Here is a 57,129-nt window from a genome sequence, read left to right as displayed (position 1 = left end):
TTCGGAATCACCGAAATACGCAAACAAACCAAGGTGCTAACACTGAAGCTGATCTTGCACAGTTATGGCGGCGAATTATTTTCAATATTGCGGTGTCGAATACCGACGATCATTTGCGTAACCATGGGTTCTTATTGACCTCAAAAGGTTGGCGGCTGTCGCCCGCTTATGATTTAAACCCGATTCTTGGTAAGAGGGGATTACACCTCAATATTACCGATACTGCCAATGCTTTAGATTATAATTTAGCTTTTGAAGTTATTGATTTTTTTCGCCTGTCTAAGGACGAAGCGACACAAATTTATGATGACGTGCTTAGCGCTGTAAGAAGTTGGGAGGCTGTAGCTAAACGTTTGGGAATAAGCCGCGCAGAGCAGCTGCTGATGCAAAGTGCATTTAATGTATAGAACGCAGTCTGACGCGGGGGCTTTTACTTATAGCCTATTTGGCTCAGGCGAGATTTTTCAGGAAAAAGTAACCTTCAAATAGTCCCTCCCTCCCAATAGAAACTGCTAATAATGTTCTCTATATAAACCATAAAAAACCTTTATGATTTATATATAAAACGATCCTTGATGATCTTCCAATTTGTGCTATATATAAGCCACTTTTGTGATTCATATATGGAGCATTATGCCAAAGTCTGTTGTGAGAACTTATTCTAAATACACTCAAGAAGCTTTATCGTTACTTGCAGGGTTAATACGTGCTGCAAGGCTTGAGAATAAGATGAGTGCTCAAGAAGTGGCCGACCGAGCGGGCATTTCCCGGAGCATGCTGGTTCGCATAGAAAAAGCTGACCCTAAGTGTGAAATTGGTGCAACGTTTGAGGTGGCCAAAATTGTTGGTGTGAGCTTATTCGAGACAGAACCAAGTCGATTGGCGATGCAGCTTGAGCAGGTTAATGAAAAACTGTCTCTGCTGCCTAAAAGCGCCAGAAAAACAAAAAAGGTAGTCAAGGATGATTTCTAAGCACGAATACCAGGAAGCGTATGTTTGGATTTGGCTGCCTGATGAAACCAAGCCGACTGTTGCTGGGCGTTTGGAGCCCGACGGCGAGAAGTTATATTTCAACTATGGTAAGAGTTACCTTGAGCGCGTAAAAGATGCCATTCCAATTTACGAACCAGAATTACCGCTAGAACCTGGTGTTTTACCGTTGATGGAAGGCCTTAGTGTTCCAGGGTGTATAAGAGATAGTGCGCCGGATGCGTGGGGTCGTCGGGTTATTATAAACCGTCGGTTAGGCCATAAAGGGAACGATATCGACACGGGGCAGCTTGATGAACTCACCTATTTGTTAGAGTCGGGCTCTGACCGTATAGGCGCTTTAGACTTTCAATTGTCAGCGACTGACTATGCACCGCGAGTTTCTACGAATGTCACTATGGAAGAATTGGTTGAATCTGCTGAACGGGTTGAAAAAGGCATTCTGCTGACGCCTGAGTTAGACCAGGCATTATTTCACGGTAGCTCGATAGGTGGTGCTCGCCCCAAAGCCTTGATTGAAGAGCGGGGGAAGAAGTATATAGCGAAGTTTTCAGCGAGCAATGACATTTATAGTGTTGTAAAAGCTGAGTACGTTGCCATGCGACTAGCAAGCCTTGTGGGGCTCGATGTTGCTTCCGTTAAGATAGCTCGAGCTGCACATAAGGACGTATTGTTAGTTGAGCGCTTTGACCGGGTTGCTAAAGGGAGCGGATGGGCGCGTAAGTCGATTGTATCGGCTCTGACTTTATTTGAACTTGATGACATGATGGCGCGCTATGCAAGTTATGAGACTTTGGCGGAAATTATTCGGGCGCGCTTTACTGAACCCCAAAAGACTCTGCGCGAGCTGTTTTGTCGATTAACGTTTAATATTTTGTCCGGTAATACAGATGATCATGCCAGAAACCATGCAGCCTTTTGGGATGGCAAAACACTATCTTTAACTCCTGCTTACGATATTTGTCCTCAGGGGCGCACAGGGAACGAGGCTTCTCAGGCAATGATGATTTCCGGCAATAATAAACTGAGTCAACTAAAAACCTGTTTAGAAGCGGCTCATAATTTCCTCTTGTCACAGGATGAAGCGAAAGAGATATTCGATCATCAAATTCAGACGATTAACGATAACTGGGAAGCAGTGTGTGATGAAGCGACGCTGAACGAGGTGGATAGACGTTTATTATGGAACCGCCAATTTCTTAACCCATACTCAATGATACAGAAATAGGGATTCGAGTTGGGCTTGAGGTCTGGGCGTAACTTGGTACGGTGACGTATTAGCCACCGTACCAAGCTAGGTTTAAGGACGGTTACTCTTCGCCATCGTCGTCTTCGTTTTCAACTTCGGCTTCTTTGACGAGAATGTAGCTTTCTTCAACCCAGACACCTTCTATTTCAATGACAGTGCCCACGTCGAGGGCTTCGATAAATGTCACAACATCGACTTCTTCGTCATTTAATTCAAGTTCGGCGTCTTCAGCAAAACGAAGCTCTTTTCCGTTGACAAAAACCGCATCACCTTCTATTGACTCTACTGCGCCTTTAAATTCGGCTTTGCTTGTGTTGTCAGGGCGGCCATTGTCATCGTCATCGCCTTCACCACTCACATTCTCTACCTCAACCTCAGTGGCCAGTAGCGAACCGTCAACGTAGTTACCTTCCACCTCAACGATAACGGCATTCAGGCTTTCAACGAGGGCGATGAAGTCTTCAAGTGAAATAGTGCCGTCGTCGTCTTCGAACTCGGTGTTTTCGTCAAAGGTTACGTTTGCGTTTGCGACTGTCATGCCTTCAGTACTGACAGCAGAGACTCGTCCTTTCACTTCGCCGTCGCGCTCATCTTCCTCAATACGTTTCACTTTAAGCGCAATAGCATTACCTTCGTCGTCCTGACGTGAAACTACTTTCAGCCAATCATTGACTTCAATGTTGTCAAAGGTGAAGCGGCGTTCATCCAGATCTGACTCATCTTCATATTGAGTTTCTGATGTAACGGTGAAAGTCGTGTCGTTGAGCACAAAAGTCATAGCTTCTGCGTCAATGTCGGTCACTTGCCCTTCGACTTTGCTGCGCGCATCACGAGCTTTGAACTCGACTTCTTCCGCAACCAGTTGCTCTCCGTCTAATACGGCTTCCACTTTAACAATAATACCGTTAGCTAGCGTGTCGGCGGTGCCGTCTTCAAATTCTGTGCTGTCGCTGACTACAAAGTCATATTGGTTCACGGAGAAAGTGCCGGCTTCTTCGTCATAGTTTTTAACGATACCGGCAATAGTGACTTCGTCAGTGTCTTCGTCAATGTCACTTTGCTCTTTGTTTTCGATTTCGTCCGCAGTAAGGGTCATGGTTTCGCTATCAAAAGTCTCGCCTTCGACTTTCACAAACAGCCCATCTGCGAGATCTTCAACACTCATATCCTCAAACTGTGCGGTCGAGTAGTTAATGGTTAGATCGCCCAGAGTAAACGTTGTAGCGTCCGTATCTAAATTAGCAACATTACCTTTGAGCTTAATGTCTGTTTCTTCGTCTTCAAGCTCTACTAAGGTTGCGTAGAAGTCGCTGTTTTCATTGACGTAACCGCTAATTTCGACAAAGTCGCCAACGGTTAACGTGTCGAGGTCAGTTTCTTCAAACTCTGTTAAGTCATCATAAATAACGGTTTGACCCAGCACTTCAATTTGTTCAGCTTCTCGGTCAATAAACGCAACAGGCCCCTGCAAACTCTCTTCATAGGTAATTTGTTCTGCTTCCGGGTCTTCGCCATTGTTGGAGGCAGAAGCAGCAACGGTTACCACCATACCTACTCTCAGTTGCGCTTCGTCTGCAGCTGGTGAGTTACCAACGGCAATAGCTGCATTGTCAGAGCCATAACGCTGGCCGTTTACGTACACACTACCAAACCCCGTAATGACCCCTTCAGTGACAACGGTGGTCGTGCTGCCTGTGTTGTCACCGCCGGTATTATCGCCGCCAGTGTTGTTGTCTGGTGTGGATGAGTCGCTTGATCCACCACAAGCCGACAAAGCACCGGCAATGGCTAATACTAAAAGAGAGTGCTTAAAACGCATGCGTGTTACCTCAGTTTTACTTTTGGTTAGGTTTTACCCAATGTAGCGGACTTGTGCTAGGGGTGTCATTGATAAATTTGAGTAACTGCTACGTTATGTAAATGTTACAAAGTGTTTCAAGGAATTGTTTGATGCTATAATCTATAGCTAACAGAACGAAATTATAGGTGAACTTATGAAACGACTTTTGGTTGTATTGACAGCATTAGTTTTGACAGGTTGCAATAGCGCACAGTCAGCAAACGGCACTGAGGTTGATGAGCCGGTCACTATGACGGACATAAAAGCGCTTATTGGTACGCCGAAAGCTCAAACGGTAGAAAGCTGCAAAGTATTGCCCGTTGGTAAGAAAGCCTGCGGTGGCCCTGAGGGTTATGTGGTATACAGCAGCGAAACCATTACTAATGAACAAGCCCTGCTAGACGCTATTTATAAGTACAATGAAAAGGCTAAAGAGGACGCTAAGACCGGCTATTCAACTTGTGAACATATACCTGAGCCGATGCCTCAACTAAAAGGCGGCGTTTGTTGGATACCGTAACGCAGGAAAATTAATGAATGCGATAAAGATGTATATTATGGAGTAGACCGGTATGTAACGCCATGGATGGCGTTACATAAGCCCCCAGGGAGGGTTTACGGCGTCCGGGCAGCTCCATAATATACATCCCAGCATTCATTATTTCCGCTTGCGTCAGCCGGGCAAAACGGGTAAAATCCACCCGCAACATGAATCCAGTCACGGAGTGTTGCACATGCTGCGAATTGCCCAAGAAGCCTTGACCTTTGACGACGTTCTGCTCGTTCCTGGTCATTCCGAAGTTCTCCCCCATACCGCTGATTTACGCACGCAATTAACGCGTGGAATTTCAATGAATATTCCGATGGTTTCGGCCGCCATGGATACGGTTACCGAATCAGCATTGGCAATTGCGCTGGCGCAAGAAGGTGGTATTGGTTTTATCCACAAAAACATGACGCCAGAGCAGCAGGCTGCACACGTCCGTAAAGTCAAAAAATACGAAAGTGGCATGGTTACAGACCCTGTTACTGTCCAACCCACAACAACCATTGGTGAAATTAAACAACTGACTGCCGAGCACGGCTTTCAGGGCTTTCCTGTGGTTGAAAAAAATGGTGACTTAGTCGGCATTGTGACCGGCCGTGATACCCGTTTTGAAGACGATGATGCGAAAGAGATTCGCCATGTCATGACCGGCAAAGATCGCCTGGTGAGTGTGCATGAAACAGCACAAAGCGATGAAATCTTGCAGCTTATGCACAAACACCGTATTGAAAAGATTTTAGTTGTGGATGACGCTTTCAAACTGAAGGGCATGATAACCCTGAAAGACTTTGAAAAAGCGGAAAACAAACCGAACGCCTGTAAAGATGAAAAAGGTTCTTTGCGTGTTGGTGCTGCGGTTGGCGTGGGTGCTGGTACGGAAGAGCGCATTAAACTGCTGGTTGAAGCGGGCGTTGATGTACTGCTTATTGATACTTCGCACGGTCATTCACAAGGTGTGTTAGACCGCGTTAAACAAACGCGTAAAGACTACCCCGATTTACAAATTATTGCCGGCAACGTTGCTACTGCGGCGGGCGCTAAGGCGTTAGTTGAAGCCGGCGTCGATGCCGTGAAAGTAGGTATTGGTCCAGGCTCTATTTGTACAACGCGTATTGTTACCGGTTGTGGTGTGCCGCAAATCAGTGCCATTAGCGATGCCGTCGATGCGCTTAAAGGTTCAGGCGTTCCTATTATTGCCGATGGTGGCATTCGTTTCTCAGGTGACATTGCTAAAGCTCTGGCAGCCGGTGCGCACTGCGTTATGGTTGGCAGCATGCTAGCCGGTACTGAAGAGTCACCCGGTGAAGTCGAGCTTTACCAGGGACGCTACTATAAATCGTACCGTGGCATGGGCAGCTTAGGCGCCATGAACCAAAGCAACGGCTCGTCTGACCGCTACTTCCAGAAAAGTAATGAAGCCGACAAGTTGGTACCGGAAGGTATTGAAGGGCGCATTGCTTACAAAGGCCCAATTTCAGCCATTATCCATCAGCAAATGGGCGGTCTGCGCTCGGCAATGGGCTTAACTGGTTGCCCGACTATTGAAGACATGCGCACCAAGCCGCAGTTTGTAAAAGTGACGGCTGCCGGCATGGGCGAATCACACGTACACGATGTGCATATTACGAAAGAAGCACCGAACTACCGCAGCTCTTAACAGGATGACGAATGACTAGAGATATCCATGATCACCGAATATTGATTTTAGACTTTGGCTCGCAGTACACACAGCTGATAGCCCGCCGTATTCGTGAAATAGGCGTTTACTGTGAGCTGTGGGCGTGGGACGTTGACGAAGCCGATATTCGGGATTTTAATCCGAAGGGCATTATTCTTTCTGGTGGTCCGGAAAGCGTCGCGGAAGAAGGCTCGCCGCGTGCGCCAGACTATGTATTCGAAGCCGGCGTGCCTGTGTTTGGTATTTGCTACGGCATGCAAACCATGGCGCATCAATTGGGCGGCTCAGTTCAATGCTCGTTAGAGCGTGAGTTTGGTTACGCGCAAATTGAGTTGGTGGATAAGAGTCCGTTGTTCGAAGCCATTGAAGATGCCGTGTCTGAGTCGGGCGCGCCTTTACTGGACGTTTGGATGAGTCATGGTGACAAGGTTGAAGCTATTCCTGAAGGCTTCCATACCGTAGCGAAAACGTCTTACTGCCCTTATGCAGCAATGGCGGACGAAGAGCGTCAATTTTACGGGGTTCAGTTTCACCCGGAAGTAACACATACCCGCCAGGGCGAGCGTATGTTGGAGCACTTTGTCAGCGGTATTTGCGGTTGTGAAAAGCAATGGACACCGGCGAAGATTATTGATGACGCGGTAGAGCGTATTCGTGAACAAGTCGGTACTGATAAAGTCATTCTTGGCTTGTCCGGCGGTGTTGATTCGTCGGTTACGGCAATGCTTCTGCACCGTGCCATTGGCGACCAACTGACTTGTATTTTCGTAGACAACGGCCTGCTGCGCTTAAATGAAGCAGAGCAAGTGATGGAGATGTTTGGTGACCATTACGGCCTAAACATTATGCCTATTGCCGCTGAAGATCGCTTTTTGGATGCGTTGGCGGGTGAAAACGATCCGGAGAAGAAGCGTAAAATTATCGGTAATACCTTCATTGAAATTTTTGATGAAGAAGCCGGTAAGCTGACTGAAGTGGATTGGTTAGCACAGGGAACTATTTACCCTGATGTCATTGAGTCTGCGGGCTCGAAAACCGGTAAGGCGCACGTGATTAAGTCACACCATAATGTGGGCGGCCTGCCTGACGACATGCGCTTGAAGCTGGTTGAGCCATTGCGTGAATTGTTTAAAGACGAGGTGCGCAAAATAGGTCTGGAACTTGGCCTGCCATACAACATGCTGTATCGCCATCCGTTCCCTGGACCAGGCTTAGGCGTTCGTGTATTGGGCGAAATTAAGAAAGAGTACTGTGACCTGCTGCGTCGTGCTGACGCTATCTTCATTGAAGAGCTGCACAACGCAGACTGGTATCACAAAGTCAGCCAGGCATTTGCGGTATTCCTGCCGGTGCGTTCAGTTGGCGTCATGGGCGACCAGCGTAAGTACGACTGGGTTATTGCCATTCGTGCCGTTGAGACCATCGACTTCATGACGGCACGTTGGGCACACCTGCCTTACGAGTTATTGGAGAAAGTCTCTAACCGCATTATTAATGAAGTTAACGGCATCTCCCGTGTGACTTACGACATCTCTGGTAAGCCTCCTGCAACGATAGAGTGGGAATAGCTATTGACTGGCTGTCGCAGGGAACCTTCCGAAAGACGCCCGCAAGTACATCCCTGTAGGGCTTGAGCAGCGCCATCCATGGCGCTGCACACTTTCTCCAGATTTTCCTGCGACAGCGTTACGTCAATAGCTGATACCTTCGACACTCTGGCATAACGTGCCTTAAGACTCGTAACGCTTGCTAGCGCCTCAACTGCCTTTTGAGCTCCCCCGACAGTTCTTCATTACTAGCGAATAAGTTATTTTGACAGTTATTCTTGTCATTTCTGTGTTTTTTACTATTATGACAAATATATTTGTCAAAAACTATTTGTTATGACTCCACGAAAAGAAATTGGTAAGCAGCTTCAGCAAGAGCGTAAGGCTCAAAAAATGTCACAAACGGAAGCTGCGGAGAAGATTAAAAGTAATCGTCAAACTATTTCAGCAATTGAGAGAGGTGTTTACCTGGGCTCGATTGCGACGTTTGAAAGGTACCTAATGCTCTTTGGCTATTCGCTGGCCATTACGAAAACAAAAATGCCGACGTTTGAAGAGCTTGATGACTTATTCCCGATGGAGGACTGAATAAAATGGCTGATGAATTAGCTCAGTATCCATCGCGTATAAGAGAACTCGAGATATACCTGAACGACCAACTGGCGGGGCGGCTGGTTCATGGTGCTCAGTATAGCTTTAGCTACGAAAAAAACGCCTGTCCGGTGTCTCTTTCTATGCCCAACCGGCTGGATCCGTATTCGTCAGGAAAGTTACCACCAATTTTTACGATGAACTTGCCGGAAGGTTTTGTGCGTCGATATATTGAGGAGCGATTAAGGCGCTATGCGATTGTAAACGACATGTATCTGTTAGCGCTGCAGGGGGATAACGGAATTGGCGCTATTAATTATCGGAATAATGAGTTGCCGCAAAGACCTCTGGAGAAAACGTCTCTGCAAGATATTTTGTCTTGGGATAATTCAAAAGAGTTGTTATTTCCGCAGCTTCTTGAGCGTTACTATTTGCAAACAGCGATATCTGGAGTTCAACCAAAAGTTGTTGTTCCCTCAGAAAAAGCGACGTTAGTTTATCCGGATTTGATCATTAAAACCTCCGATGAAGAATTTCCTAAACTCACCGCCAATGAGTTTATCTGTATGTCTGCGGCTAAGTTTTGTGACTTAGAGACACCTGACTTTTGGTTGTCTGATGATAGGCAGAACTTTGTCATGAGACGCTTCGATATTAATGGTGATAAAAAATACGCAGTTGAGGATTTTTGTGTACTCACCAAAAGAGACTCGACTGACAAATATCGCTCAAGTTATGAGCAAGTTATGAAAGTGGTTAAATTATTTACGCAGAGCACAAAGCAGCTTAATAAGTTGTATCAGTACATTGTTTTTAATGTTCTGATTGGTAATGGGGATGCTCACCTTAAAAACTTTTCCATTTTTTACGATGTTGCGAATAACAACGATATTCGACTGACGCCTATTTACGATGTGACGCATACAATTATTTATCCGACCATAGATAACGATATGGCGCTTAAGTTGTATGGAAGCAAAGCCTTTCCATCGGCTTATTATTTAAGAAAGTTGGGTGAGGATTTTGGTATAGCGAAACCCCTTGAGCAAATAGAAGTGATGGCGGATAAGTTATCCGACTTTATTAATGATTTTTCGGACTGGGCTATTTTCCCTGAGCTAAAAGAGTCACTGGAGCACCACCTATCTCGTGTAATGGTATCCCAGCCAACCATTAAAGGCTTCCGGCATCATAAAAGACGAAAATATACCTAACTTAGTTTTACCGAACTTTTACAGTGAGAAGCCTGTTGAAAAGCCTTTTAGGTGCGATAATAGAATTATTGTAACCAAGGAGGTAAGTCATGAAAAAGTTCGTATTATCAACAGCGCTAATTGCAAGTGGTTCGCTATTCTTCTCAGCAGCGAGCAATGCTGACAGTGTTAATTATATTAGCGGTGGTTTTAACGACTTTTACAACTCAGACTTTTATGTAGAAGGTTCAACGAGTATTGCCGACAACTGGGTGGGCGAAGTGCAATTTACCGACATGGGTGACTACTCACTTCGCGCTGGCGCTAAGTATTTTCTCGATATGGGCGCAGACCGCCAGTTCGATACGTTCTTAAAAGGTGGTGTTAGTCATTATGACTTTGGTAACAGCGACGACACCAGTGCTTATGCTGGCATCGGTGCGATGACCAAGCTAAGTCAGCAGACTACTGCAATTGTTGATGCAGGTTATGACTGGGGCTTAGACGGCTTTGCATCAGTTGGTGCGCGCTTACGGTATGCATTCACCGACCGCTTCTCAGCTGACGCAGGCTTCCGTGGTAACTTCAACAGCATCGATAACGAAGTTCACCTGGGTGTTACTTACAGCTTCTAAGCGTTGATACAAGCATTGAAAGGTAGGGAGAGTCGCTTGTGAGCGCAAAGAGTATGAAGCCCCTCATGGGGGGCTTTATGCTCAAGCGAAACAAGTGATTCCCCTACCTTGAATTAAAGCACCACCGTATTCTTATGCGGTGGTGTTTTTGTTAGTAGCTCTCGTAGCTGTGCTTCGTAACTGGGTTTTAGATGAGTAACCCAAAGCTCTTTGGGTTGCTGCTTTAAACTGGCTAAAGCTTCCTGGAGCAAGCTTGGTGTCATGTGTTTGGTTTTCTGTGCGACGTCCATAAGCTCATCGGGAAAGGCGCATTCCAGCATTAACGTATCAATGTCTCCGAGTGCGTTGAGCTGTTGGGTTAAAACGCTGCCGGCAATGGTATCCGCACAAAAGACAAAGTGTTGGCCGTTGTTTTTCACGCTGTAACCGACGGTTGGTACGCTATGCTCTACTTCAAAGGCTTTAATGCTCATGTCATCGATATCCACGCAATGGCCGGGCTGAATTTCTTCAAATTTTAAAATGGCTCCGGCACCTTCGGTCATGCTGCTGAGCTCTGGCCATATGTCACCGTTAAAAATATTGTCACGCAGTTTTGCCAGGGTGTGCGGCAAAGCATAAACCGTAACGGGTAAGTGCTCACTATCGTATTGATTGCTTAAAAACGTGGGGAGTGCGGCAATGTGGTCCATATGTGAATGTGTCAAAAAGACATGACGTACTTGCCGCATTTGCGCGAGGCTCAACCGGTTTAATCCGGTGCCGGCGTCAATAACGATGTCGGAACGCAGCTGAATGCAGGTGGAACCATTTTTATTGTCGCCGCTCAAACCACCGCTGCAACCTAACACTTGAATATTCACAAATGACACCCATCTTGGATTACACTGGGATGAAAGAGTATCATACTTAAAAACAGCCGAGGAGGCGTCATGCCCGAAGCCGACAACACACCTGCACAGCATAGCTCACCCATATTACCGCAACTCATTATTCTGACCCTGTTTTGGTTTGGTCTGCAGCTGGTTGCCAGTTGGGTTAAGCCGGATTTTTCGCATGTGAGTCAGTATATTAGCGAAATTAATGCCACCGGCACTCAGGCGGCAGGTGTTTTGGGTTGGGTCGGTTTTATTCCGCTGGGCATGATTGCGGCGGGTTTGCTGCTCACTGTACGCCCACACATACGAGTAAAAGGCGTTAGTCAGTTTGGTTGGTCATTATTGTTTTTCTATCCGCTGGCTTATATTGGCAGTGCGCTGGCGCCTTGCGACACCGGCTGTCCGGTAGACGGCTCAAGTTCGCAGGCGATACATAACGGTATTGCCGTTATCAGTTACTTTGGTTTTGCGTTGGGCACCTTGCTGTTGGCGTTGACACCGAAAACTACCTGGCCAGTCCGCGCTGCCTTCGTGTTGTTGGCGTTTATTGTTGCCTTAGGCTTTCTGCTCATGACATCGCCTGAGCTGGCTGAGATTCGGGGCGCAGTACAACGTTATGTTGAAGTGGCGCAATTAATTGTCTTCTGGCTGCTACTGTGGCTGAAAGATTCGCAGGCCAATGGCGGTCAAACAACGGGAGCGCAGCATGAATAAATCTGTTCGTTTAGGCATTCAGGGAATGAGTTGTGGGTCGTGCGCCGGTCGTGTGGACAAAGCGCTGAACGGATTAGAGGGTGTGGAAGCGTCGGTGAACCTGGCGTCGGACAGCGCCGAAGTGACCTATGCTGACAAGCTATCCGTGGATGACTTGATTAAAGCGGTGCAGGACGCAGGCTACGATGCCCACGAAGTGGTTGATCGCGACAAACAAATGCGCGAACAGCGTGAGCAACAGGCAAAAGAAATGCGCACGTTAAAAGGCCAGTTATGGCTTTCTGCATTGCTGACGCTGCCGGTGTTTATACTGGCCATGGGCAACCATATGGTGCCGGTATTTTCCGAGTGGGTGCATAACTCACTGGGCTTACAGACCAGCTGGTGGATACAGTTAGTGCTTACTACGGTGGTACTGGCAGTTCCCGGTGCACGTTTTTATAAATTAGGTATTCCTGCGCTATTCCGTGGGGCGCCGGACATGAATTCTCTGGTGGCTCTGGGCGCTACCGCAGCCTGGGGCTACTCGGTAGTAGCCACGGTGTTTCCGTCCTGGCTACCAAGCGAGTCAGTGAATGTTTACTTCGAAGCTTCTGCGGTTATTGTCACGCTGATATTGGCGGGGCGCTTTATGGAAGCGCGTGCGAAAAGCCATACGTCCGATGCTATTCAGCGGCTCATGAGTCTGCAAAGCAAAACTGCACGAGTCGTACGGGACGGTGAGGTGACTGAAGTCGATATTGCTGAGCTGGGCGAAGGCGATGAAATTGAAGTGCGTCCGGGCGAGCGTATTGCGCTGGATGGCGAAGTGTCTTCCGGCGACAGCTACGTGAACGAAGCCATGATAACCGGAGAACCCGAGCCGGTGCATAAAGAGAAAGGCGACAAAGTGGTCGGCGGTACCCTGAACGAAAAAGGGACGTTGCGGTTTAAGGTCACGGCAACCGGTGAAGGAACCGTACTGGCGCAGATCATCCGGATGGTTGAGCAGGCTCAGGGCAGTAAATTGCCGATTCAGGATACCGTGAACCGCATTACATTATGGTTTGTGCCTGCGGTCATGCTGGTGGCGCTGCTGACCTTTGTGGTGTGGTACTTTGCGGCCAGTGAGTCAGCACTGACCTTTGCGCTGGTCAATGCGGTGGCAGTGCTAATTATTGCCTGCCCCTGCGCTATGGGGCTGGCAACGCCTACGTCAATTATGGTGGGGACCGGTCGCGGCGCTGAAATGGGCGTGTTGTTCCGTCAGGGCAGCGCTTTGCAGGCATTGCAGCAGTCGAAAGGCGTTATTTTTGATAAAACCGGCACGCTGACAGAAGGTAAGCCAACCATTACTGATTGGATAACCGTTGGCGACTTTAATGAAAAAGAGGTGCTGACATTAGCTGCCTCGATAGAAGCTAAGTCAGAACACCCCACCGCAGAAGCTCTGGTCAACTACGCCAAAGAGCAGGACATTAAAGTCAGCGAGCCTGACAGCTTTGAAGCCATTTCTGGCTTGGGTGCTACCGGTAAAGTCGATGGTAAAACGCTTTACATTGGTACCAGCGAGTTAATGCAGGACAACGGTATCTCACTGGATAGTGAGCCTGATGACGCGAAAAGCTGGTCTGAAAGCGGTCGTACGCCTATTTATGTGGCGGTGGATGGCAAGCTGGCTGCGGTATTTACTCAGGATGATCCGATTAAATCCAGCGCTAAAGAGCTGATTAAGCGCCTGCATGATGACGGCCTGAAAACGGCAATGGTCACAGGAGATGCCGAATCCACTGCAAAACGCATTGCGAAAGAACTCGGCATTGACGAGGTGGTGGCTAACGTTAAACCTGATGGCAAAGTGGATGCCGTAAAGCGCCTGAAAAAAGAGTGGGGTCAGGTGATATTTGTGGGTGACGGTATTAATGATGCGCCGGCATTGGCTTCTGCCGATGTGGGCTTTGCTATTGGCACGGGCACCGATGTTGCGATTGAATCCGCCGATGTGGTGCTGATGTCAGATAATCTGACCGTGGTGCAACAGGCCTTTGCTTTATCGGAAGCGACCATGCGCAACATTCGTCAGAATTTATTCTGGGCGTTTGCTTATAATACCGCGCTGATTCCTGTCGCGGCGGGCGTGCTGTATCCGTTTTTCGGGATTTTGCTGTCGCCGATGCTGGCGGCAGGTGCGATGGCGCTGTCCAGCGTCTTTGTCATAACTAACGCGCTGCGTCTTAAAACCGTGAATTTGGAAAAGTAAATTGAAAAGGAATAGACGGGCATGAAAGTCGGAGTTTTTGACAGCGGTGTGGGTGGCTTAACCGTAGCGCGCTCATTGCAGCAAAGCGGTTGTTTCAGCGAGTTGCTGTATTACGGAGACACTGCGCGAGTGCCTTACGGTAGCAAGGACAGCAATACGGTAACGCGCTACGCGCTGGAAGCTGTGGAGTTTTTTAACGGCGCCGATGTAGATTGCCTGGTGGTGGCCTGTAATACCGTGAGTGTGACTGCGCTGGAGCAAATGCAGAAATTCTCTAATAAGCCGGTTTACGGTGTGCTGGAGCCGGGAGTTATGGCACTGCAGCAACTGCAGGGTATTGATACCAGCGCCCGGGTACTGGTTATTGCTACGCGGTCGACCATAAACTCCTGTGCCTATCAGCAGCAGATACAAGCGTTGGGCTATAGTCAGGTAGACGCCATGCCTACGCCGCTGTTTGTGCCTATTGTCGAAGAAGAGCTTTACGACGGGCCGATACTGCAGGAAACCTTTAAGCATTATTTCAGCAAGCTTGAAAAGCCTGATGTGGTGCTTCTGGGCTGTACGCACTTTCCATTGATAGCCGAAAGCATTTCGGCTTATTTCAACGGTGCTAAGACCATTCATTCCGGCGAAGCCATGCTGGCCTGGTTAAAGCAACATCTGGACTTAAGCGCCCAGTTTGAAAGCACACCGCTGCACATCATAGCCACCGAAAACGTCGATGCCGTTAAACGTACCGCCACCCGCTGGGGCCTGAAGCTGTAGCTGAATGAGTGCTGAAGTTGAAAGGCTCTTGCGGAGGACGCCCGCGAGTACGTCCCTGTAGGGCTTGAGCAGCGCCATCCATGGCGCTGCACACCTCCTCAAGAGCCTTTGTAACTGCCGGGCGCACTCATCCAGCTAATTCCTATACGGCCATGGCCTTCGACACTCCTCAAGCCACGAGTTCTTTCCTTTATCGCCTTTTGCCGCCAAAGCCTGCCCCTGGGACTCATCTGAGTATGGCGCTGTAACCCCTTAAGCACTCGTATTTCGTGTTTCCTATAATGTAATAGCATCATGCTACGCCTCTTAGTCTATTAATTCATATGCCCCTTTAATCTTTCTCTTATTTTCTCTTTCTGAAATATAGCTATTCTCAATAGATAAAATGTAATTTCCCGTATTGGGAATTTTATTGACAAAACTTCTTTTTTTCCCATAATGGGAAATTAGGTTAGGGATAACTACGTTCATGAGAATTATATCAAGGGCAACTCTTCGCGAGTTTTGGGAAAAGCCTAACTACAGGGATGCAGAGCAACCTTTGAAAGCATGGTTCGATGAAGCTCGATATGCGTCATGGGGAAAAGCCCCAGGATATAAAAGAGCAGTACCGGCATGCGAGTTTTATAGCTAATAATCGGGTTGTGTTTAATATCCACGGTAACAAGTACCAGCTTGTTGTCGCGATGAAGTATGAGTTCTCGATGATTTACATTCGTTTCGTTGGTACGCATAAGCAATACGACGCAATTGATGCAGAAACAATTTAGAGGTGAGGGTATGAATATAAAGCCCATAAAAACAGCTGAGGATCATCAGCGTGCACTGGCTCGTATCGATGATCTTTGGGATGCTGAACCCAACACAGAAGCGGCTGATGAACTCGATATTCTGGTGACTTTGGTCGAAGCGTACGAAGAAGCTAAGTATAAAATTGATGCGCCTGATCCTGTGGAAGCGATTAAATTCAGAATGGAGCAGGAGGGTCTAAGAGACTCTGACTTGGTGCCATTTTTAGGTCAGAGGAGTCGGGTCAGTGAGGTTTTAAATCGAAAGCGACGTTTAACGCTGCCTATGATTCGACGCCTTCATAGCGGGTTACATATACCTCTGGAATGCCTGGTTATGGATTACGAACTAGATCGAACTGAAGCTTGATGAGCGGTTGTTAAGGCGCATGTAAGCGTTACGAGTGTTGAGGGCCGTTATGCCAGAGTGTCGAAGGCCATGGATGGCCTTCGTCAAGCGTTCATGGATGAACTTGCAGCGTCTCTGGCATAAAGCCCTTCAACGCTCCAGCGAAACATGCGCCTTAACAGCCGCTTCCTCCCAAGCCCAGCGAAACATGTGAATCGCAGCCGCGTTTTGCTATGATATTCGTATTACTTTGGCTTTCAGGAGTTTGTACTTATGCCGCAGACGCAGCGCCCGCTTTATATTCCTTATTCTGGTCCGAATTTGTTGGAAACCCCGTTGCTGAACAAAGGCAGTGCGTTCAGTAAGGAAGAGCGTGCCGCGTTTAACCTGACCGGTTTGTTGCCGCCTCGCTACGAGAGCATTGAAGAGCAGGCTGAGCGTGCTTATATGCAGTACCGGAGCTTTGAAACGCCGTTGAATAAGCACATTTATCTGCGTGCTATTCAGGACAACAACGAAACTTTGTTCTATCGCTTACTGACGGATCATCTGGAAGAGATGATGCCAATCATCTACACCCCGACTGTGGGTGATGCTTGTGAGAAGTTCTCGGATATTTACCGCAGCTCACGCGGCTTATTCATTTCGTATTCAGAGCGTGATCAGCTGGACGATATTCTGCGTAACGCGACTAAGCAGAAGGTGAAGGTTATTGTCGTCACCGACGGCGAGCGAATTCTGGGCTTAGGTGACCAGGGCATTGGTGGTATGGGCATTCCAATTGGAAAGCTGTCGCTGTATACCGCTTGCGGTGGTATTAGCCCTGCTTATACCCTACCGGTGATGCTGGACGTAGGCACCAACAATGAGAAGCTTCTGGAAGACCCAATGTACATGGGTGCCCGACATAAGCGTATTGGTCAGGAAGAGTACGACGAATTTCTCGATAAATTCATTAAAGCGGTTACTAAACGCTGGCCAGGAGTGATGTTGCAGTTCGAGGACTTTGCTCAGCCTAATGCGATGCCGCTGTTGCGTCGCTACCGTGACGAAGTCTGTTGTTTTAACGACGACATTCAGGGCACGGCGTCTGTCACCGTCGGTACTTTATTGGCGGCGTGTCGCCAAAAAGGCAAAAAGCTCAGCGAGCAAAAAGTGGTATTCGTTGGGGCCGGTTCAGCGGGTTGTGGAATTGCTGAGCAAGTCATGATTCAAATGACTGCTGAGGGCTTAACGGAAGAGCAGGCGAAGAAACAAATTTTCATGGTTGATCGTTACGGCTTGGTCATGGACACCATGGATGGTTTACGCGACTTCCAACAGGCGTTGGCGCAAAAAACTGACGATTTAAACGACTGGGCGTACAGTGGTGACTATCCGTCGTTGCTGGATGTAATGCATTGTGCTGAGCCGGATATTCTCATTGGTGTGTCCGGGCAGGCTGGCTTGTTTACCGAGCAAGTGATTGAGGCGATGGCAAAAAATGTCGAGCGGCCTATTATTTTCCCATTGAGCAACCCGTCTAAGCACGTGGAAGCGCATCCGGCTGATGTTCTTAAATGGACGAAAGGCAAGGCAATTGTGGCGACCGGTAGCCCCTTTGGCGAGGTTGAGTATGACGGTCAGTTGTATCCGATAGCGCAGTGTAACAACAGTTACATTTTCCCGGGCATTGGTCTGGGTGTGTTGTCGGTTAAGGCGCGTCTGGTTAGCGATGAAATGCTACGTGTGGCGAGTAAAACGCTGGCTGAGGCCTCTCCGAGCGCAAACGGTAAAGGTGACGCGCTATTACCGGCGTTCAATGACTTAACTCAACTTAGTAAAGACATTGCGTTTGCGGTGGGTAAAGTGGCTCAGCGGGAAGGCCTGGCGCTGGAAATTGATGACGATACGCTGCGTGAGCGCATCGACAACAACTTCTGGAAGCCGGAATATCGCTTCTACAAACGCGTCAGCATTTAAGCGTGTGCGCTGTCGATGGCCTGTTGTAAGTCTTTCAGCAGGTCGTCGGCGCTTTCAATACCGACCGACAAACGCAGTAAGTCTGAAGGAACCGGGGTATCCGGCCCTTCAATACTGGCGCGGTGCTCAATCAGACTCTCTACGCCACCTAATGATGTAGCGCGATGCCACAGCTGAGTTTGCGCAGCAACGGCAATAGCGGCTTTCTCACCACCTGCCAGACGAATAGATAACATACCGCCAAAGCCTCCCTGCATTTGCTTAGTGGCAACGTCATGCCCGGCAAAGCTTTTTAAACCCGGATACAGCACTTCGGTGACGTTAAGGTGTTGCTCTAACGGCTCAGCAATGTACAGCGCATTTTGACAGCTCTCGCGCACTCTTAAAAATAAGGTACGCATGCCGCGCAGTAGCTGGGACGCATCTTGAGGACTGGGTACTGCACCACTTTGCGCGCGAATAGCCACTAACCGCTGCCAGAATTCACTGTTTTCCCGCGCTGCCAACGCACCAGAAATAACATCAGAATGACCGTTTAGATATTTGGTGGCCGAATGCATGACAATATCTGCCCCTAAATCCAGCGGCTTGGTGAGTAATGGTGTCGCAACGGTGGAGTCTACCGCCAGTAGGGCTCCGCAATTTTTTGCAATAGCCGACACGGCTTCTATATCGGTAACTGTCCACAGCGGGTTCCCCGGTGTTTCTAACCAAATAAGAGTCGGTGCTTTCTCATTGACCGACTCTTGCAACTCTTTGAGGTTACTCGTGTCTACAAAACGTATGTGTAATCCGGCGTCCTGACCAAAGGTTTTCAGCCATTGGCGCAGCGCCCAATACATCACCTTAGGTGCTATAATGGAGTCACCGGGTTTTAAGGCTTGAAAGACCGCTGTCGCCGCTGCCATACCAGAGGCAAATAAGCGGGCATCAACAGCGTTTTCGAGCTCTGCAAGAAGCTTTTCAGCCGGGCGGTAGGTCGGGTTGTCAGCTCTGGAATACACCAAGCCGGAGCGGTACTGGTTATCGCTGTCGCGTAGATAGGTGGTTGATGTGTATACTGGGGGAATAATAGATACATCTTCAATGTGTTTATTGGTTCCGCCCTGTGCGAGCACAGACTGTGATGAAAAATGCGTTGTCGTCATAGAGGTCTCGTCAGATTATCGTGTAAATATCTCGTACAAAGTAATCTCAATGCGAGATTTTACGTAATAAGGAAGTAGTTCGTTTCATCCTACATGAAGGAGTATTGTAATGCGTTATATTTTGTCTCTATTAGCCGGTTCATTGTTGTTTGTCGCAAACGCAGCGCAAGCCAACGAATGTGAGCTTACTATCGATAGCACCGACAACATGAGATTTGATAAAAAGGAGCTATCAGTTCCTGCCAGTTGTAGCGAAGTGACTTTAACTCTGACGCACTCAGGTAAGTTGGACAAAAAAGTCATGGGACACAACTGGGTATTAAGTGAAGCAGGCGACATGCAGTCGGTCGTGCAACAGGGGATGTCAGCAGGTCTGGAAAGTAATTATGTGCCAGAGTCTGACGCCGTTATTGCCGCAACCGATGTTATCGGCGGTGGTGAAGAAACGTCAGTGACGTTTTCTACTGAAGGTATGAGTGCTGACGGCGAGTACAAGTTCTTTTGTACTTTCCCGGGTCACTCAGCCATCATGCAAGGTACATTCTCTATTAAGTAACTGTTAATAGCAGAATTACTGACACAATGAGATGATACAGCTGCAGCCATTGGGCTGCAGTTTTTTTGGAGTTAACCGAAGTTTATGAAGCATTTTTTGTCGATTGCAGTATTAGGTTTGTTGTCTGCCTTTATGTACGCAAGTGCAGCGCAAGCTCAACAGTTTGGATCTCGTGAAGCTTTGGTGCTGGTTGAGCCTGTGCAGTTTGAGCAGGAGAAAAACCGAGTTGAAGCGGTGGGAACGGCGGAAGCAGCACGTTCTATCACTATTTATCCGGCGGTGGGCGACCGTGTGGTCGCGGTGTATTTCGAGCCGGGACAAGTGGTGGAAGAAGGTGAGCTTTTGGTCGAGCTGGATGCAAGACGACAGAAAGTGGCGGTTGAGCAAGCGCAAATTAACTTAAGAGATGCGCAGCGCACTGTTGAGCGTTTGCGCGAAAGTCATGAGCGCGGCGCAGTGCCTCAGTCAGAGCTTGATAATGCGGTACTGCTAAGAGACTTAGCTCGTGTCGAATTAGATAATGCCAAAATTGAGCTGGAAGACCGCTTTATTCGTGCACCCTTTGAAGGTGTCATAGGTATTACCGACGTGGAAGTGGGGGATCGCATTGACGAGCAAACAGCTATTGCGACCTTGGATGACCGCTCTTCGTTATTAATTGATTTCAAAATTCCTGAAGCGGCGGTATCGCTATTGGGCGAAGGTGCCGAGCTGAAAGTGCAGCCGTGGCGTTATTCAGGGCAACCAGTAACGGCAGAAATTGTTGAAATGGACTCTCGGATTAATCCGCAAACACGGATGTATCGCGCCCGGGCACGCATTAATAATGAAAATGATGATTTTCTGCCGGGAACCAGCTTCCGCACGTCTATTTCTCTTGCTGGTCAGGAGTTCGCAGCAATTCCAGAAGCAGCTTTGTCATGGGGCGTGAATAGCCCGTTTGTCTGGGTGGTTGAAGGTAAAAATGCGAAGCGCGTGGAAGTTCAAATTGAGCAGCGTTTAGCGGGTCGGGTATTAGTCTCAGGCAATATTCAGCGAGACGACTTGCTAATTGTTGAGGGTGTGCAGAGCTTACGTGATGGGCAGCCGGTTAAGTTTGATCGCACCACTTTGGATGACGGCGGGGAGCTTAGCGAATAATGTCTGATAAGCAACTCGATACGCATACCGATACCAACGACTTGCCGTCGGTGTCTATCCGCCGACCGGTACTGATTGTTGTACTCAATATTCTGATTGCCATTGCCGGGATAGCAGCACTCATGGGTGTTGAAGTGCGTGAGCTGCCTGATGTTGACCGACCGGTCGTTGGTGTGAGTGCGTCTCTGCCCGGTGGTGCGCCAGAAACCGTCGATGCGGAAGTGACCAGTATTTTAGAAGGGGCGGCTGCGCGTGTTTCGGGTGTCAGAAATATTAACTCGCAGAGTGAAGAAAACAGCGCCCGTATCTCTATTGAATTTAACCCGGGAGTTGACCTGGACGTGGTTGCGGCGGAAGTTCGTGAAGCGGTGAACCAGGTTCGCAGAGAGCTTCCCGATGACGTTGAACAAATTAACGTTCGCAAGGCTGACAATGACGCACGCTCGGTACTGGATATTGCAGTCAGCAGCGACACCTTAACGCTTGAACAGTTAACGCGCCGACTCGAGACGGACTTATCACCTGAGTTTTTGGCCATAAATGGTGTGGCTGACGTGCGCTTAAATGGTGATCGTGAACGGGTTATGCGGGTGGACCTCGACCCACTAAAGCTGGTGAGCTTTGGTATTTCGGTCACTGATGTTGCCGATGCGCTACGTCAGGCGCCTTTTGATGTGCCCGCAGGTAGTTTGAAGTCGACGGATCAGCGGCTGATTATTCGTGCCGATGCGACGGCAATCAACGAAGAGCAAGTCGAGAATATTATTATTCAGGACGACATTCGTGTGGGTGATGTCGCTCAAGCGTATTTTGCGCCGTCGGATGCCAGCAGCTTCGTGCGCTTGGACGGCAAACCGGTGGTAGGTTTGGGCGTTATCCGTCAGGCGGGCTCTAACACTATTGAAATTTCCGACCGGGCCATTCAGGTACTGGAGCGCCTGCGCGATCGCTTCCCGGATATGGAAATGACCATTACCAATGACGATGCGCAGTTTATCCGTAAGTCGGTTGCTGAGGTTGTCACTACTCTGGCGATAACCATTGTGCTGGTGGTCGGCACATTGTGGGTATTCATTGGCTCATTCCGGGCGACTATTATTCCGGCTTTGTCGATACCTGTCGCCTTATTTGGTGCGGTTGCTGCCATATGGCTGATGGGCTTTTCGATCAACATATTGACCTTGTTGGCACTGGTTCTGGCCACCGGTTTGATTGTCGATGACGCTATTGTTGTTACGGAGAATATTCAGCGACGCCGTAATATGGGGCTCGGCAGCCGCGCCGCGGCCGTCCTGGCGACGCGAGAAGTGTTCTTCGCGGTGGTTGCGACGACAGCGGTTCTGGTTGCTGTATTTGTGCCCATTGCGTTTTTACCGTCAACCGCAGGTCGTTTATTTCGGGAGTTTGGCGGAGTGCTTGCCGCGGCCGTCGTTATTTCGTCTTTCGTGGCACTGTCGCTAGTACCGGCGTTTACGGCGCGTTTGCCTAAATCTGCCGGTAAAACCAATATCTTCGGTGGTATTGGCCACAAGTTCAAAGGGTTCTATCAAAGAACACTCCATAAGGCGCTGAATGCCAGCTGGGTGATTGGCGTAGTGTCGTTACTGGCAGCCGGCGGCGGCGTGGTGCTATTCGACCAAATCGATAGTGAACTCATGCCCGATGAAGACCGCGGTGCGGTAAGAGTTTTTGCGCGTGGACCAGACGGTGTTGGTGTTAAGTTTATGGACCGACAGGCGCGTCAGCTGGAAGAGATCTTGCTCGAATATAAAGAAAGCGGTGACATTGAGTCCATTTATACCGTAGTTGGTCAGTGGGACCCGAACATTGTCTTTATCAGTGCCAACCTGAAACCGTGGGAAGAGCGGGACATTAGTCAGCAGGAGATTATTGAAAATTTACGTGAGCCATTAAGCCAGGTACCGGGCGCACCAGGCCGAGCCTTTGGTGATAACAGCCTGAATTTGCGAGGCCAGGGCGGTGGTATTGAAATGGCTATCACGGGCGAAAACTACGCCGAAATCTTTAAAGTTGCGCGTGAGTTTACCGCTGAAGTTGAGCGACAGATTCCGGAAATGGGCAACTTAAATGTGTCGTATCAGCCAACGCAGCCTCAGTTGCGCGTGAAAATTGACCGTCGCCGGGCAGCGGAGCTAGGCGTATCGCTTAGTGATATATCGTCGACATTGCGCGCCGCAATTGATGGCGATGACGTCGCTGACTTAAACGTCGGTGACCAACAAGTTCCACTGATGCTGCGCACTCGTAACAATATTATTCAGTCACCGCAAGACATGCAGAACCTGTATGTGTCCTCAAGCGATGGTGGCTTAGTACCAATTTCCAGTGTCTCGGAAATTGTTGAAGAGGGCGTGTCGGCAGAGCTTGAGCGTCAGGCGCAGCGTCGCGCCATAGAAATTGACGGTGACTTACCGGAAGAGTTGCCTATGTCTGAAGCGGTAGAGCAGTTGCGTGCGGTTGCACAGGATGTTTTGCCAGACGGCATGGGCTTAGTGTTCCTGGGCGAAGCCTCGACCTTTGAGGATACCTCTCAGGAAGTGGCAATGACGTACATTCTGGCATTCTTAATAGTTCTGCTGGTATTGGCGGCACAATTCGAGTCGGTGAACAGTGCGGTGGTGGTTATGTTGACAGTGCCCTTTGGTATTGCTGCAGCAATTTATGCGTTGTTCTTAACTGGCACGTCAATGAACATCTATTCGCAAATCGGCTTAGTCATGTTGATAGGCTTGCTGGCAAAGAACTCCGTATTATTAGTGGAGTTTGCCGACCAATTGCGCGACCGCGGACTTAGCGTTCGTGAGGCTATAGAGGAAGCCGCGCTGATACGCCTGCGTCCAATTATGATGACCCTGGTGTCGACCATTTTAGGTGGTTTACCGCTGATACTGTCAGCCGGTGCTGGCGCAGAAGCTCGTAACTCCATTGGTTGGGTGGTATTTGGCGGCTTAGGTTTAGCCACGCTGTTTACCTTGTATCTAACGCCAGTACTGTACTTGTGGTTAGCCCGCTTCACTAAACCACGCGCTGACGAAGCCTCGCGCCTGGAAAAAGAAATGCAGGAAGCAAGGTAGCCTGACGCGACCTCACCGTGGCCTCAGGCTACTGTATGCCCCAACGGCGGCGGATTTTATCAAGTTCGCCGCTGTTTTCTAACGCTTCCAGAGCTTCATTTAATTGATTCAGTAATTCGTCGCTGCCGGCTTTTACAGAAAAACCAACAGGCACTTTAATCTCGGGTTGCCATAAAACACGCACGTTGATATCCAACTGTTTTGCCAGGTAACGGCCGACTGCTTCCGGCATTATAACGGCTTCCACTTCACCCATTGCCAACTGGTTCATTGCTTCGGCTTTTGACGACGCCTGATTAATGCGAATGGCCTTATGCAGACCAATGTCCTGCAAATGCGCTTCCAGCACGGAGTGCCGGTCACCGCTAATACGTTTGCCAACCAACCCGCGTACGGATTCAGGACTGCTTTCATTGTCTAAAACAAACAAAGTAGTGACGCGATTATAATACGGACTGGAAAAGTCAAAATACTGTTGACGAATGGTGGTTTGCTCCATGCCCATTGCCATGTCGAGCTCGCCGAATCGCAGTAAACTGACCACATTGTCCCAGTCGTATTGGTGCAGCGTGTACTCTTTATCCAAATAATTGAACACCGCTTTGGTGACATCCACATCAAACCCCACTATGTCGCCGTTCTCAGAAAACTGATACGGCGGGTAGCCGGTGGCTAAACCAATGTCTTCAGCGTTACTGAACGCTGAAGAGCTCAGGCTTAAAAAGGCCGTTAGGGTGAGTGTGGAAAGTTTTTTCATTCAGTGTCCTGTTACAGAAAGTTTCGCCTTTATGTAGTCCGCGTGGCTTATGTACAACAAGTCGGCAAGTTTGCGAAGCATTGCTTCTTCGTGCGGATCAAGTTCATTATCAGTGTAGGCAACAGCCCACAAACTTTCCAATAATTGGACTTTTTCGCTGTATTCGAGGGCTTTAAGAGGTGCTGTAAAATCGTGCAGAGAAGCGGCTTCTTTTACTGCTTCTACGGCTTTATCAACAGCGCTTTGCGCAGCACTCCCTTCAAGTTGATATTCGTTTTTCAAGTCCGCTAACAGATACTCACGCTCTTCATTCGACAAGACCCCATCGGCTAGGCTAATTTCAGTCATGAGTATGAGTGATAAAAACGCCTCGTCGCTGAGACCTTCTGCATGATACTGCTTCGTCTGCTCCGCCGCTGGAGCAACATTAAAAAAGCTTTGTAAGGCTTTAAGCATACAACATCCTACTTCTGTAAATTGGGTAAATAAAAGGAAAACACCGTGCCTTCCCCCGGTGTCGATTGGACGTCAATTTCGCCCTTAAGTTTCTGTGTCACCAGGTTATAAACAATAGAGAGTCCAAGTCCTGAGCCACCGCTGTGTCGAGACGTTGTGAAAAACGGCTCGAAAATATCTTTCAACGTTTGTGGCTCGATGCCCGTACCATTGTCGGTAAAGGTAAATTGTACTCCATCTTTTGCCGGCTCCGCTGCAATGGTAATACAATGGTTGTCATCGGGCTCTGAGAAGGCGTGCTCATCCGTATTGCTGATTAAATTCGTAACGATTTGAGCCACTGCACCTTGGTAGGTCAGTAACGACGTTGACTCGTCACAACATATATCAATACTAACTTTCTTCTTTTTCACCATTGGCTTCAGGCTTAGGGTGAGTGCATATAGATAGTCTCTCACCTTGCACTCCACCAATTCAAAACTGGACTGATCAACTGCTGTTTTCTTAAAGTTCTGTATGAGAGTGGCGGCGCGCTCGAGGTTATTATTTAGCAGGTTATAGGCCTCAAAGGTATCGTCTATAAACTGGTTCAGTTGCTTTTTCGAAATAGAGCCTTCGGTAAAAGATTGTTTCAGCTTTTTTAAACGATGCTCACAATGTGTGACTGCCGTCACCGAAATGCCTAGCGGCGTATTCACTTCGTGCGCAACGCCGGCGACAAGCTTGCCTAAAGCCGCCATTTTTTCAGTTTCAATGAGTCGCTCTTGTGCTTGTTTAAAGTTATCGAGCGCCTTGGTTAATGACTGTGTGCGCTCTTCAACCATGCTCTCAAGTTGCTCGTTCTGGCGAATCAATAGCTGCTCAAACCGCTCTCGCTCTGCCGCACTCACTGCGCGCCCATAAATGTCGGCGAGAACACCGACAAAAGCGACTTCATCAGATGTCCATTTACGGTGTTCTTTGCGGGTCTCACAGCACATAACGCCTATCATTTCACCCTTGTGGCGAAGGGGCACATCAAGCACCCCATAAATGCCGTACTCCGGAAAGTAATTAGGTGCTAACTCTGCGGTGACAGGGTTGTCACGCGCGTCGTTGGCAATAATAGTGCGCTCTTTTTCTAGTGCGGCAAAGTAAGACGGCAGTTCGGACTTTCTCAACACGAGAGTTTCAGCGTCTTGGCGCTGAGTATCAATCAAAGCGGTCGCAATCATGCTTTGTTTGTCGGGCTGCAACTCCCAGATACTGACCCGTGTAATATCCAGACCTTTTAAGGCTGAATCGAGAATAAATTGCGAGGCGCGCGCGAGGTTACCGCCGTCAATCTCCGGTGAGCGGGACACTTCGAGCAAAATGTTATCCAGTGACTCGTTCATTGTTTATCCGTTTGTTGAGCACCTGTTAACTATAACGTAATGAAAGACTTTGTCTATTGGTTGACCTGTTCATTAAACGACAAGAATGCGCATTTGGACGAGCTTAACTGGACTTTTTTTATAAAGGTTCATACAAAGGGAGCACGTTTTAAAAGAGGCAATACCATGAAAAAGACAACATTAACCTTGGCGGTGGCGTCGCTGTTAAGCATTGCGCCGCTGAGCATGGCAGAAGAGCAGAATAATGGCTGGGACGTGTCGAACCCGCCCGGTGAATTTAAAACCATTGATATTTCAGTGAACTCCGGCACCTGGATGAACGTCGATGTCAGCCCTGACGGCGAATACATTGTATTTGACCTGCTAGGGGATATTTATCGCATGCCGTTTGGTGGCGGAGAAGCTGAGAAACTTATTGGTGGTATTGCCTGGCACATGCAGCCGGTGTATTCACCGGACGGTCGTTATATTGCGTTCACGTCAGACCAGGGCGGTGGCGACAATATCTGGTTAATGGATGCCGACGGCAGCAACGTGCGCCCGGTGACTGAAGAGACTTTTCGTTTGCTCAACAGCCCGGCCTGGAGCCCCGATGGTGAGTTTCTGGTAGCACGTAAACACTTTACTGCAAGCCGCTCATTAGGTGCAGGTGAAGTCTGGATGTATCACCGTACGGGTGGCTCTGGCGTTCAGCTCACTGAGCGCCCGAATGATCAGAAAGATCTCGGTGAACCGGCTTTTTCACCGGACGGTAAATACATTTACTTCTCACAGGACGACACGCCGGGTAAGACTTTCCACTACAGCAAAGACTCATTGGAAGGCATTTATAAAATTAAACGCTTCGAACGTGAAACCGGGGAAATTGAAGTTTTGATAAGCGGCGCTGGCGGTGCGATACGACCAACGCCGTCGCCGGACGGTCGCTACCTGGCGTACATTAAACGTGAGGACTTCAACAGTGTTCTTTATGTACTCGATTTGAAGACAGGTGAGCATAAGCGTATTTACGGTCAGATGGAACGTGACATGCAGGAGACCTGGGCGATTCACGGTGTTTACCCGACGATGGACTGGACCCCGGATAGCAAGCAGTTGGTTTTCTGGGCTGGTGGGCACATTCAAAAGCTGAATATTGACGACGGCAATGCGCGTATTATTCCGTTTAAGGTCGAGACTGAGAAGAAAATTCAACACGCATTGCGCGCTAAACAAAACGTTGAAGCCGATACCTTTGATGTAAAAATGCTGCGCATGGCACAGGTTTCGCCAGCGGGCGATGAGGTGATTTACGAAGCTCTGGGAAGCTTGTACCGCCGGGCACTGCCGGACGGCAAGCCTCAGCGTTTAACTAACAGTGACGACTTTGAGCTATTCCCGGAATATTCCCGTGACGGTGAGAAACTCGTGTTTGTGCGCTGGGACGATCAAGAGCAGGCGCAGGTAATTGTTCGTGACTTAGACTCGGGTAACGAGCAAGTGCTGAACACCAGTAAAGGTAACTTTGTTGAGCCGACTTTCTCGCCAGACGGCAATCACGTGGTGTACCGGAAAATTCGTGGCGGTTATTTAATTTCGGACAAATACGGTTTAGAAACCGGTGTTTATCGTGTGGCAGTAAACGGTGACGGCAAGCCTCAACAAATTGCTGAGCGTGGTCGTCAGCCTCAGTTTGGTGCCCGTAATGACCGCATTTATTTAATGACACCAGCGGCAAAGCCGACGCTTAGTGTCGTGAATCTGGATACTCTCGAGCAACGTGAGTTGTATCAGTCAGAGCTCGCGACCGAATTCCGAGTATCACCGGATGGTAAGCAATTAGCCTTCGCTGAGCGCTTCAAAGTGTTTGTTACGCCGTTGGTTGAGCGTGGCAGTGTGATTAATGTTGGCCCTGGTGACAAACAAATGCCGGTGCATCAATTGTCGGTACGAGCGGGTGAAAATATCTCCTGGACCGCTGACGGTCGTCAACTTTACTGGACTTTAGGCCCGGAGCTTTATCACACCTCAGTGGCGAATGCGTTTGCTGACTTTACGGAAGCGGACTCGTTGAAAGTTGAAAATGGTCAGAATATTGGCTTTGAACAAAAAGCCATGGTGCCTGATAGTACGGTTGCCTTTGTTGGTGGCCAGGTCATTACCATGGACGGCGATACTGTCTATGAGCAGGGCACGGTGGTTGTACGTAACAATAAAATTGTTGCAGTTGGTCCGGAAGCTGACGTGAATGTGCCAAGTGGCGCTGAAGTGATTGATACCAGCGGCAAAACCGTGATGCCAGGCTTATTTGATGCGCACGCTCATGGTGGTCAGGGGCAGTCTGAAATTATCCCGGAGCAAAACTGGGGGCAGTATGCGAATCTGGCGTTTGGCGTAACTTCTATTCATGATCCGTCGAACGACACAACAGAGTTCTTTGCGGCTTCAGAGCTACAAAAAGCCGGTAAAATTGCCGCGCCTCGCTTGTTCTCCACCGGAACCATTTTATACGGTGCGAACGGACCGGGTTACACCTCGCATGTGGACAGCCTGGAAGATGCTAAATTTCATTTAGAGCGCCTGAAGAAAGTCGGTGCATTCTCGGTGAAAAGCTATAACCAACCACGTCGTAATCAGCGCCAACAGGTAGTCGAAGCGGGTCGTCAGCTGGACATGTTAGTTGTGCCGGAAGGCGGCTCGTTATTGCAACATAACCTGACCATGATTATGGACGGTCATACAACGGTGGAGCACTCACTGCCGGTTGCGAATATCTATGACGACATTCGTCAGTTGTGGGATGAAAGCAATGTGGCCTACACCCCAACACTGGGTGTTGCTTACGGCGGTATTTGGGGTGAGAACTACTGGTACGCAGAAACCGATGTATGGAAACACCCGAAACTCAGCAAATATGTGCCGCAGGAGTTTTTAGTGGGCAAGGCCATGCGCCGTGAAAAAGCGCCGCATAACCATTACAACCACTTTAACAATGCCGAAGTGGCGACAGAGCTTCAGGATTTGGGGGTTAAAGTTCTCTCTGGTGCTCATGGTCAGCGTGAAGGTTTAGCACAACACTGGGAAATTTGGATGATGGCGCAAGGCGGTATGACACCACTGGAAGCGTTACGTACATCAACCATCGACCCGGCCACTGTGTTTGGCATGGACCACGCGTTGGGCTCTCTGGAAGAGGGTAAGTTAGCGGATATTATCGTCATTGACGGCGATCCGCTGGAAAATATCCGCGATACCGATAAGGTGACGCATACGATGGTTAACGGCGTGCTTTATGACGCTAAAACCATGGATCGGATATTACCAGCGCCTCGCGAGCGAGACGCCTTCTTCTGGGAGGAGTAAGTTAAGAGCGGTTTAGGACGCCGCAGCGGTTTCAGAAACCACCTGTCGGAACCAGCGGTGTCCTGCGTCGTGTTGTAAAAGCGGCGACCAAATCATGGTCAGTGTCAGTCCCGGAATATCGAACGGCGGCGCTTTCATAACCAGTTGGTCGTCGTCTTTATAAAGCTCGGCGGCTTGAGTCGGCAGTGTGGCGATCAACCCCTGACGTGCCAGGTACATAGCGACGTGATAATTACGCGTAAATACTTTTATGTGGCGACGCTTGCCAATTTTATCGAGCGCATCGTCGACCCAACCCAGCTTCTGAACATCGTGCGGATCCATCCCGACACCGACACCAAAACCGGTTTTACTGACCCAAACATGCTGCGCTTTTAAGTAATTATCGAGCGTATAGTTATTGAGCAAAGGGTGATCTTTATGTATCAGGCAGGAAAATTCGTCGGTCCAGAGAATTTTCTGGTGAAACGACTGTGGTAACTGCTCAAAACGGTTAATGGCTAAGTCGACTTTGCCGTTTTCTACGTCATGAAAGCTAATGTCACTGGGCGTCATTATGTCTAACGACACGTTTGGAGCTTGTTCGTCGAGCTTTTCCAGTAACCGAGGCATCAGCGTTGATGCAGCATAGTCGGACGCCATAATACGAAAAACACGCTCACTGGTTGGCGCGTCGAACTCCCGCACCGGCTGTATCATTTCTTCTACTGAATACAGCACAGTGCGCAGCGACTCCTGCATATCCAGAGCGCGCTGAGTTGGTTGCATGCCGTCGCTGGTGCGTACCAGAATAGGGTCATTGAGCAGATTACGCAGACGTTTCAACCCGTTACTCATGGCTGGTTGCGTAATATTCAGCTGCGCCGCCGCCCGCGTGACGTTCTTCTCGCGCAACAAAACATCCAGGTAAACCAGCAGGTTCAGATCTATATCTTTAATGGTGTTCATAAAAAACCGAAATAAATAGAGTGTTGGAAATCTATCGGCATTATAAGTAGGGTGAATGTATAACGCTAGCGCTGTTTATTTCGGATAACACTTAAATTTATTTGATTATTTTTATTAATCCACCATAATTAATTTATTAATACCCTTTTCAATTATATTTGGTGGTTCAATGCTTATCGCTGAAGAGTTTTTATCAACGTTGGGTAAGCTAATAAAGCACCAGCGATCGCTGTCTATGGATCAAGCCGAGTTCGCCAAACGCTTAGGGTGCGGCGTCAATACGGTTTATCGTATGGAAAAAGGGCAGCCTGTAAATTCTCTGACACTATTGTCCGCGTTAGAGTTACTCGGGTTACTTGAGCATTTCACCAAAGTGCTTGACGACCAGTACGCGCGCGTCGCGAACGGGCCACAACGCAAACGTCGTAAGCTGGACGAGGACTTTTCAAATGACTTCTAAAGCGTATGTGTAAACCCCATAAATGAATATAACTTCAGAAACACTGGCACGTAGTATTCTCGATGGCTTTCATACCCATTACCGGCGCTTTCAGGCGCTGACACAGGGAGCGCGGGAGCGCTTTTTGAAGCGGGACTGGACGGCAGTGGTGTCGGCGGCAGCTGAGCGCATTCATTATTATGATCATCAGGTGGCGCTTACGGCCAAAAAGGTGGAGCGTCGTGTTGGCAAAGAGCTCGATGAGGCTTTGTGGCAGGCAACGCGGCAACGGTATCAGCAGTTATTGCAGTTTCACCCGCAGGCAGAGCTTGCTGAAACCTTTTACAACTCGGTGTTTTGCCGGGTGTTTGACCGTGCTTATTTTCATAATGACTATATTTTTGTGGAGACGGTGCTGGCGAACCACATTCCGGTGTCGGTGGAAAACGAGTGCCATTCTTACTTTCCGGTGGTCGACGGTCTGGAAAAAACGCTAACCAGAGTGTTTGACGACATAGGCCTGGGGGGTGAGTTTGAGAATTTTGAAAACGATATAGAGCAGCTGCGGGATAAGTTCTTCGAGCGCGCGACCGAGACCGACATTGAAGCGCACAATTTACGCATTGATGTCTTAAAAGCGCCGTTTTACCGCAATAAAGCGGCGTACATTGTCGGACGTGTGGTGACGGAAAATAACCACTATCCTTTTATTGTGCCGGTGTTGATTAACTCCCAGGGAAAGCTCTATGTGGATGCGTTTATTACGCGCTCTGACAGAATGGCGACGATTTTTGGCTTTGCCCGCTCGTATTTTATGGTGGAAACTGAGTCTCCGTCGGCGTTGGTTCGTTTTTTAAAGGACTTAATGCCGCATAAAACGCTGGCAGAGCTTTATTCCTCGGTGGGCTTTCATAAACAAGGCAAAACGGAATTTTATAGAGAATTCCTGCATCATTTACGCCGTACCGACGACCAATTAGTGGCAGCCCCTGGTGTGAAAGGTATGGTTATGACGGTGTTTACGTTGCCGTCTTTTCCTTATGTGTTTAAGGTTATTAATGATCGCTTAGGCAACACCAAGGAATTTGGCCGACAGACGGTCATTGATCGGTATCGCATGGTTAAGCGGCACGATCGGGTCGGGCGTATGGCGGATACACTGGAGTTTGTCGACGTGGCCTTACCGCTGGAGCGTATTTCGTCAGATTTACTGGAGGAGTTTAAACAGCGCATTGCCAATTCTATTTCTATTGAAGGCGATACGTTAGTCATTCATCAGTTGTTCGTCGAACGCCGCATGACGCCGCTAAATTTGTATTTAGAGTACGCCAATGACGCCGAAATTGATGCGGCGATGGATGAATACGGTTGGGCGTTAAAGGACATGATGGCGGCCAATATCTTTCCCGGCGACATGCTGCTGAAAAACTTCGGTGTGACCCGCCACAAACGGGTAGTGTTTTACGACTACGATGAAGTTCGCTATCTGACCGATATGAGTTTTCGCAAGTTGCCACAAAACGACTGGGAAGTGTCGATGGCGCCGGACGACGTATTTCCTGAGCAGCTCGCGCAGTTCGCCGTACCTCAAGCTAAGTACCGGGATCCGCTACTAAAACGACACCCGGAGCTGATTGATCCGGCTTACTGGCGGCGCATACAAAAACACATCCGCGAGGGGGTCCTGACGGATGTGTTTCCTTATGAAGCTGAGCTGCGATTTACGCGGAGGTTTTAAACTGCTCTTCTTCAGTTGAGCCGGTCAGTGCGGTGACTGATGACACGCCGCCCTGAATCACATTGGTAAGCTCGTCAAAGTATCCAGTGCCCACTTCCTGCTGGTGGGCCACAAAGGTGTAGCCTTTATCTGCGGCTTCAAACTCCTGTTGCTGCAGTTTCACGTACGCTGACATGTCGTTGCGCGCATAGTCGTGCGCCAGTTCGAACATGTGGTACCACATATTGTGCACGCCCGCTAAGGTAATGAACTGGAATTTGTAACCCATAGCAGCCAATTCGCGCTGGAACTTGGCAATGGTGGCGTCGTCCAGGTTTCGTTTCCAGTTAAACGACGGCGAGCAGTTATAGGCTAACAGCTTACCTGGGTATTTTGCGTGAATGGCTTCGGCAAACTGACGGGCTTCATCTAAGTCCGGTTTGGCCGTTTCACACCAGATTAAATCAGCATATGGCGCATAGGCTAAGCCGCGTGAAATGGCTTGTTCAATGCCCGGTTTAACGCGATAGAAGCCTTCTGCGGTACGATCACCGGTAATGAATGGCTTGTCGTTCGGGTCAAAGTCGGAAGTCAGCAAGTCGGCGGCGTTAGCATCAGTACGTGCGACAATGAGCGTTGGTGTACCGGCGACATCAGCGGCTAAACGCGCGGCGGAAAGTTTCTGTACAGCTTCTTGTGTTGGCACCAGTACCTTACCACCCATGTGGCCACATTTTTTAACGGACGCTAACTGGTCTTCAAAGTGAACCCCGGCGGCACCAGCTTTGATCATGTTTTTCATCAGTTCGTAGGCGTTAAGTACACCGCCAAAACCGGCTTCGGCATCAGCCACAATTGGCGCAAAGTAGTCGACATAGTTGTCGTCTTCCGGTGTTACGCCTTTTGACCACTGAATTTGGTCAGCGCGGGCGAACGAGTTATTAATGCGCTCAACCACGGTAGGCACTGAGTCGACCGGGTACAGGGACTGGTCCGGGTACATGCTGCACGCCGAGTTGTTGTCGGCAGCAACCTGCCAGCCTGACAAGTAGATTGCTTGTAAGCCGGCTTTCACTTGTTGCACCGCCTGACCGCCGGTTAATGCGCCCAATGCATTCACATAGTCTTTGCCGAATTTCTCCTGAGCTTTACCGTGAATCAGTTGCCAGAGTTTGTTTGCACCATTTTTGGCATAGGTGTGTTCAGGTTGCACGGTGCCGCGTAAGCGAACGACTTCTTCGGCGCTGTACGGACGTTCAACGCCTTTCCAGCGTGGGTCGGTGTCCCACTGCTCTTGTAACTCTTTAACTTGCTGAGCGAATGATAAGTTTGTGGTTGTCATGATCGTATTCCTTGTTGTTCTTTAATAATGTTGTGAATTGAAATTAGTTGAGTTGTTCGTAGCCGGGCAGGGTCAAAAAGTCGACCAGCTCGTCGGCGGTGGTGATGTTTTCAAGCAGTGTCAACGCCTGTTCAAACGGCTCGTTACTCCAGCGCTCGCTACCCACTTCTTTTTTTACGACGTCGGCTTCTTCCTGCAGAAGTTGCGTGAATAAGGCTTTGGTGACCGGCGTGCCGTCCGAGAGCTTTTTGCCATGACGGATCCATTGCCAGATAGAGGTGCGGGAAATTTCTGCGGTGGCAGCGTCTTCCATCAGACCATAAATTGGTACGCAGCCTTTGCCGTTTAACCAGGCTGCAATGTATTGCAGAGACACGCGAATGTTGGTGCGCATGCCTGTTTCAGTGCGCTCACCGTCACATGGCTGAAGTAATAACGCTTGGTCAATATCATTGTCGTCTTCGCGCAGTACATGCAGCTGATTGTCACCTTTAATACCATCAACAAAGATCTCGCGAACGGTATCGGCAAGACCGGGATGGGCTATCCAGGTGCCGTCGTGCCCGTTGTCTCGCTCCAGCGTCTTATCGGCGTGGACTTTAGCGAGGATTTTTTCGTTCTCAGCTGGATCTTTGCTGGGAATAAAAGCCGCCATGCCGCCCATCGCCAATGCGCCCCGTTGATGGCAGGTTTTGACCAATAAGCGCGAATAAGCGTTTAAGAACGGTTTGTCCATGCTGACGACCTGACGGTCAGGTAATACACGATCGGCGTGCGCTTTCAGGGTTTTGATGTAGCTGAAAATGTAGTCCCAGCGACCACAGTTCAGTGCGGCAATGTGATCTTTTAAGGCGTACAAAATCTCGTGCATCTGAAATACGGCCGGCAGCGTTTCAATAAGCACTGTGGCTCGAATGGTGCTGGTCTTTAAGTTGAATTTTTCTTCTGTAAAGTGGAAAACGTCGGCCCACCACTTGGCTTCGTCGCTGTGCTCGAGTTTCGGCAGATAGTAATACACACCAGAGCCTTGCTGCAGACGTTGCTGATAGTTCAGTAAAAAGTACAGAGCAAAGTCCATGAGCGCCCCTGGAATAGCCTGCCCATTTCGCTGTACGTGTTTCTCCGGTAGGTGCAACCCACGAACCCGGGCAATAAGCAGCGCCGGGTTCTCGCCGACTTTGTAATCTTTGCCGCTGCTGGGGTCGGTGTAAGTCATGCCGCCAGTGTTAGCGTCGCGCAAGTTAATTTGGCCGTTCACCATGCCGTCCCAGGTGGGCGACTGTGAGTCTTCAAAGTCGGCCATGTAGCAATCAACATTCGCGTTCAACGCGTTAATCACCATTTTGCGGTCGACTGGCCCGGTAATTTCCAGGCGACGCTTTTGCAGATCTTTAGGCAATGGGGCAATTTTCCAGTCGCCTTCGCGAATGTCCTGAGTGTGAGGATCAAAGTCGGGAAGGGCGCCGTCGTCATAATAGGCCTGACGTTGCTGGCGCTTTTCCAATAGCTCGTTTAAACGAGGCTGAAACGTATCCACCAGCTCGGCAAGAAACTCTTGATGCTCATCGTTGAATAACGTTTTCGCATTGTTATCAAGCGGCTGACTGAATTGAAATAGATTGTTCATTTTTGAATCCGTTGTTACTGGTTTGTTAACACGGATTCAGAATAGGCGCTGGTCGCACCATTAGTCTAATTTATGCAGTAAATTAACAGTATTCACGAGGGTTATTTTTATGTTGGAGTTAGCTGTGTCTAAAATTTGAGCGGGGCAAGTCTAACTAATCTTTTAAAATACTACTATAATAGAATTAAATAGATTTTTTAATCGCTAGCCTATTAAATTCTATTTAAATTGACTTTTAGGAGCTGTTGTCTAATATTAACCTTAAATTCTATTTTAAGGAAACTTTAGAGTGGCCAATGGTAAAAGTGTCAGGCCAACTCCTATGCCTGACTTAACACAACCTTTCTCAGCAGCGTTGCTGGCTGAGGCTATTACCGCTAAGCGCACGACAATGCATTTACGCTTAGTGGATGTCGCTAAAACGCTGTCGTTATCCAGACAAACTCTGGTAAAAATTGAAAAGGGCGATCCTCGGGTTAATTTTGTCAATGTACTGCGGGTTATGAACTACCTTGGGCTCTCCTTTCGCATAGTGACCGACACTCAACAGCATCAAGATAATGAGCTTAGGGAGCCAGACAGTGACTGGTTTTGACAAACACACGCTCGATGTTTATATCGGTACACAGCAAAAAATTGCGGAGCTTAGCTTGATTGCCGGCACAGAACGCGAGCTTGCCCTGACCTACAATAGCGAATGGCGAGCTAATGGCTTTGCGATATCGTCACACTTGCCTTTGAGCGGCGATTTCGGCCAGCGTGAAGTCCATAATTACTTGCAAAACCTGTTGCCTGAAGGCAAGGGGTTAGATGAGCTGGTATTAAACACAACGGTATCCAGAAATAATACATTTGGGCTTATCCGAGCGATTGGTCAGGAAACCTCAGGCGCTTTGTCATTCCGTCCCCCCGGGCAAGCCGTGGGTGAGACGCTACTGAGGTCTATTTCCAATAATGAACTTGGGGAAAAGCTCGAAAGAGCAAAGTCAGCGGCTGAGCCTATTACCTACTGGGATGGTAAAACGCGTTTATCCGTAGCAGGAGTGCAGGACAAACTGAATTTATTCGAAAGCGGACACGAACTCGGCTTTGCTGAAGGCGAGTTGGCCTCTAATCGTATTTTTAAATTCGAAACGGGTCGGGTGCCCTGTATTGCCGTGAATGAGTTTTTCACGATGACATTGGCGAAACTGTCCGGGCTCAATGTGCCAGAAGTCGATTTCCGGCGCTATGGTGAGACGCCGACTCTGGTTGTTAACAGGTTTGACCGACATTTTGATGCTGAGCATAGGCGTGTTCGCCGACGCCATGTTATTGATGGTTGCCAGGCTGTTAACCTACCGCCGTCCTATAAGTACGAACGGCAATTCGGTGATACCGGCGATGGTATTTACATTCGTGACGGTGTGTCTTTTCCTAAGTTGTTTTCAGTACGCACCAATAACGCGCTTGCTTACCAGACGGCGTTGGTCAAGTGGATGACCTTCAATTTATTGACGGCTAATTACGATGCTCACGGTAAAAATATCAGTTACTTCGTTGGTAAAAACGGATTGGAGCTTGCGCCTTTTTACGATTTAGTGAATGTCGAAGCCAGTATTCAAGAGCTTCAGGGCAGACGAAAGGTGGGGCAGGCAGAAAGCATTCCGACTGAAATTCCTCAGGTCTTCGCCATGTCCATAGGTGAATACGATGCCGGTAACGCAGGCAACTTCAGCAAGCCGATAACCAGCTATATGTTGGCAGACTTTGCAAAAGCCGTGGACTTGCCTTTGACACGCTTACAGCTGCTAATGCAGCAGACATTAGAATCTGTGTTGGGCTCTTTAAATAGTGCCAAAGAGCAGGTGTTGCAATGCGCCATTAACGATGTTGAGAAAGCGCATATAGAGCGCTGTATGTGCGTCATCGCAAACGAATCGAAATGGCTTCAGGAGAGTATTTCAGGATTACCCGAAATGGAAAGCTATGTGTAAGAGAAGGCGGTCGCCCTCTCTTACACATTAGAGAGTTTAAATTTTAAAGCGTTTGACTAATTCGCTCAGACTAACAGCCAAGCGAGACAGCTCGTCACTGGACGCGTTGGTTTGTTCGGCGCCCGACGCGGTTGAGTTCGACAAATCGCGGATACTGACCAGGTTCTTATCAACGTCACGAGCCACATTGGCCTGCTCTTCAGCGGCGCTGGCAATGGAGGTGTTATGGTTGTTGATTTCGCTGACAGCGGTTGCAATAAGTTGCAATGCTTCGCCCGCTTCACGAGCCACATCGAGCGTGCGAGTCGCTCGTTCCATGCTTTTCTCCATGGTTGACACAGAGCGGTCGCTGGACTCATTAATGGCCTTAACCATGTCCTCAATTTCAACGGTCGACTGCTGAGTCTTATGAGCCAAAGAGCGTACTTCGTCGGCAACCACCGCAAAGCCTCGACCCGATTCACCAGCGCGTGCGGCTTCAATGGCTGCGTTCAGTGCCAGTAAGTTGGTTTGTTCGGCAATACCACGAATAACTTCCAATACCTTGGTAATGCTGGTAACTTTTTCTGCAAGTTCAGTTACGTTACTCGACGAGTCACCAATTTCTTGTGACAACTCTTCGATGGCTCTGACGGTTTGGCGAACTCTGTCGTCACCTTGTTGTGCCTGACGGTTTGCTTCTTCAGACGCTTCCGATGCATTTTGTGCATCCTGAGCCACGGTTTCGACAGCGGTAGTCAACTCGTTAACGGCAGTCGCTGCCTGTTCGAGTTCTTCGGTTTGCTGCTGAATAGTGCGGGTCGAATCTTGTGTTACCGAGCTTAACTCTTCAGAGGTTGACGCCAGCTGTTCGGAAGACTCAGAAATAGTACTGATGGATTCGCGCAGCTCGTCACGAGTTTTAATCAATTGTCTCAGTAATTGAGCCGGTTCATCGTTGCCGACAACGTCTATGGTTTGAGTTAAGTCGCGAGAGGCGATGACTTTAGCAAAATCCACAGCGGCGGATATTGGGCTGACGACACTTTTGGTTATCATAATAGCAAAGAAAATGAGTAACGATACGACCGCAATAATCGCAATGATGACAGCGATGTTGGCGCTTTCATGAACATTGGCCGCATTATCGCTTGCATCACTGATTAACGCCATTTCGCGCTGCTGAAGCTGGTCCAATTTAGCCGATATTTCACCACTCAATGGAATTAATGAGTTTTCACGCAGTGATGCGATAACATCAGGAAGTCTTGCATTAACTAACTCTAGAAACTGCTTGTTGAGCTGCCAATATTTTTTATCAAGCGCTTTGTACTCGTTAAACAGTTTTCGTGCTTCAGGGTCTTCGATAAGAGAACTGTATTCTTCCTGGGCTTCTTTTAAACTGGCCGAAGCTGAATCTAATCTATCTAAGTAGCGTTGCAGACGGTTAGGGTCGTTTAAATAGGTGTAAACGTTAGCTGAGTATATGTTGACGTAAAGAAACTCGTTATTTAGTGCATTGACTTTTTCCACTGCAGGCACTTGCTTGTCGGTAATAACATGCATGCGATCGGCAATGGCGCCCATTCTATTGAGAGCAAACAGCCCAAGAACGATAACGAATACGCCGATTAGACCGAATGCCCCAATGGCTCTGGTACCTATAGAAAACTGTCGTAACATGTGATGATCCTTTTACTAACGTTTAAACGACCTGGCATTAATCTAAATCAATGATGCTGCTTGTTTGTATCGGCAGCTAGTCGGAAAAACAATAGCTTTTTAATAACTTTTTTAGTTTTTCTTGAGTCGGTTCAATAGTTTCGGTCAATAAATACTCGTCGGGCTGATGCGCTTGTTTTATTGAACCGGGGCCCATAACTAAGGTTTCGCAACCTAACTCTTGCAGAAAAGGTGCTTCGGTGCAGTAGTTTACGGCCTGCGCTTGTGACTGCGAGACTTTTTCGGCGAGTTGTACCAAGGCTGAGTCGGGCGTTTGCTCAAATGCAGGAACTGGGTGGTGCAACGAGATAAGTTCGACACTGCCCGGATAGCGCTTTTGTATACTTTCGGTTGCTTTATGCAAATGGGCGTAGAGTTCATCGACAGATAATCCGGGGAGCGGGCGCACGTCTAAGTGCAGCTCACAGCAGCCGCAAATACGATTGGCGTTGTCGCCACCGTGAATGTGCCCAAAGTTCATTGTTGGTTGTGGCACAGTGAAGCTTGAATTTGAATATTTATGCTTAAACTCTTCTTTTAATTTCATGAGTGAAGAAATGACTTCGTGCATCAGCTCTATGGCATTGATACCCAGTGCCGGATCGGAGCTGTGGCCGGAGCGACCGATAATGCGAATGACCTCACTCATATGGCCCTTGTGCGCGTAGACCGGACGCATATCTGTTGGTTCGCCAATAATGCAGTAATCCGGATGTAGGTTAGCAAAGCGACTGACTTCACGGGCGCCATTCATAGTGGTTTCTTCGTCAGCGGTGGCCAGAACCATAATGGGTCTGCTTTGTTTGCTGGCATCCAGGTCACTCAACACCTGTAAGACAAAAGCGAAGAAGCCTTTCATATCGATGCTGCCAAGCCCATACCAGCGGTTATTTTTTTCGGTTAACGTAAAGGGATCAAAGTTCCAACGGCTGGCGTCGTAAGGCACTGTGTCGGTGTGTCCTGACAACAATAATCCGCCACTACCGGCGCCGCGCCGCGCCAGTAAGTTGTACTTTCCCTGCTGACTTTTCAGCTCGTTAATTTCACACTCAAAGCCCAGTAATTCCAGCCACTCAGCCAATAAGTCAATGACCTTCTTGTTGCTGGTATCCCATTTAGGAACGGTCGCACTGATAGACGGAATAGCAATCAATTGCTGGTACATCGAAAAGAAAGAAGGTAACGACTGGGCGTTCATAAATATAATTCCTATTAAAAAATAATTATTCACGATTATTGCATAAATATATTAATTCGTTTATTCTGCATTTTTAAGTATAAACAGCAATGGTTTTTTCATGCAGTACCAGACAAAACAGTCACACACCGTCGCCGTGATTGGAGCCAGCGGCTATGTTGGCGCCGAACTCTCACGGTTAATACAGAAGCACTCAGCTCTAAAGCTGTTTGGCTGCTACGTGTCTGAGCATAGCAGTGATGCAGGCACCTTGCTCGGCGATTTACATCCGCAATATGCACATTCTTTAGCTGCACCTTTGCAGCCCTTGTCGAGCGCTGCTAAAGCGGCGATTATTGAACAAGCGGACACGGTATTTTTATGCACGGATCACGCTGTGAGTGTCGCGTTAGCCCCAGAGTTTTTGCAGGCCGGTCTCAAGGTTATTGATTTGTCTGGTGGCTTTCGGCTGCACGATGTAAACCAGTATTCCGAGTTTTATGGCTTTGAGCACAAGCATTCAAACTGGTTAGACAGAGCGGTGTATGGTCTGGCTGAGTGGCACGCTGCAGATATTGCAACCGCACAGCTGGTTGCGGTGCCCGGCTGTTATCCAACTGCTGCATTAATGGCGCTGCTTCCGCTAAAACAAAAAGCGTTGCTTACCGACGAAAAAGTGATTGTAAATGCGGTATCTGGTGTTACCGGCGCGGGACGAAAAGCGTCACTGACCAGCCATGGTGCTGAGTTATCGCTGCAAGCCTACGGACTCTTTGGTCATAGACACACACCGGAAATAGCTCAACAGCTACAACAAGAGGTGCTTTTTACGCCGCATTTAGCGAATTTTCCGAGAGGCATCTTAGCAACCGTTTATGCAACCTTAAATGACACGGTCACTGACGATGACCTTGCCAGCGCTTATCAATGCTATGCGAATGCACCTTTGGTACGTGCGAAAAGCCAAAGCCGTCCCGCTATTAAAAACGTTGTGCAGCAGCCGTTTGTCGATATTGGCTGGCACCGGCAGGGTAACCAGCTCATTGTGCTGTCAGCTATTGATAACTTACTGAAAGGTGCAGCGAGTCAGGCCATTCAGTGCATTAATCTGCAACTGGGACTGCCGGTTGAGGAGGGCTTGCTATGAAAGTCATAAAACTCGGTGGCAGCCTGTTAGAACAACCGGAAGCTTTAAGTGCGTTGTTTCAGTCACTGCAACAAAACGATGATGACATTGTGCTCGTGCACGGCGGCGGAGCGCTGGTACAACAGTGGCTGACAACGGCCGGTTTACAGAGTGAAAAGGTGAATGGTTTAAGAGTCAGCCCTGAGCAACACATGCCCTATATAGTTGGTGGTCTGGCGGGTGCGGCCAATAAAACCTCAATGAAACAAGCTATTACCGCAGGTTTAAAACCTATTGGTTTGACGCTTTATGAAGCGGGCGTTCTTTGTGCTAAACAGTCTGAAAACTTAGGTCAGGTTGGCGTCTGTCAGACTCCGGAAGCTACGCCCGGACTGTTGGCCGACTTACTGATGCATGGCTACCTACCCATTATCAGCTCTATCGGCTTTGGCGAAAACGGCGACTGGTTCAATGTGAATGCCGACGATGCCGCTGTGGCCGTCGCTGCCACCTACAATGCCGACTTGCTGTTGATAACCGACGTTGAAGCGGTGTTGGACGGCACTGGAACCCCTTTAAGCCATCTCAATTCAGAGTCTATTCAGCAACTTACCCAGGCGGGAGTGATTAAAGACGGCATGGAGGTAAAAGTTCGCGGGGCGTTAAGCGCCGCAAAACGCTTACGACGATGTGTGCGAATTGGCAGTTGGAATGTAATGAATAACCCCTTTTCAGGCACACAGATTAGTGAGTAAGTATGATGAAACATTGTTTATCCGGGCTGGAGTTTTCTCCGGCTGACACTTTACAGTTATTGGCGTTAGCGCAAGCGCAAAAAGCGTTCCCCGAAAACTACCAACACACGCTGGCCGGCAAAAGCGTGGTTACCCTATTTGAAAAACCAAGCCTGCGCACGCGACTGTCTTTTGATATTGGTTTGCAGAAATTAGGCGGTCATGCCGTGTACCTGAACGAGCAGGGGCAGGGTATGGGCGTACGGGAAACCGTCGCCGATTACGCAAGAAACCTCTCCTGCTGGGCGGATGCCATTGTCGCCCGGGTGATGTCGCATAGCACCTTAGAAGAATTAGCGCAGCACGCATCAGTTCCTGTGGTGAACAGTCTGTGCGACTTGTTTCACCCCTGCCAGGCACTGGCGGACTTTCTAACTTTGCAGGAGCAGTACGGCAAGCTGAAGGGCTTGAAGTTAGTGTACCTAGGTGACGGCAACAACGTGTCGCACTCGCTGATGCTAACCGCCGCCACAGTAGGCACCGATTGCACCATTATTTGCCCGAAAGGCTATGAGCCCGATGCTGATCTTGTGGAAAAAGCGAAGACTTTGGCGAAGAAGAGCGGCGCCAACATTGTTGTAACGCATGATATTGCTGCGGTGGCAGGCGCCGACGCACTCTACACCGACACCTGGGTGTCCATGGGGGATGACAAACCTCTGGATGAAGTACGCGAGATTTTCCACCCCTATCAAATTAACGCGCAGCTGGTTGAGCACAGTGGTGCCACTTCGGTGCTGCACTGCCAGCCGGCACACCGCGGCTATGAAATTACCTCCGATGTTATGGACGGCCCACTGTCGCGCTGTTTTCAGCAGGCTGAGAACCGGCTTTACGCACAAAACGCCTTATTAACCTTGTTATTAAACCCAACGGCAGCAGTACTGCCAGAATCTATGGAGAAAGCCTCATGAGTCACGTGAAGAAAGTTGTATTGGCCTATTCTGGCGGTCTGGACACCTCGGCCATTGTGCCCTGGTTAAAAGAAAATTATGGCTGTGAAGTCGTGGCTTTTGTGGCTGACGTGGGGCAGGGCGCCGAAGAGCTGGAAGGTGTGGAAGAAAAAGCCAAAGCGTCCGGCGCGTCCGAATGCCACGTAGTAGATTTAAAAGACGAGTTTGTGAAGAGCTACGTGTACCCAACACTCAAGACCGGGGCCATTTACGAAGGCACTTACTTGCTCGGCACCGCCATGGCGCGTCCGATTATTGCTAAAGCTCAGGTTGAAGTGGCTCGTAAAGTGGGAGCAGATGCGTTGGCGCACGGCTGCACCGGTAAAGGGAATGATCAGGTCCGCTTTGAGTCCTGCTATGCCGCTTTAGCTCCTGACTTACACGTGATAGCTCCGTGGCGCGAGTGGGAGCTGAGCAGCCGGGAGTCTCTGTTGGATTATTTGGCGGAGCGGGATATCCCGTGCTCGGCGTCAGCCACCAAAATCTACAGCCGTGATGCGAACGTCTGGCATATTTCGCACGAAGGCGGGGAACTGGAAGACCCATGGTGTGAGCCTACGAATAAGGTCTGGACCCTGACTGTCTCACCCGAGCAGGCACCGGATAAGCCGGAGTACGTTTCGGTGACGATTGCGAGTGGCGAGATTGTGGCGGTGAATGACAAAGCCTTGTCGCCTTTTGAATGCCTGGATGTTTTGAATGACATTGCCGCTAAACATGGCGTCGGGCGCGTGGATATTGTTGAAAACCGTCTGGTGGGCATGAAAAGCCGAGGCTGTTACGAGACGCCGGGCGGCACCGTCATGATGGCTGCCTTGCAGGCTATTGATGAGCTGGTATTGGATAAAACCAGCCGCAGCTGGAAAGCTCAGCTAAGCGAGCAGTTCGCGCAATTACTGTACGACGGGCGCTGGTTTACCCCATTGCAGCATTCGGTGATGGCGGCAGCGGAGTCTCTATGTTCGGCTGCCAGCGGCGACGTGGTGCTGAAGCTCTATAAAGGCTCAGTGACTGCGGTTCAGAAACGTTCTCCGAATAGCTTATACAGCGAAGACTTTGCGACCTTTGGCGCTGACGAAGTCTATAACCAGGCGCACGCCGAAGGTTTTATTCGGTTGTTCTCCCTTCCTAGCCGGATAGCGGCGTTACAGAAGCAACAAAAGGGGTAGATTATGGCGCTATGGGGTGGACGTTTTGCGGCAGGACCCGATGCCGCGTTTCAGCAGTTTAATGACTCGCTGCCTTTTGACTATGTGTTAGCTGAGCAGGATATCACCGGCTCTAAAGCCTGGGCGAATGCGTTGCACAAGGTTGGCGTACTGAACAGTGATGAATGTCAGCAGTTACAGCAGGCATTGAATGAACTGCTCAGTGAGGTGCGAGAAGACCCTGCGGCAGTCGCGGTGGGCGGCGATGAGGATATTCATTCTTTTGTGGAAGCGGCACTGATAGCTAAGGTGGGTGATTTAGCCAAAAAGCTGCATACCGGGCGCAGCCGTAATGATCAGGTTGCTACGGATTTACGCTTGTGGTGCCGTGAGCAGGCCGGAGCTCTGCAACAGTCGTTAAAGCAGACTCAGCAGGCATTGCTGGATCTGGCGCAACGTGAAAAAGACACGGTCATACCCGGTTACACACACCTGCAACGGGCGCAACCGGTTTTGCTGGCGCACTGGTGCCTGGCCTATGTGGAAATGCTGCAACGTGATAGTGAGCGCTTACAAGACGCTACTGATCGACTCAACAAAAGCCCTTTAGGTTGCGGGGCGCTGGCAGGCACAGCCTATGCGGTCGACCGCGAAGCTATTGCCAGCGAGCTGGGTTTTAGTGAAGCAACGCGGAACAGTCTGGATTCAGTATCTGACCGTGACTTTGTAGTGGAGCTGTTAAGCACCGCGTCGTTGTCGATGCTGCATTTGTCGCGCTTAGCGGAAGACTTAATTTTCTACAATTCCGGGGAGGCCGGCTTCATCGAGCTGGCCGATAACGTGACGTCGGGATCGTCACTGATGCCGCAGAAGAAAAACCCGGACGCGCTGGAGTTGGTGCGGGGTAAAAGTGGCCGGGTGGTGGGCTCGTTAACCGGCTTAATGATGACCTTAAAAGCGCTGCCATTGGCCTACAATAAAGATATGCAGGAGGACAAGGAAGGGCTGTTTGATGCCTTTACCACCTGGCAGGCATCACTGGCGATGGTGACCTCGACCCTGAATGGTCTGACGGTTAATCAGGAGGCTTGTCGTAAGTCTGCGCAAGGCGGTTACGCCAATGCGACTGAGCTCGCGGACTATATGGTATCCAAAGGCATTCCTTTTCGGCAGGCGCATCACAACGTCGGTGAACTGGTGCAACAGGCCATTAAGGCGAAAAAACCATTAGAGGATATGCCGCTGGAGGCGTTTCAGGCAGTGGCCTCGGTTATTGAGCAGGACGTTTATGACTGGCTGACGCTGGATGCGCTGCTGGAAAAACGTTGTGCCCTGGGCGGAACCTCGCCGCAGCGAGTGAATGAAGCTTTAAAAGCGGCACAGCAGCAACAGCAGATCCAGGTGCGCGACGCCAACCTGGGTGATATTGGTGCCATTTTAGATTTAGTTCAGCACTGGGCCGGAGCCGGCGAGAACCTACCACGGGCGAAAGATGACATCGTGCATTCTATTAACGAATTTGCGGTGACTGAAGTGAACGGCAAGGTGATGGGTTGTGCGTCATTGTATATCTACACCACAGGCTTAGCGGAAATTCGCTCGTTAGGAGTCAACCCGAAAACCGAGGTGCGTGGTCAGGGGCGTATGCTGGTGGCTTACTTATTGAAAAAAGCCCGCCTGTTGCAGCTAAACCGAGTGATAGTGCTGACCCGGGTGCCGGACTTTTTTGAACAGCAAGGTTTTCGCTATTGCTCGAAAGACACCTTGCCGGAAAAAGTCATGAAGGACTGTGAGATTTGCCCAAGGTTGGCCAACTGCGACGAGCTGGCCATGGAGTATCATCTTGAGCAGCCGAACGAACAGTTAATTTTTCGCTCGGCTTGTTAGTCAGGTTAGGGTTACTTATTCAACAAGTGCAAAGATCATCACCACGCGTTTTGGTTACCAAATCGTGAACATTTTGTGACACTTTTGTGTTGTCACAATCCTGTCATGCAAGCGTCCTAATCTGCTCCCGACTTAAATCACAACATGACACGAAGAAGTCGGGAGAACCCAATGAAATTCAATACCTTATTTAAGATATCTGCAGTGACCACAGCACTTCTATTAGCCGGTTGCGGTGGCGATATTAACGTGACGCCAACCGTGAATAATGGTGGTGGCTCGAATGCCGGCGGTGATACCGGGGGCGGTGACAGCGGTTCATCTAATCCATGTGCAACCTACGCAGACGTTCAGGGTGAATACGATGGTCAGGACTGCTCCTACGATACTGACTTTGCCAGTGCAACGATAGAAATTACGGAAGACATTACGTTTGATGAGTTGCCTGACGGCGGTGTGCACGTGTTTGAAGGCGCTTTGCAGATTGGTGAAGACTGTGACACCACTACAGGTTGTGAGATTAATCAAAACGGTCCGGTGATGACGGTTGAACCGGGAGCGATTTTAGCATTCACTTCCGGCGAAGCCATTATTCAGATTGCCCGCGGTGCGCAACTGAATGCTATTGGTACGTTTGATAAACCGATTAAATTTACCTCAGCAAATGAGTTTGATCGTTTAAACGTATCAGGCGACGCGCCGCGTTACGCAGACTGGGGTGGCATCATCATCAACGGTAACGGTATTACCAATGAGTGTACGGATGCTGAACGTGACGGCGGTACTTGTAACCGTGAGTCGGAAGGTATTGTCAGCTTCTACGGTGGTAACGACAACACGGACGACAGCGGCTCAATGAAGTACGCACAAATTTGGTACGCAGGCTCAGGCCCTCGTGACGGCGGTGATGGCGACGACTTGAACTCACTAACGCTGAACGCAGTAGGTTCTGGCTCTTCTTACGAATTCATTCACATTCACCAGGGGTTCGATGACGGTATTGAGTTCTTCGGTGGTGCTGCTGATTTAAGAAACATTGTCGTTACGGATACTCAGGACGACTCGCTGGATATGGACGCCGGCTGGCAGGGACGTGCGCAGTTCGTATTTATTAAGCATGGCACAGTGACAGTCGACGGCCAGACCAACTACATGGGGAACGGCGGCTTTGAGGCTGACGGTGAGAAAAACAATGGTCCGGACTATTCGCAAGCACCGGCCTCTGCCCCAACCATTGCTAACGTGACCATTATTACCACCGACGGTACATCTGTTCGTGACAACGACCCGTCAATCGCGACTAAATTTGACGATAACTTCCAGGGTCAGATGTATAACGTACTGAAAATTAAAGAGAACGGCACGGCAGACGACGGCTGTGTTTTCTTCACTTCAGACGGTGAAGCTGGCGTTGATAACGGCGAGCTCGACTTCTACAGCTCAGTACTAGCTTGTACCAATAACTTTGTTAGCACGGGTGACAATACGTTCGCTGATGGTGAGACCTACACCCAGTGGTACCAAAACGGCAGCGCGAACGAAATTCTGGACGGTTCAGCAACGGTACTGAACGATGACGGTATTTCAACTGACATGTCGTCATCTATCACGATTACGGCAAATGACTTAACCGGACTGAATGACGACTTCTTTACTGCGGTTGACTTCATCGGTGCATTGTCGAACGACGACACCAGCTCTGAATGGTATCAGTGGGTAGACAACGCAGTAACCGCCTCTGAGCAGGACTAAGTTGAGTTGCAGGTTAATGAATAGGCGCACACAGGTTGCGCCTATTTTCCGATTTTAGTGTAGGAGTTGGTTATGAAAAATCACTACAAACTCAAGCCTGTAGCACTGGCGGTTGGATTAGGTCTTGTCGCTACCAGTCCGGTAACCTTGGCTCAGCAAGCTGAAGACGCTGACATTGAGCGTGAATCGACGATTGAAGAAGTGGTAACTACCGGCAGTCGCTTGCAAGGAAGTGCGGCTGCAGTTGTTGAAGAGCGTAAAAATCAGGCTTTTGTGGCGGACATTTTAGGCGCTGAGCAGCTATCCCGCTCTGGTGACAGTGACGCTGCTTCAGCGCTGCGTCGAGTCACCGGCTTGACGTTGGTTGACGGCAAATTCATTTATGTTCGCGGCTTAGGTGAACGCTATTCGAGCGCCCGCATTAACGGCGCCAGTATTCCCAGCCCGGACTTAACGCGTAATGTGGTGCCGCTGGACATTATCCCGTCGACCATTATTGAAAGCATGGCGGTACAAAAAGTGTTTTCACCGTCTATGCCGGCGGCTTTTGGTGGCGGCAATATCGATATTCGTACGCGCTCTTTACCTGATGAATTTATTTTTAATGTCGAAGCTGGTGTTGGCTTAAACAGTAATGCGGACGAAGGCTATACTTATAACCGTAACGACGCGGGTATTCCTGAAGGTATTCAAAACGCGATTGGTCGTTACGAAGGTGATTTTAGCTTACGTAATATCATTAATACGGATGGCTTAACCGGTAACGGCACCAGTGCCGGCGATCAGGCGCGCGCCATTAATGCGTCGTTAGCGAAGCAGTTGCCGCGTAACATGGTACTTAAGAAAGAGTCGTTAGACCCTAACTTTGATTTAAAAGCGACCTTGGGTAACAGCTTTGATGAGTCCTGGTTTGGCGGTACTTTCGGTGTGTTAGCTGCCGCTTCCTACGACAATGACTGGGATGCATCAGAGCGTCGTAATGCCGTCATTAGTAACAACGCCGAAGCAGGCTGTTCAACGTCCTTAGAAACCGCGGAAGACGTTTCTAACTCCTGTTACAACACTTTGTCTGAAACCACTGTAACCACAGAAACTGAACGTTTAAATGGTTTCTTCACTGCGGGCTATCAGCTCGACACTCACAACGTTAGCTATACCAAAATTTATCTGGAAGACTCAGAGGACGAGTCAGAATTTGGTATTAAGCAAAGCCCGAACGGCAGTAACTTAAAAACCATTGCAGGAACGGGTATAGCTAACCGCGAGCATGAGTTTAAGTATGAAGAACGTGTTCTGAATGTTGACCAATTCCGCGGGCAACACACCTTCATGGACTATTGGGGTGTTGGATTTGACTGGCAGTACACAGAGTCAAAAGCGGAAACGGAAATTCCGACCGAAGTGTCTTACCGTTTTGATGACATTTACAACACTGACGGAAGCTTCTCTGAGACTCGTGTAACAGGAGATGACAACCGGGCGATTTTCCAGTTCGTTGACATGGAAGACAACGTGAAATCTTACGGTGGTAATTTCTCACTACCTATTATGTTGTCTGGTATTGAGCTGGAGCTGAAAGCGGGTTATGACTTTATGGATAAAGCTCGTTATTACAGCACCAGTCGCTTCAGTTTGGATAACGCCTCAGGTTCACGCCTGTCTGTGTTGGATGACTTGGACAATGTATTGGGTGTTACCGGTTATTTGACGGATGAGGTCATTGACGAAAACGATTTTCGTATTACCTTCCGTGAACCGGGCGCGCCAAATGCAGACGACTATTTAGCCGCTCAGAAAATTGATGCGTATTACGGTGAGTTCGACGCCATATTCGACAATACCTGGCGTGTCAGTGGTGGTATTCGCTACGAAGACTTTAAACAAGTGTCTCTGGCGACCTCGAGCTTAATTTTCGACGAGCAGGATTTAAATAACTACTTTAATCCTCAGCGCGTTGTCGACAGTTCGATTTCCGAAGACGATATTTATACTGCTTTGTCGCTGACCTACATGGCAAGTGATAATTACCAGCTTCGCTTTGGTTATGGTGAAACAGTCGTTCGCCCGGACTTGCGTGAAACGGTACCCGTTGCTTACTACGACCCGGTTACTGACATTCGTACCTTTGGTACTGCTGGCCTGAAAAGTAGTGACTTGAAAAACTACGACGCTCGTTTCGAGTACTATGCGGATAACGGAGATAACTACACCGTTGCAGCGTTTTATAAGGATATTTCGAACCCGATAGAGTCGGTGTTACGGGTGGGAGATGAAGACTACACATTGACCTATGTTAACGGTGAGTCCGCTGAAGTGTACGGCGTTGAGTTTGAGTGGTTGCACGACTTAGGCTACCTGGCGAACGGCTTCTTCACCTCAGGTAACTTAACCTGGAGTGATTCAGAAGCGTCGATAGACCCTGCCTTGGCGGGTAACTTAACCAACCCGACTAAGCGCATGACGGGTCATTCAGAATACGTCGCGAACTTCCAGTTGAACTATGACTCAGCAAACGGTGAGCACTCAACCTCGTTGGTGTATAACGTCTTTGGTGAGCGCATTCTGGCTGCTGGTGTCGGTGGTCGTGATGACGCTTATGAACAACCGTTCCACTCCCTGGATTTGGTTTACAATTACTACCCGAACTTCAACTCAAAGATTGGCTTAAAAGTGAAAAACTTGCTGGGTGAAGATCAGGAAGTGAACCAATCGGGCATTTTAGTCCGTAGTAAAGAAGTAGGAACAGTTGTTAGCTTGAGTTACAGCTACGAGTTTTAAACGAAGTAATCCCTGGTTGTTATTGTTGTAATTGTACGCCACCTAATCTGAGGTGGCGTTTTTTTTATGCGTCCGATTGAGTCATTTTGATTTCCAACGGCTTTAACGTATCCAAGTGCACGTCGCGCTGTGGAAAGGCAATAACAATGTTGCTTTCGGCGAAGAGCTTATCAATTTTAAAACGAATATCGGACTGTACACGACGAATGTCCATAGGGGCTTCAACCGCTGTCCAGAACATTAAATTAAAGGTTAAGCTATTGTCACCAAAGTCATCGAAGAACACTTCAATTGGCAGTTCTTGAACAATTTTTTCGTGCTTACTGGCGGCCTCCAGCATAAGCTCGCGCACTTTGTCTATCGGTGATCCGTAAGCCACTCCTACCGTTACTGTACTGCGTATTTCTGTTGAAACCAGCGTCCAGTTAACCACGCGTTGCTCAAGAAAGTAGCTGTTTGGCACCAGAACATGAACACCATCATAGCGCTTAATTCGCACACACCGATTACCAATTTCTTCAATGCGGCCTCGTTCATTTTCCAGCTCTACAATATCGCCAATACGAATAGGGCGCTCGGCAATCAGAATCATGCCTGATATTAAGTTATTCAATAAGTTCTGAGCACCAAAACCCACACCAATGGCCAGTGCACCACCGAGTACGGCAAATATCGTAATAGGTATGCCGGCAACCGGAAGAGCAATAAGTACGATAAGCACGTAAGCTAAAAATGAAAATAACTTACGAAAGGCGAAAATCGTATTTTGCGACGCGTGGCTGGATTTCAGTGCGCGCTTGACCAGCCGTGAACCCACCCATCGAATGACAATAACACCTACAACAATGAGTGCCAGGGCAATAATAACCTGGCTTAAATGAATTTGTGCGTCGCCGGTTTTCCAAAGCTCGGTATTCCAAATTTTACTAAAATTCGTGGAAACATCAGTCCAGGACATTTGCATCGTCTATTTACCTTTTTGTGAATCTTTCTTTGTAATTTACGGGAAAAACACGTACATTGCGCGCTCAATTTTTACTCCCTCATTCTGGATATAGATTACGTGATTTCTGCTGCAAATATCACCATGCAATTTGGTGCGAAGCCTCTTTTTGAAAATATTTCTGTTAAATTCGGCAATGGCAATCGTTACGGCCTTATTGGTGCTAATGGCTGCGGTAAGTCGACTTTTATGCGCATTTTAAGTGGTGAGCAAGAGCCGTCCGCCGGTAACGTGTCACTGGAGCCGAATACCCGCATTGGTAAGTTGCGCCAGGACCAGTTTGCCTACGAAGATTACAGCGTGGTTGATGCCGTTATTATGGGTCATGAAGAGCTGTGGGCGGTAAAAGAAGAGCGGGATCGTATATACAGCAGCGGTGAGATGAGTGAAGAAGACGGCATGCGTGTAGCCGATTTGGAAACCGAGTTCGCTGAAATGGATGGTTACACAGCCGAGTCTCGTGCTGGCGAATTGCTGTTGGGTTTAGGTATACCGGTAGAGCAGCATTTCGGCTTAATGTCGGCACTAGCACCGGGCGTTAAAATTCGAGTTTTGCTGGCGCAGGTATTGTTCTCTGAGCCAGATATTATGCTGTTGGACGAACCAACCAACAACTTGGACATTAACACCATTCGCTGGTTAGAAGATGTGCTGGCGGAAAAGCAAAGCACCATGATCATTATTTCGCACGACCGTCACTTTCTGAACACGGTGTGTACGCACATGGCGGATATTGATTACGGCGAGCTACGTGTCTACCCAGGCAACTACGACGAATATATGTTTGCTGCGACTCAGGCGCGTGAGCAACTGATGAACGATAACGCTAAGAAGAAAGAGAAAATTGCGGAGCTACAGAGCTTTGTCAGCCGCTTCTCGGCGAATGCATCGAAAGCCAAACAGGCGACGTCGCGCCAACGACAAATGGAAAAAATTCAGCTGGAAGAAGTGAAAGCCTCAAGCCGGGTAAACCCGTACATTCGGTTCACGCAAGAGAAGAAGCTGTACCGGCTGGCGCTTGAAACCGAGAATGTGCGTAAAAGCTTTGACGAGCAGGCGGTATTGAAAGGCTTGAGTACCTCGGTAGAAGTGGGCGAAAAAGTCGCCATTATTGGTGCCAATGGTATTGGTAAAACGACTTTGCTGAAATGTTTGATGGGCGACTATACACCGGACTCTGGCAGTATTAAATGGTCTGAAAATGCCAATATTGGTTACTATGCACAAGACCACGCCCACCTGTTTAAGCAGGAAATGACGGTGTACGAATGGATGTATCAATGGAAGCAACCTAGCGACGACGAGCAGTCGATACGCGGTGTTTTGGGACGTATGCTGTTTTCTGCGGATGATATTCAAAAACCGGTGTCTATTCTGTCCGGTGGTGAAAAAGGCCGCATGATATTCGGTAAGTTAATTCTTCAGAAGCCAAATATTCTGGTGATGGATGAACCGACTAACCATTTGGATATGGAATCTATTGAGTCTCTGAACCTGGCGTTGGAGCAGTTCGAGGGTACTTTGCTATTTGTCAGTCATGACCGCGAATTTGTGTCTTCACTGGCTACTCGTATTATTGAAATTACCGACAAAGGCTTACGCGACTTTGCCGGCAGTTATGACGAGTATTTGGCACAGCTGGCTGCTGCTTAGTAGAAGTTCTTTGAGTTAAAGGTTTCTTTCAGGCTGTTTGCAAAAGCCACGAATTTCTCTTTAATGGTGCGTTTGACTTTTACCTCAACCGAACCGAGCACGTGAAAGCCTTCAATGCGAATATGGGGAACTTGCTTCAGGTTTCCCATGGACGGCGCTTTATTTTCAGTGGAGCCAAGAATATTAAATACGTTGGTGCTTATCATGATTTCTTCAGGCACGTAAATCTCGAGACTTGAAAGCATCCCGACCACTTTGATCGTCACATCGGGGTGTTGGAATACAGCATCCGTAAAGTCGAGTTCGACAGAGCCCAGAAAATCATACACCGTTATTTCACGCGGAACGGTCCACACACCTGTTCGCTCATTGGATGACAAAATAGAGACGACATTTTCCGTTGGCTGGGCGCGTCCTTCACCATAGTGTGGCGAGAATTTTTGTTCTTTCATGCTGTCGTACGACGTGTCAGGCTTCAGCTCAAGGTCTTCTACTAGCGCAGCAAGTTGACTATGCTCGGTTGCGTCCATCGCCGCATCGAGACGGCGCTCAAACGCTTCTGAGGAAAGTTCCCCGTGACCGTAGTTCATGACCAGTTGGTCGATGGTTTCTTCACGGACTTTCTCTAAAGGTCGGTCTTCGAATTTAACACTCATGATGGTTCCTTGTTGTTCTTGTCTTTTTATTATGAGTCATAGTGCAAGAGTTAAGCCAAAAACAAAACCTATATAAATCAGTGTGTTAAAAATTAAATCCTAAAGCTGACTATTATATTTCGCCATTATTTAGCAGAATCGGCCATCTACTTGAATCTAGCGGTTCATACGAAATGACATTTTAGGAGGCAGAATGACCCACGGTGTAGGCATTACCGATGCAAAGACCGCCCTCGACGCATTAGAAGATATGACACTGAATGTTCAGCCCATTACATTAGAAGAGTATCAGGCGAGAGTCGACAAAGCCCAGACATTGATGCGAGCCAAAGGCATCGATGCGATGTATTTAAACGCGGGTACTAATTTAGAGTATTTTACCGGTTTAAAATGGTACCCAAGTGAGCGCCTGGTGGGCGCAATTGTGCCTGTCGAAGGCGCGGTTACATTAATAGCGCCTGCGTTTGAGATTGGGTCATTAACGCAGGCGATGAAACTTCCAATGGAGACCTTGCTGTGGGACGAACACGAATCACCCTACGATTATTTTATTGGGTTTCTGAAAGAGAATGCATTGACCAAGGGTAAACTCGCGCTGGACGAATCATCGTCTTATAGCATTGTTTCAAACCTTGAGGAGCGCTATCCGGCAGCGCAAATGTGCGACGCAAAAGTAATTACCGCTGAGTGTCGCATGCATAAGTCAAACGCTGAGCTCGCACTCATACAAACCGCAATGGATATGACCATGGCGGTGCATCGTGCGACCGGGGCAATGCTACAGGAAGGGGTAACGGCCTCAGAGGTGCGGGCGTTTATTGACGAGGCTCATCGCAAAGTGGGCGCAAGTGGCTCTTTCTTCTGTATTGTGTTGTTTGGTCAGGGCACCAGTTATCCGCATGGCGTCAGTCATGAGCAAAAATTGGAAAAAAATGACTGGGTATTAATTGATACCGGTTGTAAGTTACATGGCTACCATTCTGACATTACCCGCACGTACCCATTCGGTGAGGCTAACGCTGAACAAAAGACATTCTGGCAATACGAGCGACAGCTTCAGCAAGCCGCATTTGATGCCGCGCACAATGGAAATACCTGCGAGTCGGTGGATGATGCGGTACGAGATACGCTCGCTAAGCTTGGTTTAAAAGCCGATTATCAGTTACCCGGTGTCCCTCATCGAACCGGTCATGGTATTGGCATGGATTTACATGAATGGCCTTATCTGGTGGGCGGTGATAAAACTGTATTGGCACCGGGAATGTGCTTTAGCAACGAGCCGATGGTCATAAAACCAGATACTTTTGGGGTTCGTTTAGAAGATCACTTCTATATGACGGACGACGGTCCGGTTTGGTTTACTGAGCCGTCTCGTTCAGTAGATGATCCATTTAACCTTTTGTAGGCTTATTTTTGATAGCTTGCTTTAAATATTCAACGGGCTATGATGGCTTCAAGTTGTTTTGAGGACATCATGTTTAAGTATAACTACTCCATACAGAGTACCGCTCTCACCTTTCCAAATTAAGCCGAACGCAGGCTCTGCGTTCGGCTGTTTCTCGTTGTCATTTCTAAAGTTAATTAATCACTAGTTCGGTTGGAGATAAAGCCGTGCTTATGCGTATGTTTAGGCCTTGCAAGGGCTTGGTCTGTTCAGCAAACCCTATTTTTCAGAATGCGGGACAGCGAATGCTGATGGACCCTATTGAGCTGAGTTTATTGCTTGAGCGACTCGAGTTTAGTCAACAGAAGAGCTCACGGTTATTAGGACGAGTTACGGTGGGCTCGTCAGTGACGGTAAGAAACCGTAATACCAACGAAAAAATAACGGTGACGCTGGTGCCACCAGAGCTGGCAGACCCGGAGAGTCAGCTGATTTCATTTATCTCTCCGCTCGGGTCATCTTTACTGGGTTTGCGTTTGGGCGACGTATCGAAAAATGGGATGTCGTTGCCGTTAACCAGAAAAAAGTAATAACTGATATTTAGATCCACGCCTTAAGGAGGGCAGAGTCTTGGAGTAACTTAGTTGTGCAATAGTTTGAATTATTTTAGTTATTGAACAGATAAGGTGAATCCAATGAGTAAAGAGAAAGAAAAGAAGAAGCCTCAGATGACGTTAAAAGAGAAACGTAAACAAAAGAAGAAAAAGAAGCTTTCTGATGAGTAACTAGTAAAGGGCTCTTCGGAGCCCTTTTTTAATGGAGAAGAAACATGGACACAAAACCAAAAATAACGATATCGACTTTTGATTTGGCCGTTATTGAGCAGAGCATGGAAGAAACGCGCTTGCCGCCGGAGTTTTTAGACGAACTTGAGGCCGAGTTGGCTCGTGCCGAAGTGCTGGAGCCTGCGGCTATGCCAGCGAATCTGGCTTGTTTGAATAAACAAGTTACCTTTAAGGTACTAGAAACGGGCAAAGTGTTTACAAAAACGCTGACAGCCCCTGACCAAGTCGATAAATATGACGACAGTTTGTCTGTCTTCGCACCACTTGGCGCTGCGCTTATCGGCTTGTCTGTAGGGCAGTCTATTCAATGGAAGACCAACCGAGGGTTGCAGTCGGTTGAGATTATTCATGTGACTTAGTGTCGTAGCCTGATGAGATGGTCCCC

Annotated in this window: 46 protein-coding genes and 1 pseudogene; 34 read left to right on the top strand and 13 right to left on the bottom strand. The window is 48.7% G+C overall.

The window, feature by feature from the left end:
* From B3850_RS02590 to B3850_RS02580, 3 genes are all read left to right on the top strand, one after another.
* The coding region (locus B3850_RS02590; RefSeq protein WP_286911341.1) for a HipA domain-containing protein at positions 1–407 on the top strand (407 nt) is incomplete at its 5' end.
* Between the two features lie 226 nt (positions 408–633).
* Entirely contained in the window at positions 634–972 is a 339-nt protein-coding gene (locus B3850_RS02585) for a helix-turn-helix transcriptional regulator (RefSeq protein WP_286872752.1), read from the top strand.
* On the top strand, positions 962–2,218 hold the full coding sequence (locus B3850_RS02580) for a type II toxin-antitoxin system HipA family toxin (RefSeq protein ID WP_286872755.1): 1,257 nt from the start codon (positions 962–964) through the stop codon (positions 2,216–2,218). The genes B3850_RS02585 and B3850_RS02580 overlap by 11 nt, the downstream gene beginning before the upstream one ends.
* Positions 2,219–2,300: 82 nt before the next feature.
* On the opposite strand, the gene B3850_RS02575 is transcribed toward B3850_RS02580, so the two are convergent.
* Positions 2,301–4,058, bottom strand: a complete 1,758-nt coding sequence (locus B3850_RS02575; protein WP_286911338.1) for a DUF5666 domain-containing protein — start codon at positions 4,056–4,058, stop codon at positions 2,301–2,303.
* Positions 4,059–4,233: 175 nt separating this feature from the next.
* Here B3850_RS02575 and B3850_RS02570 point away from each other — a divergent pair, with 175 nt between their 5' ends.
* The 6 genes from B3850_RS02570 to B3850_RS02545 all read left to right on the top strand — a co-directional run bounded on the left by B3850_RS02570 (position 4,234) and on the right by B3850_RS02545 (position 10,270).
* A complete protein-coding gene (locus B3850_RS02570) occupies positions 4,234–4,599 on the top strand; it encodes a hypothetical protein (protein WP_286872761.1) in 366 nt (121 codons plus the stop codon).
* 214 nt (positions 4,600–4,813) lie between these two features.
* Positions 4,814–6,283 (top strand): IMP dehydrogenase, encoded by a 1,470-nt coding sequence (gene guaB / locus B3850_RS02565; RefSeq protein WP_058576719.1) that lies wholly within the window; start codon positions 4,814–4,816, stop codon positions 6,281–6,283.
* Between the two features lie 11 nt (positions 6,284–6,294).
* Positions 6,295–7,872, top strand: coding sequence for a glutamine-hydrolyzing GMP synthase (gene guaA, locus B3850_RS02560; protein WP_286872769.1), 1,578 nt, complete (start codon positions 6,295–6,297; stop codon positions 7,870–7,872).
* A 315-nt stretch (positions 7,873–8,187) separates the two neighbouring features.
* On the top strand, positions 8,188–8,439 hold the full coding sequence (locus B3850_RS02555) for a helix-turn-helix transcriptional regulator (RefSeq protein WP_058576717.1): 252 nt from the start codon (positions 8,188–8,190) through the stop codon (positions 8,437–8,439).
* A gap of 5 nt (positions 8,440–8,444) precedes the next feature.
* Complete coding sequence (locus B3850_RS02550) at positions 8,445–9,656, top strand: type II toxin-antitoxin system HipA family toxin (RefSeq protein WP_286872774.1); 1,212 nt, start codon at positions 8,445–8,447, stop codon at positions 9,654–9,656.
* An 89-nt stretch (positions 9,657–9,745) separates the two neighbouring features.
* On the top strand, positions 9,746–10,270 hold the full coding sequence (locus B3850_RS02545) for a hypothetical protein (protein WP_286911337.1): 525 nt from the start codon (positions 9,746–9,748) through the stop codon (positions 10,268–10,270).
* A 113-nt stretch (positions 10,271–10,383) separates the two neighbouring features.
* On the opposite strand, the gene B3850_RS02540 is transcribed toward B3850_RS02545, so the two are convergent.
* Positions 10,384–11,133, bottom strand: a complete 750-nt coding sequence (locus tag B3850_RS02540) for a 3',5'-cyclic-nucleotide phosphodiesterase (protein WP_286872778.1) — start codon at positions 11,131–11,133, stop codon at positions 10,384–10,386.
* 69 nt (positions 11,134–11,202) lie between these two features.
* On the opposite strand from B3850_RS02540, the gene B3850_RS02535 reads away from it, so the two are divergent.
* The 6 genes and pseudogenes from B3850_RS02535 to B3850_RS02510 all read left to right on the top strand — a co-directional run bounded on the left by B3850_RS02535 (position 11,203) and on the right by B3850_RS02510 (position 17,968).
* Positions 11,203–11,862, top strand: a complete 660-nt coding sequence (locus tag B3850_RS02535; protein ID WP_286911336.1) for a DUF998 domain-containing protein — start codon at positions 11,203–11,205, stop codon at positions 11,860–11,862.
* Positions 11,855–14,101: a heavy metal translocating P-type ATPase gene (locus B3850_RS02530; protein ID WP_286911335.1), complete on the top strand. Its 2,247-nt coding sequence runs from the start codon at positions 11,855–11,857 to the stop codon at positions 14,099–14,101. The genes B3850_RS02535 and B3850_RS02530 overlap by 8 nt, the downstream gene beginning before the upstream one ends.
* 21 nt (positions 14,102–14,122) lie before the next feature.
* Positions 14,123–14,869 carry a glutamate racemase gene (murI, locus tag B3850_RS02525; RefSeq protein WP_273023531.1) on the top strand — a complete coding sequence of 249 codons (747 nt, stop codon included), beginning with the start codon at positions 14,123–14,125 and terminating at the stop codon, positions 14,867–14,869.
* Between the two features lie 469 nt (positions 14,870–15,338).
* Positions 15,339–15,639 (top strand): annotated as a pseudogene (locus tag B3850_RS02520) (type II toxin-antitoxin system HigB family toxin).
* Between the two features lie 10 nt (positions 15,640–15,649).
* Positions 15,650–16,027 (top strand): helix-turn-helix domain-containing protein, encoded by a 378-nt coding sequence (locus B3850_RS02515; protein ID WP_273023528.1) that lies wholly within the window; start codon positions 15,650–15,652, stop codon positions 16,025–16,027.
* A 252-nt stretch (positions 16,028–16,279) separates the two neighbouring features.
* A complete protein-coding gene (locus B3850_RS02510) occupies positions 16,280–17,968 on the top strand; it encodes an NAD-dependent malic enzyme (RefSeq protein WP_286872785.1) in 1,689 nt (562 codons plus the stop codon).
* Here the strand turns inward: B3850_RS02510 and B3850_RS02505 are convergent.
* Positions 17,965–19,116 carry a trans-sulfuration enzyme family protein gene (locus tag B3850_RS02505; protein ID WP_286872787.1) on the bottom strand — a complete coding sequence of 384 codons (1,152 nt, stop codon included), beginning with the start codon at positions 19,114–19,116 and terminating at the stop codon, positions 17,965–17,967. The genes B3850_RS02510 and B3850_RS02505 overlap by 4 nt on opposite strands.
* Before the next feature lie 109 nt (positions 19,117–19,225).
* Here B3850_RS02505 and azu point away from each other — a divergent pair, with 109 nt between their 5' ends.
* The 3 genes from azu (at position 19,226) to B3850_RS02490 (ending at position 23,907) form a co-directional block, all read left to right on the top strand.
* On the top strand, positions 19,226–19,672 hold the full coding sequence (gene azu, locus B3850_RS02500) for an azurin (RefSeq protein ID WP_053954420.1): 447 nt from the start codon (positions 19,226–19,228) through the stop codon (positions 19,670–19,672).
* An 84-nt stretch (positions 19,673–19,756) separates the two neighbouring features.
* The gene (locus B3850_RS02495; protein ID WP_286911334.1) at positions 19,757–20,812 is read left to right on the top strand and encodes an efflux RND transporter periplasmic adaptor subunit; all 1,056 of its coding nucleotides are present in this window, start codon (positions 19,757–19,759) and stop codon (positions 20,810–20,812) included.
* Positions 20,812–23,907: an efflux RND transporter permease subunit gene (locus B3850_RS02490; RefSeq protein WP_286911333.1), complete on the top strand. Its 3,096-nt coding sequence runs from the start codon at positions 20,812–20,814 to the stop codon at positions 23,905–23,907. The genes B3850_RS02495 and B3850_RS02490 overlap by 1 nt, the downstream gene beginning before the upstream one ends.
* 28 nt (positions 23,908–23,935) lie before the next feature.
* On the opposite strand, the gene B3850_RS02485 is transcribed toward B3850_RS02490, so the two are convergent.
* Genes B3850_RS02485 through B3850_RS02475 form a run of 3 tightly spaced genes read right to left on the bottom strand, consistent with a single transcriptional unit; the run spans position 23,936 to position 26,496 of the window.
* Entirely contained in the window at positions 23,936–24,664 is a 729-nt protein-coding gene (locus tag B3850_RS02485) for a transporter substrate-binding domain-containing protein (RefSeq protein WP_286872798.1), read from the bottom strand.
* Positions 24,665–25,120 (bottom strand): TerB family tellurite resistance protein, encoded by a 456-nt coding sequence (locus tag B3850_RS02480; RefSeq protein ID WP_286872800.1) that lies wholly within the window; start codon positions 25,118–25,120, stop codon positions 24,665–24,667.
* 8 nt (positions 25,121–25,128) lie between these two features.
* Complete coding sequence (locus B3850_RS02475) at positions 25,129–26,496, bottom strand: sensor histidine kinase (protein WP_286911332.1); 1,368 nt, start codon at positions 26,494–26,496, stop codon at positions 25,129–25,131.
* 165 nt (positions 26,497–26,661) lie between these two features.
* Here B3850_RS02475 and B3850_RS02470 point away from each other — a divergent pair, with 165 nt between their 5' ends.
* A complete protein-coding gene (locus tag B3850_RS02470; protein ID WP_286872805.1) occupies positions 26,662–29,838 on the top strand; it encodes an amidohydrolase family protein in 3,177 nt (1,058 codons plus the stop codon).
* A 12-nt stretch (positions 29,839–29,850) separates the two neighbouring features.
* Here the strand turns inward: B3850_RS02470 and B3850_RS02465 are convergent, their stop codons facing one another.
* Complete coding sequence (locus tag B3850_RS02465) at positions 29,851–30,786, bottom strand: LysR family transcriptional regulator (RefSeq protein WP_286872807.1); 936 nt, start codon at positions 30,784–30,786, stop codon at positions 29,851–29,853.
* Between the two features lie 169 nt (positions 30,787–30,955).
* On the opposite strand from B3850_RS02465, the gene B3850_RS02460 reads away from it, so the two are divergent.
* Both B3850_RS02460 and aceK read left to right on the top strand, forming a co-directional pair.
* Positions 30,956–31,246, top strand: coding sequence for a helix-turn-helix transcriptional regulator (locus tag B3850_RS02460; RefSeq protein WP_286872809.1), 291 nt, complete (start codon positions 30,956–30,958; stop codon positions 31,244–31,246).
* 22 nt (positions 31,247–31,268) lie between these two features.
* The gene (gene aceK / locus B3850_RS02455; protein ID WP_286872811.1) at positions 31,269–32,963 is read left to right on the top strand and encodes a bifunctional isocitrate dehydrogenase kinase/phosphatase; all 1,695 of its coding nucleotides are present in this window, start codon (positions 31,269–31,271) and stop codon (positions 32,961–32,963) included.
* Here the strand turns inward: aceK and aceA are convergent.
* Entirely contained in the window at positions 32,947–34,284 is a 1,338-nt protein-coding gene (gene aceA / locus B3850_RS02450) for an isocitrate lyase (RefSeq protein ID WP_100690668.1), read from the bottom strand. The genes aceK and aceA overlap by 17 nt on opposite strands.
* Before the next feature lie 43 nt (positions 34,285–34,327).
* Positions 34,328–35,911, bottom strand: coding sequence for a malate synthase A (gene aceB, locus B3850_RS02445; RefSeq protein WP_286872814.1), 1,584 nt, complete (start codon positions 35,909–35,911; stop codon positions 34,328–34,330).
* Between the two features lie 289 nt (positions 35,912–36,200).
* Between aceB and B3850_RS02440 the strand changes: the two genes are divergently transcribed.
* Positions 36,201–36,506: a helix-turn-helix domain-containing protein gene (locus B3850_RS02440; RefSeq protein ID WP_286911331.1), complete on the top strand. Its 306-nt coding sequence runs from the start codon at positions 36,201–36,203 to the stop codon at positions 36,504–36,506.
* On the top strand, positions 36,493–37,887 hold the full coding sequence (locus B3850_RS02435) for a HipA domain-containing protein (protein ID WP_286872824.1): 1,395 nt from the start codon (positions 36,493–36,495) through the stop codon (positions 37,885–37,887). The genes B3850_RS02440 and B3850_RS02435 overlap by 14 nt, the downstream gene beginning before the upstream one ends.
* A 36-nt stretch (positions 37,888–37,923) precedes the next feature.
* Here the strand turns inward: B3850_RS02435 and B3850_RS02430 are convergent, their stop codons facing one another.
* Both B3850_RS02430 and argE read right to left on the bottom strand, forming a co-directional pair.
* Complete coding sequence (locus B3850_RS02430) at positions 37,924–39,549, bottom strand: methyl-accepting chemotaxis protein (RefSeq protein ID WP_286872827.1); 1,626 nt, start codon at positions 39,547–39,549, stop codon at positions 37,924–37,926.
* 76 nt (positions 39,550–39,625) lie between these two features.
* Positions 39,626–40,786 (bottom strand): acetylornithine deacetylase, encoded by a 1,161-nt coding sequence (argE, locus tag B3850_RS02425; RefSeq protein WP_286911330.1) that lies wholly within the window; start codon positions 40,784–40,786, stop codon positions 39,626–39,628.
* Positions 40,787–40,886: 100 nt separating this feature from the next.
* Between argE and argC the strand changes: the two genes are divergently transcribed.
* The 7 genes from argC to B3850_RS02390 all read left to right on the top strand — a co-directional run bounded on the left by argC (position 40,887) and on the right by B3850_RS02390 (position 51,203).
* Positions 40,887–41,912: an N-acetyl-gamma-glutamyl-phosphate reductase gene (gene argC, locus B3850_RS02420; protein WP_286872830.1), complete on the top strand. Its 1,026-nt coding sequence runs from the start codon at positions 40,887–40,889 to the stop codon at positions 41,910–41,912.
* Positions 41,909–42,646, top strand: coding sequence for an acetylglutamate kinase (argB, locus tag B3850_RS02415; RefSeq protein ID WP_286872833.1), 738 nt, complete (start codon positions 41,909–41,911; stop codon positions 42,644–42,646). Before argC ends, argB begins: the two co-directional genes overlap by 4 nt.
* Positions 42,647–42,648: 2 nt before the next feature.
* Positions 42,649–43,599, top strand: a complete 951-nt coding sequence (locus B3850_RS02410) for an ornithine carbamoyltransferase (protein WP_286872835.1) — start codon at positions 42,649–42,651, stop codon at positions 43,597–43,599.
* Positions 43,596–44,807: an argininosuccinate synthase gene (locus B3850_RS02405; RefSeq protein ID WP_286911329.1), complete on the top strand. Its 1,212-nt coding sequence runs from the start codon at positions 43,596–43,598 to the stop codon at positions 44,805–44,807. Before B3850_RS02410 ends, B3850_RS02405 begins: the two co-directional genes overlap by 4 nt.
* A 3-nt stretch (positions 44,808–44,810) precedes the next feature.
* Positions 44,811–46,673: an argininosuccinate lyase gene (gene argH, locus B3850_RS02400; RefSeq protein ID WP_286911328.1), complete on the top strand. Its 1,863-nt coding sequence runs from the start codon at positions 44,811–44,813 to the stop codon at positions 46,671–46,673.
* 171 nt (positions 46,674–46,844) lie between these two features.
* Positions 46,845–48,425: a hypothetical protein gene (locus tag B3850_RS02395; protein WP_088768744.1), complete on the top strand. Its 1,581-nt coding sequence runs from the start codon at positions 46,845–46,847 to the stop codon at positions 48,423–48,425.
* A gap of 72 nt (positions 48,426–48,497) precedes the next feature.
* Positions 48,498–51,203, top strand: coding sequence for a TonB-dependent receptor domain-containing protein (locus B3850_RS02390; RefSeq protein ID WP_286872847.1), 2,706 nt, complete (start codon positions 48,498–48,500; stop codon positions 51,201–51,203).
* A gap of 64 nt (positions 51,204–51,267) precedes the next feature.
* On the opposite strand, the gene B3850_RS02385 is transcribed toward B3850_RS02390, so the two are convergent.
* Positions 51,268–52,167 carry a mechanosensitive ion channel family protein gene (locus B3850_RS02385; protein ID WP_286872850.1) on the bottom strand — a complete coding sequence of 300 codons (900 nt, stop codon included), beginning with the start codon at positions 52,165–52,167 and terminating at the stop codon, positions 51,268–51,270.
* A 99-nt stretch (positions 52,168–52,266) separates the two neighbouring features.
* On the opposite strand from B3850_RS02385, the gene B3850_RS02380 reads away from it, so the two are divergent.
* A complete protein-coding gene (locus B3850_RS02380; protein ID WP_286911327.1) occupies positions 52,267–53,859 on the top strand; it encodes an ABC-F family ATPase in 1,593 nt (530 codons plus the stop codon).
* On the opposite strand, the gene B3850_RS02375 is transcribed toward B3850_RS02380, so the two are convergent.
* A complete protein-coding gene (locus B3850_RS02375; protein ID WP_286911326.1) occupies positions 53,856–54,515 on the bottom strand; it encodes a DUF1707 SHOCT-like domain-containing protein in 660 nt (219 codons plus the stop codon). The two genes, B3850_RS02380 and B3850_RS02375, sit on opposite strands and share 4 nt — an antisense overlap.
* A 193-nt stretch (positions 54,516–54,708) precedes the next feature.
* On the opposite strand from B3850_RS02375, the gene B3850_RS02370 reads away from it, so the two are divergent.
* The 3 genes from B3850_RS02370 to B3850_RS02360 all read left to right on the top strand — a co-directional run bounded on the left by B3850_RS02370 (position 54,709) and on the right by B3850_RS02360 (position 57,103).
* The gene (locus B3850_RS02370; protein WP_286911325.1) at positions 54,709–55,920 is read left to right on the top strand and encodes a M24 family metallopeptidase; all 1,212 of its coding nucleotides are present in this window, start codon (positions 54,709–54,711) and stop codon (positions 55,918–55,920) included.
* Between the two features lie 284 nt (positions 55,921–56,204).
* Positions 56,205–56,489, top strand: a complete 285-nt coding sequence (locus B3850_RS02365) for a GreA/GreB family elongation factor (protein ID WP_286872861.1) — start codon at positions 56,205–56,207, stop codon at positions 56,487–56,489.
* 239 nt (positions 56,490–56,728) lie between these two features.
* On the top strand, positions 56,729–57,103 hold the full coding sequence (locus B3850_RS02360; RefSeq protein WP_286872863.1) for a GreA/GreB family elongation factor: 375 nt from the start codon (positions 56,729–56,731) through the stop codon (positions 57,101–57,103).
* The last annotated feature ends 26 nt before the right edge of the window (positions 57,104–57,129 follow it).

This window comes from Idiomarina sp. UBA4520 (assembly GCF_002388365.1).
Lineage (GTDB): Bacteria > Pseudomonadota > Gammaproteobacteria > Enterobacterales > Alteromonadaceae > Idiomarina > Idiomarina zobellii.
This window is presented reverse-complemented; position numbering and strand designations above follow the sequence as displayed.

Excerpts from the sequence above, each read along its gene's own strand:
- B3850_RS02475 (WP_286911332.1), bottom strand. The coding sequence starts at position 26,496 with ATGAACGAGTCACTGGATAACATTTTGCTCGAAGTGTCCCGCTCACCG.
- aceK (WP_286872811.1), top strand. The coding sequence starts at position 31,269 with ATGAATATAACTTCAGAAACACTGGCACGTAGTATTCTCGATGGCTTT.
- B3850_RS02385 (WP_286872850.1), bottom strand. The coding sequence starts at position 52,167 with ATGCAAATGTCCTGGACTGATGTTTCCACGAATTTTAGTAAAATTTGG.
- B3850_RS02430 (WP_286872827.1), bottom strand. The coding sequence starts at position 39,549 with ATGTTACGACAGTTTTCTATAGGTACCAGAGCCATTGGGGCATTCGGT.
- B3850_RS02510 (WP_286872785.1), top strand. The coding sequence starts at position 16,280 with ATGCCGCAGACGCAGCGCCCGCTTTATATTCCTTATTCTGGTCCGAAT.
- argC (WP_286872830.1), top strand. The coding sequence starts at position 40,887 with ATGCAGTACCAGACAAAACAGTCACACACCGTCGCCGTGATTGGAGCC.
- B3850_RS02360 (WP_286872863.1), top strand. The coding sequence starts at position 56,729 with ATGGACACAAAACCAAAAATAACGATATCGACTTTTGATTTGGCCGTT.
- aceA (WP_100690668.1), bottom strand. The coding sequence starts at position 34,284 with ATGACAACCACAAACTTATCATTCGCTCAGCAAGTTAAAGAGTTACAA.
- B3850_RS02410 (WP_286872835.1), top strand. The coding sequence starts at position 42,649 with ATGATGAAACATTGTTTATCCGGGCTGGAGTTTTCTCCGGCTGACACT.
- B3850_RS02470 (WP_286872805.1), top strand. The coding sequence starts at position 26,662 with ATGAAAAAGACAACATTAACCTTGGCGGTGGCGTCGCTGTTAAGCATT.
- B3850_RS02505 (WP_286872787.1), bottom strand. The coding sequence starts at position 19,116 with ATGACGACAACGCATTTTTCATCACAGTCTGTGCTCGCACAGGGCGGA.
- B3850_RS02375 (WP_286911326.1), bottom strand. The coding sequence starts at position 54,515 with ATGAGTGTTAAATTCGAAGACCGACCTTTAGAGAAAGTCCGTGAAGAA.
- B3850_RS02485 (WP_286872798.1), bottom strand. The coding sequence starts at position 24,664 with ATGAAAAAACTTTCCACACTCACCCTAACGGCCTTTTTAAGCCTGAGC.
- B3850_RS02490 (WP_286911333.1), top strand. The coding sequence starts at position 20,812 with ATGTCTGATAAGCAACTCGATACGCATACCGATACCAACGACTTGCCG.
- B3850_RS02580 (WP_286872755.1), top strand. The coding sequence starts at position 962 with ATGATTTCTAAGCACGAATACCAGGAAGCGTATGTTTGGATTTGGCTG.
- argB (WP_286872833.1), top strand. The coding sequence starts at position 41,909 with ATGAAAGTCATAAAACTCGGTGGCAGCCTGTTAGAACAACCGGAAGCT.
- B3850_RS02480 (WP_286872800.1), bottom strand. The coding sequence starts at position 25,120 with ATGCTTAAAGCCTTACAAAGCTTTTTTAATGTTGCTCCAGCGGCGGAG.
- argE (WP_286911330.1), bottom strand. The coding sequence starts at position 40,786 with ATGAACGCCCAGTCGTTACCTTCTTTCTTTTCGATGTACCAGCAATTG.
- murI (WP_273023531.1), top strand. The coding sequence starts at position 14,123 with ATGAAAGTCGGAGTTTTTGACAGCGGTGTGGGTGGCTTAACCGTAGCG.
- B3850_RS02370 (WP_286911325.1), top strand. The coding sequence starts at position 54,709 with ATGACCCACGGTGTAGGCATTACCGATGCAAAGACCGCCCTCGACGCA.
- B3850_RS02515 (WP_273023528.1), top strand. The coding sequence starts at position 15,650 with ATGAATATAAAGCCCATAAAAACAGCTGAGGATCATCAGCGTGCACTG.
- argH (WP_286911328.1), top strand. The coding sequence starts at position 44,811 with ATGGCGCTATGGGGTGGACGTTTTGCGGCAGGACCCGATGCCGCGTTT.
- B3850_RS02495 (WP_286911334.1), top strand. The coding sequence starts at position 19,757 with ATGAAGCATTTTTTGTCGATTGCAGTATTAGGTTTGTTGTCTGCCTTT.
- B3850_RS02460 (WP_286872809.1), top strand. The coding sequence starts at position 30,956 with ATGCTTATCGCTGAAGAGTTTTTATCAACGTTGGGTAAGCTAATAAAG.
- B3850_RS02585 (WP_286872752.1), top strand. The coding sequence starts at position 634 with ATGCCAAAGTCTGTTGTGAGAACTTATTCTAAATACACTCAAGAAGCT.
- guaA (WP_286872769.1), top strand. The coding sequence starts at position 6,295 with ATGACTAGAGATATCCATGATCACCGAATATTGATTTTAGACTTTGGC.
- guaB (WP_058576719.1), top strand. The coding sequence starts at position 4,814 with ATGCTGCGAATTGCCCAAGAAGCCTTGACCTTTGACGACGTTCTGCTC.
- B3850_RS02545 (WP_286911337.1), top strand. The coding sequence starts at position 9,746 with ATGAAAAAGTTCGTATTATCAACAGCGCTAATTGCAAGTGGTTCGCTA.
- B3850_RS02570 (WP_286872761.1), top strand. The coding sequence starts at position 4,234 with ATGAAACGACTTTTGGTTGTATTGACAGCATTAGTTTTGACAGGTTGC.
- azu (WP_053954420.1), top strand. The coding sequence starts at position 19,226 with ATGCGTTATATTTTGTCTCTATTAGCCGGTTCATTGTTGTTTGTCGCA.
- B3850_RS02535 (WP_286911336.1), top strand. The coding sequence starts at position 11,203 with ATGCCCGAAGCCGACAACACACCTGCACAGCATAGCTCACCCATATTA.
- B3850_RS02390 (WP_286872847.1), top strand. The coding sequence starts at position 48,498 with ATGAAAAATCACTACAAACTCAAGCCTGTAGCACTGGCGGTTGGATTA.
- aceB (WP_286872814.1), bottom strand. The coding sequence starts at position 35,911 with ATGAACAATCTATTTCAATTCAGTCAGCCGCTTGATAACAATGCGAAA.
- B3850_RS02395 (WP_088768744.1), top strand. The coding sequence starts at position 46,845 with ATGAAATTCAATACCTTATTTAAGATATCTGCAGTGACCACAGCACTT.
- B3850_RS02575 (WP_286911338.1), bottom strand. The coding sequence starts at position 4,058 with ATGCGTTTTAAGCACTCTCTTTTAGTATTAGCCATTGCCGGTGCTTTG.
- B3850_RS02555 (WP_058576717.1), top strand. The coding sequence starts at position 8,188 with ATGACTCCACGAAAAGAAATTGGTAAGCAGCTTCAGCAAGAGCGTAAG.
- B3850_RS02550 (WP_286872774.1), top strand. The coding sequence starts at position 8,445 with ATGGCTGATGAATTAGCTCAGTATCCATCGCGTATAAGAGAACTCGAG.
- B3850_RS02405 (WP_286911329.1), top strand. The coding sequence starts at position 43,596 with ATGAGTCACGTGAAGAAAGTTGTATTGGCCTATTCTGGCGGTCTGGAC.
- B3850_RS02365 (WP_286872861.1), top strand. The coding sequence starts at position 56,205 with ATGCTGATGGACCCTATTGAGCTGAGTTTATTGCTTGAGCGACTCGAG.
- B3850_RS02530 (WP_286911335.1), top strand. The coding sequence starts at position 11,855 with ATGAATAAATCTGTTCGTTTAGGCATTCAGGGAATGAGTTGTGGGTCG.
- B3850_RS02465 (WP_286872807.1), bottom strand. The coding sequence starts at position 30,786 with ATGAACACCATTAAAGATATAGATCTGAACCTGCTGGTTTACCTGGAT.